This is a genomic window from Pseudomonas sp. OE 28.3, from assembly GCF_014268205.2.
GTDB classification, from domain to species: Bacteria; Pseudomonadota; Gammaproteobacteria; order Pseudomonadales; family Pseudomonadaceae; genus Aquipseudomonas; species Aquipseudomonas edaphica.
Window position 1 is genome coordinate 1,836,190 of the sequence record NZ_CP077082.1, and the last position, 55,357, is coordinate 1,891,546.

Genomic DNA, 55,357 nt, shown 5'->3' on the forward strand with positions numbered 1-55,357 from the left:
AATGGTCGCTTCAATTGCTTCCATCACGCGTAGCTTCAGTCCGCCGGTCATCTTAACGATTTCAAATTGATGAGCTGCCTGAGCCTCAAGCCAAGCTGGGTCGAGACGCTCCTGCAAACTCGCTATGCCGCCAGGACTATTCACGAAAGGGCTGATCGGCCAGGTATTGAGTTCCTCGGCCAGCAGGCGGATCTTGTCCGTTAACACCAGCCAGTCCAAGGCGTGTCCAGGAGAGATTGAAGCGGCCATGCTCAGTGCGTGATGAAAGTCCGGAAGCCTGGAGTGAGCAGTTTCCATCGCAGATTTGAGACTAATGATGTTCTTCTGCTCAAGCATCCCGCTTTTCAATAGCTTCAGGTTCTCTACGTCCAGCACCGCACTGTCGACGGAAGTGATGGGCGTCTCATGACCGAAAACACTGGATCTCTCGTAAGCATGGATGACTGAAGCGGCGATGAGATTAAGCGGATGGAGTGTCAGCGTCTCTCTGCGATTCTTGGGCACAAGCTCAACGATTACGTAGAAAATATACGCTGAGAAAAGCCCTACAAGCAGGTCGCTGGAAACGCTTGCTGTGGCATCAGCACGCAAAAAGGCAGGAACCCGACCGCCCTCCAGGAAAGGCCACAAGTCCAGCTTAAGGTTAATCAGGACGATGAGCGCCAACACCATCAGTGCCGCGCCAAGCAACCATTTCTCCCGCGTTTCCCGCCAAATCCACATACACTTACCTCCGTGAATGCCCGCTAGCTTAGCCGCAGGGAGGCGCTTTGACATCAAATGAGCTTGGCGTGTCAATCAACTGCTGAGCTTACCGCTGAAACTCTGGATCCGTCGTTGCGTTCTGTCTGTTCCAGCCGCATTCCTTGGTGCTCGTAAAGGAAGGCTGGAAGGCCGATGCCGAAAGCGCCGATAGCGTTCTGATCAAGGATCGCGTTTGTTACGAATTCGAGCATGGCAGCATCAGTTCGCTGGCCTGCGTCCATCGCGGCGGCGAATGCGTCGTTGGCCTCTTTCTCAAAGAATTCACGCATGCCGATGACTGCGACCTTGCCCTCAGGTATCTCCGCCATCTGAGCAACAGCTGGTATGGAGTCAGCATTGCTCCCGTCTCCATCGTCAGGCCCTGGCACGATGTCGTATTGATAGATGTGGTACTTGCTCGTAAGCGGGCAGCGCACGCTCAGGACGAATTCGGCTTGATAAGCGGTGAAGTTCTTTTTCATTCCCTTGTGCTCGCTAGCGCGGTCAAGTACAGCTTGAATCGAGTGCTGAACTACGCCAGCAATGAACGCGGCGCTCAGCAAATAATTGGGCCCATAGTCGCTGCGCTTGAACATATCGCCGTCGCAGTGCTGACCGATGAATTTATGCCTCTCGCATGGCATGGCCAGCTGGTATTTGTCGTCACGATAGGTCGGTTTCAACTCTCCCAGGTGGTTACGGATCGAGTTCATGATGTGCTGGGAAACAAGAGTGCTTCCTGCAAACGCGATAGCACAGCCGTCTTCATAGATGAACCCGTGATAGCCGTTGAACCAATTGCCAAGCAGGTTTACACCGTTCACGCGAATGGGAATCTCGTAGACTTTCTTGTAACCATTGACTAGCACCTCGCCTTTCTGAGTGATGCTACTGTCAGAGGCAAAGAACGTTCCTCGGCCATGAACGCTCTTGATACCTTCAAAGTCCAATTGTTCCAGCGTGTGACCAGCCACAATCAGCGTCATGCATGTGCTCCCGGAAATTGATCAGCATACCGAGAGCATGGGGGCTTTGACATCAAATCAAGCGGCGACGTACTCAGTTGCCAGCCTGTCAGCGTCCTCCTGGGAGAAGTCATTCTGGAGCACGCCACGGCGTTTCAGCTCGGCCAGGTACTCGAACTGTGACAGATCGCCGTTCGCACGAGTCGTGGCTAGGGCCTTGCATCGAGTATGTCCCTGACAGCCTTATCTGCCACGGGATCCGGCAGGTGAAGTACGACACGGATGGCCAGGCGCTACCGGAGGACAAACGGTCATTGCAGGACTATATGCGTCCGCTGTCGACAAGCATGCAGGCAATGCGGATGGAAGGGGGCTTCTGATCCAACTGCGGTCTTTGGTCTCGCCTGGTCTTGTTTGGTTTGGTTTGCATTCGGATTCGGGGTTAGAGAGAGCCCTCAGCCTCTCGGGCTCAGTCTTGTTGTTGCGGCATCTCAGTGTCGAAGCAACCGTAGGTGGCTGGCTGCATTCATATTGGTTACCTGTAGCAGAATAGGTTTAGTGTTACTGAAAGAGCTGCAATACGCCACCCATGTTTTATCTAATTAACTTGACTGGGGTGTAAAGTAAAGCTGCTTTGGTTGTGCGGGTGGTGAGTAGGTTTAGTTGCTGTTGGAATATTTGAACATTTGCGTGAGGTTGGTTTATTAGGTCGCGCTGATGGGGATAAGGAAAGTTGTTTGGTTTTTTGAAATATCGGGATTGGCCTTTGCTCTGATCATGTCTTTTTTTTGAGCCGGCTTGTCGATGATTCCGGGTCGTGATTGTCTGTGGTTATGGGATCGTGTTGGCCGGCCAGCTCAAAGGGGGTGTAGTTGGATGGGTACCCGAAGAAGGCAGAGTTTTTTTCAGATAGGTACCGACGTCTTCCGGTTGAGGAATTATCATCGGTTTATTCTTTAATTGGGGTTTTGAAAATGGATGCTAACACTCGTGCTGCTGTCGAACTGTGTGAAGACGTACTGCGTGGAGACTATCAATACAACGCTGAGCACAGGATCTTGGGCAGTACCAATCGTCTCATCGAAAGCCTGCTGGGGCGTAGCCATGAGCTTGCCGATGCTTACGTCGAGCTTCGTGATGGATTGTCTGCTGATTCGGAGGCTTTAAAGTATTTCTTTGAGATGTACACCACGGCAGTCACCTCCTGGAGTCCTCAGAAAATAAAAAAGGCACGGGAGGATAAGGAGGAGCTGACTGAACTGAATGTGCGCATTGCAAAGGTTTCAGAAATGCTATCTGAGTTGCTTTCGCGCCGGACGGAAGTTAAAGAGAGATCGAGTTTTACTTGTGATACCTACTACCACATTGTCGACGTGGTGGAAGGGGCTTCTGAGGAGAATGGGCTTTTTAGCTCTTATTTGAAGGGGAAATTAGAAGGCCTGGCCTATCAGTATGACCTGAAATACTGGCCGGCCATTAGTGCGGTGGTGGCGCAAATCGGTTTTGACGCGGCTAATGCGGTCACAGTCGCACGCGACTCTACGGCAATTGCGGCTACTGAAGCTCGTCGCCCTGGATTGGCTGACTTTCTGAAAGCCTTTGAGGCGACGCTTGATAAAAATAGAGTGGAGAATAACGGACTTATCCCCGATGAGTTTTCACTGTCGGATAGTTCCATGGCCTCATTGGTCAACTGTGGGATCGGGTTGCGAGTTGAGGACTTAGTTGATGCTAGCTTTGTGAAACGCTACCGCCAACGTGAGCGTGATCGCACGAAGAGGGAGAGGCCGGTGTCGGGCGACTGAGCTTCTAATTGGCTACTGCGTGCTTGCGGGGGGGAGAGGGTTTTCTGGATCAGGAGGGGTGTCCGCTAACTCCCTTTCTGAATTTAGTTTTTGGCTCGGCTCGGCTTGGCTTGGTTCGATTTGGGTTGGCCTGAGGGTAGCGAGGGATGGCTCTAAGACATGGCGTCGGAGCGAGTCTTTGAGGATGTATTGAAGGGGAGCTGGCCAGGTAGCTAGCGATAAAGTCATCCTTGTGGACAGCGTCGACGGTGCACCAGATTTTGGTAACTCTTGGTGACTCTCGGGTAGGATTTGAAGGCTAGACGGAGATGCTTTGATAGCTCTTCAGGGCTTGGTGGGATCGTCTGGAATGCCCGGATTTACTGGCTTTGAGGTGGAGCGGGTAGAGGGAATCGAACCCTCAACTAAAGCTTGGGAAGCTTTCATTTTACCACTAAACTATACCCGCATTACGCGTTTTTACCATGCACCAAAGAGGGGTGTCCAATAAGAACCCTCGTCGGAAGCTTGGGAAGCTACTGTTCTACCATTAAACTATACCCGCTCAGAGCGGCTGACTTTGTACCAGATGTTCGCCGGGATTTGAAGTTTTTCTTCGAAAAATGTGTGAGTTGGGTTCATCAAGCTTGTGTGGGAGCTGGCTTGCCTGCGATTGCATCACCTGAGTGTGACTGGCACACCGCGGCGCCTGCATCGCGGGCAAGCCCGGCTCCCACATAAGCCTCGGCTTCAGACAGCAAACGCATGCTGCGTCTGGCCCTGGTGATAACGCAACCGACTCACCTGGCGTTCTGGTTTCAAAAAGCCCACCACCGCATCCCGGCTGTCCCTGCAGGCCGCCTTGTGCTCCATGTCCAGAAAATGCCCGGTCGCCTGGATGGTGCTGAAGCTGCTGTTGGCCACGTGCTGGCCAAACAGCTTGGCATCCTCGGCGCTGGTGTACTCATCCCATTCGCCATTCAAAAACAGCACCGGAATGTCGATCTGCCTGGCGGCTTTTAGGTAGCACAGCCGGTCACTGTTGAGCACATGGCTGATGTGGAAGTGCATCTGCCCGTATTCATGCTCGGCCAGGCCGCTCACATGCTTGTAGTTGAAGCGCTTGAACAGTGACGGCAGGTGTTTGCCGATGGTGCTGTTGACCAGGTGGCCGACGTTGTGGCGATCGAGGTTGCCGAGGTAGTCGACACCGCGTTCGAGGTAGTCGCGCATGGGGGTGTTGATCACCGGCGAGAACGAGCTGATCACGGCCTTTTCCACCCGGCGCGGCCGGTGGGCCAGGGCGACCAGGGCAGCGGCGCCGCCCCAGGAGAACGACAGCACGTGTTCGGCGCCGAAGTGCTCGATGAGTTCCAGCAGGATCTGGCCTTCGACTTCCTTGGTCAGCATGTGCTCATGACGGTTATGGATTTTGGAGCGGCCAGCGTAGGGCTGGTCGTACAAAACCACATTGAATTGCGGGTACAGGCTTTTCACGGTTTGAGCGAAGGATGCCGTGGTGGCCATGGAGCCGTTGACCAGGATGATGGTCTTTGCAGCAACGTCCGCGCGATAGAACTCCGTGTAAACCCGATACTGACCCTGTATATCCAACACAGCGATTTCTGGCCTCATGTCGTAAGACTCCTGGCAAGCGGGTAGGGCGCGCAGATCACTCTGCACGAGCTTTATGACAGGTAGGCATACGCCTGGAAGATGAGGCCCATGTCGGTCCGATAACGGCTGGCCGACGGGTGTTGTTATGGCGGGCTGTTTGCCTGGAACGCCCATAGATCAAGCGCGGGCGGGGCAAGGTGTTTCTTGGAGGTTATGGGGCGACTCGCCAGTCATAATTTGGCTGACGTCTTGATTCAAGCAGCACAGGCGCCAGCTCGCAAGGCGCCAAGCTGGTTTTTTGCCATCACCGGCTGAACGGTCGTCAGACCTGTCGGATTTCTTCGTCGGTCAGTTCCCGATATTCGCCCGGCGCAAGGGTGGCATCCAGCACCAAAGGCCCCATACGCTCACGGTGCAGGCAGATCACCTTGTTATCAAAGTGCCCGAACATGCGCTTCACCTGGTGATAACGGCCTTCGATGATGCTCAGGCGTGCGGTCCTTGGGCCGAGTAGCTCAAGCTCAGCGGGTTGAGTGGTGAGATCTTCAAAGGCGAAATACAGGCCCGCGGCAAAGGTCGCTGCATACTCAGGACCAATGTCCTGCTCGGTATGCACGAGGTAAACCTTGGGCAGTTTGGTCTGGGGTTGGGTCAGGCGCCGCGACCATTGGCCATCATTGGTGATCAGCATCAGCCCGGTGGTGTTGAAGTCCAGACGGCCGGCGATGTGCAGCTCATGCGTGTCCGGTTCACTCAGCCAATCAAGCACGGTGGGATGCACCGGGTCGGCGGTAGCGCTCACGCAGCCTTGGGGTTTGTGCAGCATGAAATAACGCGCCGGTTTGCCGGCTTGCAGTACCTCATCATCGACACAGACGCGGCTGAATGCTCGCACTTCATGGTGTGGGTCGCTGACGGCCACGCCATCAACTGTCACCCGTCGCTCAACCAGCAGCACACGCACTTGTTGGCGATTGAAACGCGGCAGGTTGCTGAGGAAACGATCAACGCGCATTACGGCTGTTCAGCCCCACGCAATTGCGCATCTACCTGCGCACAGCGTGGGCACAGGCAGGCCTTATTGCGCAGTTCATCGGGCAGCGCTTCGAGTACCGCCGGGTCGATGGTGACGCTGTAGCACCAACAGGCTTGGTCGGCGGTGCGTGGGTCGGCCAGGGCGCAGTCGTTGCGGGCACCGCAGGCAGGGCAAAGGGTGGGTGTGGTCATGTCGGTTCGGGCTGTATCGCGCAGTTCCCTGCACGATACAGCGCCGCCCCGCTATTGCAAGCTGCGCAGGTAGCCGCGCCAGCCGCCGAAGTGGCTGATGTCCACGGCGCCGGTCAAGCCATAGGGCTCGCAGATGAAGCCGGTTTCCCAACGCCCGTCGGCCAGTTGCACCTTGCCCAGGCCCAACGGTGCGGGGATACCGGTGAGGAAGGAGCCCAATTCGCGGCTCGGCAGTTCCCACACTTCCACCTCAATAGCCACGCCGCCTTCGCTCACCCGCAGCATGCCGGGGCGATAGGGTGGCCCACCGGCCAGCGCGAACAACTGATAGTCGGCCGAGCTGTGGGTGCGCTCCAGCAGGCGCGCGCCACGCCGCACTAATTGGCCGTTAAGCGCCAGCCCCTGCAGATGCGCGCCGCACACCACCAGCCGGGTGAAGTCATGACCTGCGCTGCCGACAGGCACAGGCAGCGACGTATCGTGCTGGCGCTGCAACGCATCTGCCACGCCCAACAGGTATTGGTCGGTGAAAGCTCGGCCAAACAGCGTCACACCCCAAGGCAAACCGTTGTGCATAAAGCCGCTGGGCACGGCGACGGCGGCGTAATCCAGCAGGTTCATGAAGTTGGTGTAGTAGCCCAGCTCGGCGTTGCGCAGCACCGGTTCGGCGCGCAGTTCTTCCAGCGTCACCGGGCGGCCGATGGTCGGCGTCAGTACGCAGTCGAGGCCTTCAAGCAAGCCATCGCACTGCGCTTTCAAGGCTTGCAGGCGGTACTGCGCACGGAAGGTCTGCACGCCGTTTACCGCAGGCGCCTTGGCCAGCACCGCACGAATTACCGGCAGCACGGCCTCGGGGTTCTGCTCCATCAGTTCACCGGCCACGCTGTAGCGTTCAGCCACCCACGGCCCTTCGTAGAGCAGGCGCGCGGCTTCCAGGAAGGGCGACAGGTCCAGCGTCACCGGCTCGCCACCCAGTGCAATCAAGCGGTCGATGGCCTGCGCAAACAACTGCGGGCCTTGCTTGCAGCCGAAGTACTCCAGGTCCTGCTCGCGCGGCACGCCAAAACGAAACGCTCGGGGTGCGCCAAACGCCGATGCATCATTCCACGCCGGGTTCGCTCGGCTGTACGCATCCAAGGGATCGAGTTTGGCAGTCAGCGCCAGTAACTGGCTGGCCTCGCGCGCGGTGCGGGTAAAGGTGGTGACGCAATCCAGCGTGCGGCACGCCGGCACCACGCCGGCTGTGGAGATCAAGCCTTTGCTCGCCTTGAGCCCCACCAGGTTATTCAGCGCCGCCGGCACCCGCCCGGAACCGGCCGTGTCGGTGCCCAGGGCAAAACTCGCGACACCCAACGCGACGGCCAGTGACGACCCGGCGCTGGAGCCGCCCGACGGATACTCCGGCAACACGCTGTTGGGGCACGCGCCATACGGCGAGCGGCTGCCATTGAGCCCGGTGGCGAACTGGTCGAGGTTGGTCTTGCCCACTGGCACCGCGCCCAAGGCGATCAACTGCTCGACAATGCTCGCGTTGCGCTGCGGCACATAGGCGAACGCCGGGCACGCGGCGGTGGTGGGAATGCCAGCCAAGTCGATGTTGTCTTTGATCGCAAACGGTACGCCGAATAACGGCAACTCAGCCGGTTCGCGCGCGTCCAATGCGGCCAGGTACGGCTCCAACTCCGCTTCGGTAAGCAAGTGGATAAACAGGTGATAATCGGGGTTCAAGTGCGCGGCTTTCTCGCGCAGGTGCAGCAGCACTTCACGGGGCGTGGTGTCGCCACTCAGGTAGGCATTGCGCAGGTTGTCCAGTTGCAGGTTCATGGCTTGTCCGCCTGTAGAAATAGAAGAGTCAGTCACGTTCGAGCACCACCACCCGTTGCCCGGCGCCGATGCCGCTGCCGGGTTGCACGGGGATCTCGCGCACGGTGCCGGCGAACGGCGCCACTACCGGGATTTCCATTTTCATTGACTCCAGAATCACCAGCACATCGCCAGCCGACACGCGCTCGCCGTTAGCCACCTGGACTTGCCAGAGGTTGCCGGCGATCGGGCTGTCGACACTGATTTGGTTGGCCTGCAACGGCGTGTCTGCACCTTGTGGTGCCGCGAGTTCTTCACTGTCGAAATGCGCCTGGCCACTGGCAATCCAGCGTTCACGCTCGGCATTGAAGGCGTGCTGCTGATGCTCACGAAACGCGCCAATGCTTGCGGCTTCGCGCGCGAGGAAATCCTGATACTCCGCGAGGTTCAACTGGCTGTGCTCGATGCTCAATTCAAAGCGCCCCAGCGGAAAGTCGCGCCGGATCTGCACCAGCTCATCAGCCGTCACCGGGTAAAAACGGATCTGGTCAAAGAACCGCAATAACCACGGCTTGCCATCAAACGCCGAGACCTCCCGGTAGCGGTTCCACATCTGCAAGGTGCGGCCCACAAACTGATAACCGCCTGGGCCTTCCATGCCGTACACGCACAAATAAGCGCCGCCAATGCCCACCGAATTCTCGGCGGTCCAGGTGCGCGCCGGGTTGTATTTGGTGGTCACCAGACGGTGACGCGGGTCCAGCGGTGTGGCCACCGGGGCACCGAGGTAAACGTCACCCAGGCCCATTACCAGGTAGCTGGCATCGAACACGGTGTGGCGCACTTCATCGAGGTTGGCGAGGTCGTTGATGCGACGGATGAACTCCAGGTTGCTCGGGCACCACGGCGCGTCCTTGCGCACGGTGGTCATGTATTTTTCGATCGCCAGCTGGCACGCCGGGTCGTCCCACGACAGCGGCAAGTGCACGATGCGCGAGGGCACTTGCAGGTTGGGGGTGGCGCACACAGCGGCCCATTGCGTGGTGATCAACGCCAGTAAACCGGCCAGCGGCAGTTGTTCGGGCTGGTAGTGGATTTGCAGGGAACGGATGCCTGGGGTCAGGTCGATGACACCTGGCAGGGCGAGAGTTTCCAGGGCTTGCATGAGTGCATGAGCACGAAAGCGCAGCACCAGGTCCAGCTCGGGGGCGCCGATTTCCAGCAGCAGGTGAGTGTCGCCGGCGAGGCGGGCGACGAGGCGGGTGTCGCTTTCACCCAACTCCAGCACCACAGGCGATCCGATCGTAAGTGGGCCACGGTCGATGTGGGAGCCGGGCTTGCCCGCGATGGCATCAATGTGGTCTGCCTGAGGTACCGAGTTGTCTGGATCGCAGGCAAGCCAGCTCCCACATTGATCCCATTTCAGGGCGAGGTCGCGGGCGGTTTTGAGGTTCACCGGTTCGAACCGCAGTTTGTCCCCGGCCTTGAGTTGCCCCAACTGCCAAAGGTCCGCCTCGATCACCGTCACCGGGCACACAAACCCGCCCAGGCTCGGCCCATCCGGCCCCAGGATCACGGGCATGTCCCCGGTGAAATCCACCGCGCCGATGGCATAGGGGTTGTCATGAATATTCGACGGATGCAGCCCCGCTTCGCCACCGTCCGTGCGCGCCCATAAAGGTTTTGGCCCGATCAGTCGCACGCCGGTGCGGCTGGAGTTGAAGTGCACTTCCCATTGGGTGGCGAAGAAGGTGTCGATGTATTCAGGCTTGAAGTATTCCGGCGCGCCGTGCGGGCCATAAATCACCCGCAGCGTGCGCACCGCAGGCAGGGGTTCAGCGATCAATTGCTGGCCGGCGTCGGCGTCTGTCAGTGGCAGCAAATGCAACACATCGCCAGTGCGTAAAGCGCGCCCTGCGTGCCCGCCGAACTGGCCGAGGGTGAAGGTGCTTTTGCTGCCCAGGTAATCCGGCACTTGCAACCCGCCGCGCAGGCACAGATAGCTGCGCGCACCGGCACCTATGATGCTGCCAAGGCTCAACACCGCGCCTGCTTCAATCCGCAACGCTGTGTTCATCGGCACTGGTTGGTCGTTCAGCAACAGCGTGATGGCTGCGCCGGTAACAGCGACGACCGCCGCGCAATTAAAGCGCAACAGCGGCCCATTCATGGTGATTTCCAGCGCCGCCGCGCCGTCGTCGTTACCCAGCAGGCGATTGCCCAGGCGCAGTGCGCGGCTGTCCATTGGCCCGGAGGGCGGCACACCGACGGCCCAGTAGCCGAGGCGGCCGGGGTAGTCCTGCACACTGGTTTGGGTGCCGGCGCTGAGCACTTCGAAGGTGCTGGCGCTGTAGACCAGGCCTTCCAGGCAACGCGTCCACGGGCGGCCGCTGGCAAACGGCGTGGCCAGCAGGATTTGGCGCAGGTAGTCGCGGTTGGTTTCCACGCCGTAGAGCTGGCTGTCGCTCAATGCCTGATGCAGACTCAGACGCGCCTGTTCGCGGGTCGGCGCCCACGTGATGAGCTTGGCGATCATTGGGTCGAAGTAGGGCGGGATTTCGCAACCGGCTTGCACCCAGGTGTCGATCCGCAAACCTTCAGCCGTCGGGAAATCCACACGGGTTAACAGGCCTGGGCTCGGCTGGAAATCCTTGCCTGGATCTTCCGCATACAGCCGCGCCTGAATCGCGTGGCCCTGAGGGTGCAGCTTCAATTCTCTCAACGCAGGTAGTTCACCCGCCGCCAATTGCACCATCCAGCGCACCAGGTCGACGCCCCAGACTTGTTCGGTGACGCCGTGTTCTACCTGCAGGCGCGTGTTCACTTCGAGGAAGTAGAAGCGGCCGTCAGCGCTGTCAAAGATGAACTCCACGGTGCCGGCGCTGCGGTAATTGACCGCCCTGGCCAGGGTGATGGCCGCCGTGCACAAGGCTTCGGCCATGCCGTCGGGCAGGTTCGGCGCGGGTGTTTCTTCGAGGACTTTCTGGTTGCGCCGTTGCACGGAACAGTCGCGCACGCCAAGGGCGATGACGTCGCCCAAACCGTCGCCGAACACCTGCACTTCCAGGTGGCGGGCGTGCTCGATGTATTTCTCGATAAACACACCGGCATCGCTGAAGTTGTTTTGCCCCAGGCGTTTGACCGCTTCAAAGGACTCACTCAGCTCTGTCGCATTGCGGCACACACGCATGCCGATGCCACCGCCGCCTGCGGTGCTTTTGAGCATGACTGGATAGCTCACGGTTTCGGCCGCCAGCAACGCTGTATCGAGGCTGTCGAGCAGCTCGGTGCCTTCCAATAATGGAATTTGATGGTGTTTGGCCAAGGCCCGCGCGGTGTGCTTGAGGCCGAATACGCGCAGCTGTTCGGGTGTCGGACCGACGAAGGCTATCCCCGCATTTTCGCAGGCTTGGGCAAAGGCGGCGTTCTCTGAGAGAAAACCGTAGCCAGGATGAATCGCCTTGGCGCCACAGGCCTTGGCGGTGGCGAGGATTTTTTCGACTGCCAGGTAGGTGGCCGCCGCCGCGCCTTCGCCGAGGCTGTAGGCCTCGTCGGCTTGCTGGATATGCAGGCTGGCTGCGTCGGCTTCGGCGTAGACGGCGATGCCTTTGACCTGCAGCTCGCGCAAGGTGCGCAGGATGCGGCAGGCGATGGCGCCACGGTTGGCGATCAAGAGTTTTTCGAACATGGCAAAACCCTGCGGGCCGTCCCGCAAAGTGAGGGAGCACTGCGGTCGTCCGCAGTGCCTGTGGTCAGTGTGGGAGCCGGGCTTGCCCGCGATGGCGGTAGGGCAGTCAGCTTATCGGTTGGCTGATGGACCGCTATCGCAGGCAAGCCAGCTCCCACAGTTGATCGCTAGTGTTTTCGGATGCATTGCCCGGCTCGGGACTGGCACAGGGCGAATAACCACTTACGCAGGCGTTTTATTTTCAGTTCCATACCAGTAACTCCGCAGGGGTCGGGTTGTAGCCGTTGCATGGGTTGTTCAGTTGCGGGCAGTTGGAGATCAGCACGATCACGTCCATCTGCGCACGCAGGTCGACGTACTTGCCGGGCGCGGAAATGCCGTCTTCAAAGGTCAGCCCGCCGTCGGCGGTGACCGGCACATTCATGAAGAAATTGATGTTCGGCCCGATGTCACCTTTACCCAGCCGACCGTCGTGGGCGCAGGCGCGCAGGTAGTTGTCGCGGCAGCTGTGCATGTAGCGTTTTTCCAGGGCGTAGCGCACGGTGTTGCTCTCTTGGGCACAGGCACCGCCGAGGGTGTCGTGGCGCCCGCAGGTGTCATCGACGATGGTCAGCATCGGCTGGCCAAGGTTGGAATACAGCACGCTGCCGGTGCTCAGGTACACGCGGTTTTGCCGGCGTAATGTGCGCTGTACGTCGTAGCGTTCCTTGGGGTTTTTGCGGCTGTAGAACAGCGTGTCGACGGCCTGGTTGCCCTCCAGGTCGAGGATGCGCAGGGTCTGCCCGGCCTTGACCTCCATCAGCCATGGCTCGCCAGCAGGAATGGTGGCGCGGTACACGGCTGCCTCGGGTTGTTTCAGTGCGATAGACATGGCAGTTCCTCAGGCGAACAGGCGGTCGGTGTTGATAAAGCCGCGCTCGTTTTCCGGGCGCGAAGTGCGGCAGTGTTCGGCGACACTGGAATCGGCGTTCATCCAGCTGAGTTTCAGCGGTTGCGGCGCGTAGTTCGGGTTGGGGTCCATCGGGTGTTGCAGCGCGGTCAGCACCACCAGTGTGTCCATCGGCGCGTAGAGTTCGATGTAGTCGCCGGCTTTGGAATTGCCCGGTACAAAGTGCAGGCCGCCGCCTTCGTCAACGCTGACCCGGCTGAACAGGTTGAGGGTCATCAGCAGGTCGCTAAGCCCCAACCCCCACTTGCCCAATTCCACCAACAGGTTGTCGGTGCCGTTGCGAAAGAAGCCGTTGCGCAGCTCCTGATAGCGGCCCTGGCCGTACTTCTCGGCCACTTCGGCGGCGCACAGCACGCCGCCGATGCTGTCACTCCAGCCGCAGGTGTCGGCGGTGATGGCGGCCAGCACGCGGCCCATGTCCGAGTACAGGCAATGGCCGCGGGTGAGCTTGGCGGTGTGTTGGCATTTGAGGCTGTCGGGCAGGTTCAGACGCTCGGTTTTTTCATTGGCATTGAGCAGGGTCAGGCTGACGTTGGCACCACCGCGAATATCCGTGAGGCGCAGCAGTTGGCCGCGCTTGAGCACAAAGGAGCGGTGGCCGCCGCCGGGCAGCATTTCTTCGGCGAAGGGTGGGAACAGTTGAATGGAATCGGTCATTTGCAAGTCGCTCCAAGTTCGGCGGCCAGCGCTTTACGGCGCTCGCTGTTCAAAGGGATGTCGTAGGTGATGCGCGCGCCATAGGCGCCGGGGGCGTGGGGGTCGACACGGACTTTGTCGAACACCAGCAAGCGTGTGCCGAGGCTGAAACCTTCGCTGAGGTCGTGGGTGACCATGAACACCGTCAGCCGGGTTTCGCGCCATAGCGCCAGCAACAGCTGATGCATGTCTTTGCGAATGCCCGGGTCGAGGGCGCCGAAGGGTTCGTCCAGCAGCAATACGCGGGGTTTCATGAGCAGGGCCTGGGCGATGGCCAGGCGTTGCTGCATGCCGCCGGAGAGCTGCGCCGGGTATTTGTCCAGTGCGTGGCCGAGGCCGACTTTTTGCAGCAGGGCGGCGGCCTGTTCCCGTGCTTCTTGTTTGGCTTTGCCGAACAGCCGTCCCAGCAGCGGCGAGCGCGGTAGCTCAAGGCCAAGCGCAACGTTGTCCAGCACCGTCAAATGCGCGAACACCGAGTAACGCTGGAACACCACGCCACGGCTGGCATCCGGCTCGCCGGCAAGTGGTTGGCCGTCCAGCAGGATCTGGCCTTTGCTCGCGGTTTCCTGGCCCAGCAACAAGCGCAGGAAGGTCGATTTGCCGCAGCCGGACGTGCCGACCAGGGTGCAAAACTCACCCTCATCGACATGCAGGTTGAGCCCTTCCAACACCACCTGTTCGCCATAGCGCTGCCACACATTGTTGACGCTGATAAAACTCATGGCCGCGCTCCTTCGTACCAGGGGAACGCACGCCGTGTGAGGGTTTTGAGGCCCCAATCCATCAGCCAGGCGAGCAGGGTGATCCACACCACGTAGGGCAAGATCACGTCCATCGCCAGGTAGCGGCGCACCAGGAAGATCCGGTAGCCGAGGCCGTCGGTGGAGGCGATGGCTTCGGCGGCGATCAGGAACAACCACGCCGAGCCGAGCATCAGCCGCAGCGAGATCAGCAAGCGCGGCAGCAGTTGCGGCAGTACCACACGCAGCATCAACGTCCAGGTGGACGCGCCGAGGGTCTGCGCCTTGACCAGCAGCTCCACGGGGATTTCCCGCGCGCGTTGCTCCAAGTCACGGGCCAGCGCCGGGGTGATACCGATGACGATCAGCATCACCTTGGACAGTTCGCCCAGGCCAAACACGATGAACAGAATCGGCAATATCGCCAAAGGTGGCACCATCGACAGCACCGTGAGCAGTGGCGACAACGGCGCGCCAAACAACGGCAGTGTGCCGGCGGCGATGCCCAGGCACAGGCCGGCGAGGGCGCTGATGCCCAAGCCGATCGCCAGGCGGCGCAGGCTGGAGGCGCTGTCTTGCCACAGCACATATTCACCGGTGCGCGTATCGGCGCTGAACGCCAGGCGTTTCACCGCGTCGCCCATTTGCGCGGCGCTGGGCAGCAGTTTGTCGTTGGGGTTATCCGCCAGGCGCTCGGCCGAGCCTACAAAGTAGGCGAACAGCAGCAGGGCGAACGGCAGCAGCACCAACAGCAGGCGGCTGGAGCGTTCCGGGTGACGGTTGATCAGGCGCATGGCCGGGTCCTCTTACAGCGTGCCGTCGGCGGCCATCTGCACGTAGCTGGGGTCGAAATGCAGCTTGAGGTTGGCGGTGTCGCCGCTGGTGATGCCATTGGCGAAGCTCATGCCCACGGCGCTGGCGTCCCTGGCCCCTTCGCCGAGCAGGCCGTGTTCAAACGAGAACTCGGCGACCTTGCGCAGGGTGGCGGGCAGTTGCGCGCTGGTGGCGAACGCCAGCGCTTCCTTGGGCGTGGCGAACAGCTTGGTGGTGTCCAGTTGCGCCTGGAAACCCTTGAGGTCGGTGCCGGAGGCCTTGGCCATATGTTCAAGCGCCGCGGTGCTGGCAGCGTTTTTGGCGTTCATCAGCGCGACCACTTCAAACCAGGCGCCGGTCAGCGCTTTGCCCAGGGCCGGGTTGTCTTTGAGGGTTTGGGTGTTGACCACCATCATGTCCATGATTTCGCCGGGCACTTTGCTGGAGTCGAACACTTGGGTGACGCCCGGTTTAGCCTTGATCTCGGAGAGCATCGGGTTCCAGGTGGTCACGGCTTGCACCTGGTCGGTGTTGAAGGCCGCGGCGATGTCGGCGTCGGAGGTGTTGACGACTTTGAGGTCTTTTTCGGTGAGGTCAGCCGACTCCAGCGCGCGGGCCAGCAGGTAGTGGGACACCGAGAGTTCCACCAGGTTGACGTTCATGCCCTTGAGGTCGGCCACGGTCTTGCCGGTGCCCTTGACCACCACGCCATCATTGCCGTTGGAAAAGTCGCTGACCACCAGCGCGGTGCTGTCCACACCACCGGCGGCGGGAATGGTCAGGGCGTCCATGTTGGTCATGGTGCAGCCGTCGAACTGGCCGGCGGTGTATTGGTTGATGGACTCGACATAGTCATTGAGCTGCACCATGTCGATCTTGATGCCGTACTTCTTGGCCCACTTGTCGAGGATGCCTTGGCTGCCGGCGTATTCCCACGGCATCCAGCCGGCATAGATAGTCCAGCACACACTGAAGTGGTCTTTGGTCGCGGCTTGGGTTTGAAAGCTCAGCACGGCGGCGAAGGCGGCGGCGAGCAGGGCGGGTAAACGGATTGTGGGCATGGGGCTTCTCCAGTTGAACATGGGCGAGCAGGAGCAACGCGGCACCGTGAACGGTGGCTTGTCTCCCGGGCTTTTATCCCGCCGTGTAACCTCAACTGGAGGTCGCCAACTCTCGGACCAGCCACTCGCTTTTCAAGCGAGCCGGAACCCTAGTCGGCCATTGCAAATTGTGGTGCCGCGAACCTGTGATGAATCCTGCACGGGAGAGGCAAAGCGAGAGTCGTGCCAACTGGGCCAGAGGCCCGATTTACGGCCGGGCGTGGCGGGGAAGAGGGGTGTGCGTGCGCCACTCGGGTGCGTTGGCGCACTGCAATGAGGCGGTTACAACCGGAACTTGCTGACCAGCACGTTGAATGAGGTGGCCAAGCGGGACAGGTCCTGGCTGGAGGCGTTGGTCTGGTTGGCACCGGCAGCGGTCTGGGTCGACAGGTCCTGGATGTTGAGGAGGTTGCGGTCCACTTCGCGGGCTACCTGCGCCTGCTCTTCCGACGCGGAGGCGATCACCAGGTTGCGTTCGTTGATCTTCGCCACGCTGGCGGTGATGCGTTCCAGGGCTTCGCCGGCGTTTTGCGCCAGGGTTTGGGTGTTGTTGGCCCAGGTCAGGCTTTTGTTCATGGCTGCCACGGCGTCATCGGCGCCGACCTGCACTTCGCCGATCATTTTTTCGATATCGACGGTGGAGGTCTGGGTGCGATGGGCCAGCGCGCGGACTTCATCGGCCACCACCGCAAAACCACGGCCTTGCTCACCCGCGCGTGCGGCTTCGATGGCGGCGTTAAGGGCCAGCAGGTTGGTCTGGTCGGCGATACCGCGGATCACGTCGATCACCTTGCCGATCTCGCGCACCTGGCTGGCCAGGTCGGCCACCGATTGTGTCGAATCGTTGATCTCGACCACCATCGAACTCATACCGGACACGGCCTGCGCCACCTGCTCACGGCCTTCCTCCGCTTCAGTGGTGGCCTGGCGCGAGGCTTCGGCGGTCGACACCGCATTGCTGGCCACTTCATCCACCGCCGCCGTCATCTGGTTGACGGCAGTGGCGGCTTGCTGGATTTCGTCATTCTGGCGCGTGAGGCCACGGCTGCTTTCGTCGGTGACCGCACTGAGTTCTTCAGCGGCGGAGGCGAGCTGGTCGGCGGCGTTGGCGATTTCCACCAGCGTGCTTTTCAGCCCGCCCTGCATGTCGGCCAATGCCATCAACAATTTTCCGGCTTCGTCAGTACGGTCGGTGATGATGGCTTGGGTCAGGTCACCCTTGGCAATGCGTTGGGCGCTCTCGACGGCCTGGGCGATAGGGCGGGTGATCAGGCGGGTGATCAGCACGCCAATGATGAGGGCGATGATGAAGGCCAGCACGATGCCGCTGATCATCCAGGTCAACGCGCTGCTGCGCAGGTCGGCGGCGGCGGCGGCGCCTTCCTGGATCTGGCGGTTGTTGGAATCGATAATCACACGGATCAGCTCGCGCGCCTGACGGAACAGCTCATTGTTGGTGCTGTTGAGCTGAGCGCGCGCCTGCTCGAGCTGGCCGCCGTTCATCATCGCGACGATGCGCTCGGAGTTGCTGATGTAGGTGGGCCAGATCTGGTCGAGCTTGTCACCGGCTGCCCGTTCGTCGTCTGCCAGCGGCGTGGCGCGGTAGGTGGCGTAGGCGCTCTGGCTGCGTTTGAGTTCGTTGGCGATGTCCTGGGTCACGCGGTCGCGGTCCTGGGCGGAGACGTCGCCCTTGCTGGCGTCCAGCAAACGGTACAGACCACGGTTGTGGGCGACCAGACCATTGAGCGTACTTGCCGTGTTGCTGACGGAAACCAGGTTGTTGGAGAACGTGAGTTCCAATGCGCTGGAAAGGCGCACGACGCTTTTGATACCCAGCAGGCCAACCCCGAGGGTGACCAGTGCGCACAGTAGGAATGAAAGCAGCAGCTTGGTTGAAATTTTCATGACTCTAATCCGGCGATATTGGCGAGGGGCGCACGATAGAGCCTCCCTGGCCATGTGAGATGTCATAGTGACATCATCGCAATCGACAAGGTTCCGGGCCAGCAAAATTTACTGAATCGATAAAGTAACTTGATAGTTACCGGGATGCGCAACGGATCGTATCGACCGCCTACGGTCATGTATCAAGTTGTTACCAAAACGCACCAGATCTGGTTTTCGATGTCCGATACTGTGTCATTCGGCGAAAGCCGGGTGCCGCCCTCCCGCGTCGCTGGAGGTGCTCTTCCGCGGTCCAGGAGGCCGCCATGTATCGACGACTGCTGCTCAGCGCTTTACTCGGTCTTACCCTTTCTGCTTGTGTGCCCTACTACGATGGAGGCGGTAGCTACTATCGATCCGAGGTCTACACCGCGCCGGCGCCGGCGTATTACTACGGCGGTGGCACGTACTATTCGGCGCCACGTTATTACGCACCGGCTCCGCGCTATTACGCCCCCGCACCGCGTTACTACTCGGCGCCGCGTTATTACCAACCGGCCCCGCGCTACTACCCCTCGGGCCCAAGGGGCGGTTACCGGCCTTATCCGAACCAGGGTTGGGGCGATCACGGCGGCAGAGGCGGGCACGGTCGGGGTGGCGATCATGGAGGTGGCCGCGGCGGTCACCGCTGACAGGCCTTGAATGCAAACGGCGCAGGAAGCGCCGTTTTTTGTGGGCGACACTTTTCAGTAATCGGACAAATCCGCCAGCGGATGCCGGCCTTCCCACACCTTGTTGAAATGCGCCTGCACCACCGCGTCCGGGATCGTATTGATATCCGGCCAGTGCCAATGGGGCGTCTGGTCCTTGTCGATCAAGCGCGCCCGCACGCCTTCGGCAAACTCCGGGTAACGGCAGCAATTGAGGCTCAGTGTGTATTCCATCTGGAACACCTCGGCCAACGACAGGTGCCGCGCCCGCTGGATCTGCTCCCACACCAGGTGCGCGGTCAGCGGGCAGCCTTCACTCAGGTTTTTGCCGGCGCGGCTGAACAGCGGGTCGGCGTGCTCACGTAACGGGCTCAAGGCGCGCCAGGCACAGCGCACATCAGCCACATCCAGCCATTCGTCGATCTTCGCACGGCGCGGCAGCCATTGCGCTTCGGGTTGCTGGTCAACGGCTTCCTGGGCGAGCGCCTTGAGCAGGCTGTTGAGCTGCATCGCGGTTTGTTCCTGCCAGTTCAATTGCAGCAGGCCATCTATCAACGCTTCCTGCTGGTCATCGCGCAGGAAACGGTCGGCCAGGCCCAGGTCCAACGCATCGCGGCCGTTGATATGGGCGCCGGTGAGGCCAAGGAATAACCCAAGCTTGCCCGGTAACCGCGACAGGAACCAACTGGCCCCAACATCCGGGTACAGGCCGATGCTGATCTCGGGCATGGCCAGGCGGCTGCTCGGTGTGACGATACGCACCGAAGCGCTCTGCAGCAGGCCCATACCACCGCCGAGCACATAACCGTGCCCCCAGCAGATCAGCGGTTTGGGGTAGGTGTGCAGGCGGTAGTCGAGGCGGTATTCAGCGGCGAAGAACTGCGCGGCCAGGGCGGGCACTTCGCCGGGGAGTTCACGGCAGGCCTGGGCCAGGCTGCGGACTTCGCCACCGGCGCAAAAGGCTTTGGGGCCATTGCCGCGCAGCAGTACACACACGATATTCGGGTCTTTGGCCCAGGCCTCCAGGCGTTCTTCCAAGGCCAGGATCATGGGCAGGGACAGTGCGTTGAGGGATTTTTCCGCGTCCAGGCTGGCGATGCCGAGGCGGGCACCGTCGCTGCCGGTCAGCTCTTCGAAGTGCAGGTTCATCGTGACCTCAATCGAGAAAGTGAAGGTTCAGTATGAACGCTTCAAAGGAAAGTGCCGATGATGTGTCAGATCAATTGACAAGCGGGGTCGGCTTTCCTAGGGTTCGCCCATTCTTTTTTACACGATGAACACACCATGACCGAAGGCGACCGCATCAAACTCGAACCCAGCTGGAAACACGCCCTGCGGGATGAGTTCGACAAGCCCTACATGGCCGAACTACGCGAGTTCCTGCGCCAGGAACATGCCGCCGGCAAAGAGATCTACCCGCCTGGCCCGCTGATCTTCAATGCGCTCAACTCCACGCCGTTGGACAAGGTCAAGGTGGTGATCCTCGGCCAGGACCCATACCACGGCCCCGGCCAGGCCCATGGCCTGTGCTTCTCGGTACAACCGGGCGTGCCAACGCCGCCGTCGCTGGTCAATATCTACAAAGAACTCAAGCGCGACCTGAACATCGACATTCCCAACCACGGCTGCCTGCAAAGCTGGGCCGAACAGGGCGTGCTGATGCTCAACACCACCATGACCGTGGAGCGCGCGAATGCCAATGCCCACGCGGGCAAGGGCTGGCAGTTCTTTACCGATCGTGTGATCGAAGTGGTCAGCGAGCACCAGCCGCACCTGGTGTTCCTGTTGTGGGGCGCCCATGCGCAAGGCAAGCAAAAGCTGGTGGATGCGACCAAGCACCTGGTGCTGACCTCGGTGCACCCGTCGCCGCTGTCGGCGTATCGCGGGTTTTTGGGGTGTGGGCACTTCGGTCGTACCAACAAGTTTCTTGAGCAGAATGGCGAGACGCCGATTGAGTGGCGGTTGCCGCCACTCTAAAGGTTAGTCACAAACTAATGTGGGAGCTGGCTTGCCTGCGATGACGGTCTGTCAGCCGATACATTTATTGACTGAACCACCGCTATCGCAGGCAAGCCAGCTCCCACATTGGAGTTTTTTGAAGGCTTAGATTTTTTCCGGCTGACGATTCCAGTGCCTGAACAACGGCTCAGCCAAAAACAGCACAAACAACAAGCGCATTACCTGCATTGCCGTTACCAAAGGCACCGACAGCTGCAAAGTCTCTGCCGTGAGGCTCATTTCGGCAATGCCGCCCGGCATCATGCCCAGGGTGAGTGAGCGCAAATCCAGCTGCGTCAGCGCGCTCAAGCCCACCGCCGCCAACGTCGCAAGCGCCATGGTCAAGGCGGTGCCGATCAAGGTACGGCCCATGAACGACGGCGCACGACGGAAGAACTGACGGTTGAAGTGGCAGCCCAGGCCGCTGCCGATCAGCCACTGGCCGATCTGGCTGCCGCCGTCCGGCAGGCCGTAATGCAAGTCCCAGACAACACTGGCAGTCGCGCTGACCAACAGTGGCCCGAACAACCACGGGTTTGGCTGACGTAAACGCTGCCAGCCCCAGGCCACCAGCGCGCCCAGCGGGAACAGCAGCGCCAGCCAACCCCAACTCACTGGCGCCGGGTGAAACTGCGGCGTGCCGCCTTCGAGCAAGTACTTGAAGATCGCCGGCACACACAGCACCACCACCAGCACACGCAAACTTTGCCCCGCTGCGACACGGCTGAGCACTGCGCCATTACGGGCGCCGAGGTTGACCATTTCACCGGAACCGCCCGGCATGCTGGAGAAAAACGCGGTGGCGCGGTCTTCGCCGCTGCGGCGCATCAACCACACGCCGACCACGCTCGACAGGCTGGTGATCAGCGCACCGAAGAAAATCAGGCCGAAGTGGCTCATCACTTGCTCGATCACCACCGGCGTGAAGTGCAGCCCGATGCCGATGCCTACGACCCATTGGCCACATTTGCGTCCGCCGGGAATCTCCGCCAACTGCCACGGCGTGAGGCAACGCACCAGGATGATCGCCAGCAACGAGCCGACCATATAGGGCAAAGGCCAGCCGACGAGGCTGGCCAGGTAACCGCCGGCCAGGCCGACCAGCGGTGTTGCCCACCATTGTTTAAAGGTGACCTCAGACATCGGCCAGGGCGCGACGCTGTTGGGCACGTTTACGCCAGATACGCAGCAGCGGCACGAACAACATGATCGCCGTCAGTACCCACACGCCAAAGGTGATCGGGCTGGACCAGAGGATTTCCAGCGCGCCGTTGGAGATCGACAGCGCGCGGCGCAGGTTCTGCTCCATCAGGCCACCGAGGATAAAGCCCAGCAGTACCGGCGACAGCGGGAAGTCCAGCTTGCGCAGGATGTAACCGAAGATGCCGATGCCGACCATCAGGAACAGGTCGAAGGTGGTGGCGTGAACCGCGTACACACCGATGGCGGTGATGATGGCGATCACCGGCACCAGCGCCCAGTTCGGTACGGCGAGGATGCGCGTGAAGATGCGGATCATCGGGATGTTGAGGATCACCAGCATGATGTTGGCGACAAACAACGAAGCGATCAGGCCCCAGACGATGTCCGGTTGCTGTTGGAACAGCAGCGGGCCGGGTGTGATGTTGTACAGCGACAGCGCGCCGATCATCACCGCCGTGGTGCCCGAACCGGGTACGCCTAGGGTGAGCATCGGCACCAGGGCACCGCAGGCGGACGCACCGATTGCAGTTTCCGGCGCAGCGAGGCCGCGCATGTCGCCCTGGCCGAATTTGCCGCTGGCACCGGCCAGGCGTTTCTCGGTCATGTAGGCAACAGCCGAAGCGAGGGTTGCACCAGCACCCGGCAGCACGCCCATGATGAAACCGAGCAGGCCGCAGCGGATGTTAACTACAAAGACAGCACCGGCTTCCTTCAGATTGAACATCATGCGCCCGGTGGCTTTTACCGCTTCCTGGCCACGGTGGGTTTTTTCCAACAGCAACAGGATTTCGCTGATGGAAAACAGACCCAGTACCAACACCACAAACTGGATGCCGTCGGTGAGGTGGATGTTGTCGCCGGTAAAACGGTACACGCCGCTGTTGGCATCGATGCCCACGGCCGAGAGGAACAGGCCGATCAGCGCTGCAACAAACGTCTTCAGCGGTTTGTCACCGGCCATGCCGCCCAGGCAGACAATCGCGAACACCATCAGTACGAAATATTCCGCCGGGCCGAAGGCAATCGCCCATTTGGCCAGCAGCGGCGCAAACAGCACCATGCCGCAGGTGGCGATAAACGCGCCGATGAACGAACTCCATGCCGACAGCGACAACGCCACACCGGCCAGGCCTTTGCGGGCCATCGGGTAGCCGTCGAGGGTAGTCATTACGGTAGAAGCTTCGCCCGGGATGTTGAGCAGGATCGAGCTGATACGGCCGCCGTATTCGCAGCCCAGGTACACGGCTGCGAGCAGGATCAGCGCCGATTCCGGCGGCAGGCCCAACGCGAACGCGATGGGGATCAACAAGGCCACGCCGTTGATCGGGCCAAGGCCTGGCAACAGGCCGACCACGGTGCCGATCAAGGTGCCACACAGCGCGGTCACCAGATTGTAAGGGGTCAGTGCAACGCCGAAGCCCTGGCCCAAATAGCTGAACGTATCCATATCAGTTCTCCAGAACTTCAAGCAGGCCGAGGGGCAGCGGTACATCCATGGCCTTGTCGAACAGCAGGTACAGGCCGATAGCCATGAGGGTGACGATCACTACGCTGGGCAACCAGCGGCCGCCATACAGGCGTGCCATCGGAATACCGATCAACATGCTGCTGAGGATGAAGCCCAAGGGCTCGAAAGTGCCGGCGAACACGATCAGCAGCGCGACGCAAATGCAGATCTTGATCAGGGTTTCGCGGTCCAGCGCGGGTTCTTCTTCGGTGTGCTTGGTTGGCTGCGGGCGAAAGATCATGTAGATCAGGCCCAGGCTCATCAGGCCGAGCATCAGCAGCGGAAAGGCACGTGGGCCGACCGGCTCGTAGGAAAACGCCGCCTGATACGGCCAGGCCATCAGTGCCAGGCCGGCGCAGACCAGCAGCATCACCGAGGCGAAAATGCGTTGTAAGAGCATGTGGAACTCCTGGGCCGCGCCGCCCGTTAAAGAGGGCGCAGCCGTGCAAAAGAGGGGCGATTACTGGATCAGGCCGAACTCTTTGGCCAGCACTTTGTAGTCAGCCACCTGTTTCTTCACGTAGGTGTCGAGCTCCGGGCCGGTCATGGCAAACGGGAACAGCTCGCGCTGGTCACGCAGCTTGGCGAACTCTTCGGAGGCCAGCAGTTTGTCGAACGCTCCTTTCCACCAGGCGTAGTCGGCATCGCTGACTTTTGGCCCGAGGTAGAAACCGCGGACCACTGGCCAGACGATGTCGTAGCCTTGCTCTTTGGCGGTCGGAATGTTCTTCATTTCCGGCTCGTCCAGGCGCTCTTCGGCGAACACCGCTAGCAGGCGCATGTCACCGCTGAGGATGTGCGGCATGGAGTCGGAGATGTCGGTGCTGCCCACCTGGATGTGGCCGCCGAGCAGGGCGGTGGCGATTTCACCGCCGCCTTCGAGGGCGACATAACGCAGTTCGCGCGGGTTGATGCCGGCGGCCTTGGCGATCAGGGCGGTTTGCATCCAGTCCTGACTGCCTACGGTGCCGCCGGAACCGATCACCACGCTGCCCGGATCTTTCTTCAAGGCTTTGACGAGATCGTCGAGGGTCTTGTAGGGCGAATCGCTTTTCACTGCGATGGCACCGTAGCTGGTGCCGACCGCTGCCAACCAACGCACGGCGCTTTCATCAAAACGGCCGAACTTGCCCTGGGCCAGGTTCAACAGCGAACCGCTGGACCAGGCCACCAGTGTGCCGCCGTCCGCTGGGCGCTGTGCTACCACCGCGTTATAGGCCACCGCGCCCACGCCGCCGGGCATGTAGGTCACACGCATCGGTTTACTCAGCAGCTTCTCATTGACCAACGCGCTTTGCGCCAGTTTGCAGGTCAGGTCAAAACCACCGCCGGGGGAGGCTGGGGCGATGCATTCCGGGCGTTTGGGTTCGTCGGCGGCCAGCAGTTGGCCGGCGAACAACATGCAGCCGGCGGCGAGGGCCAATTTACGCAGTGAATAGGTCATTTGAATCTCCGTCTTGTTGTTATTTAGGGGCTACTACCAAAGTGCGACGCTATAGCTGACCAGCACGCGTACTTCATCCGCATCACGGGCCGAGTAGTTGGAACGGTACGTGGCATTACGCAGGCGAAACGCGACATCCTTGAACGTGCCACTTTGTACGATGTAGCGGATCTCGCTGTTGCGTTCCCACTCCTTGCCGGTCTCACCGTTCTTGAGCTTGATGTTGTCACCCGACAGGTAACGGCTCATGAAGCTCAGGCCGGGAATGCCCAGCTTGGCGAAGTCGTAGTCGTAGCGCGCTTGCCAGGAGCGTTCTTCGGCGCCGGCAAAGTCGTTGATCTGTACGAAGTTGACCAGGTACGGGTCGGCCCCATCCACATACGGAAAGGCGCTGTCGCCGGACATGTGCTGGTAGCCGGCGCTGAGCTTATGGCCATTGAGGGCATAGCTGAACAGGCCGTTGAGCGATCTGTTGTCGATCTTGCCGCCATGGGCCGCGCCCGTGTCATCACTGATGGCCAGGCGCAGGTCGGTGCCGAAGGTGCCGGGGCCGAGCGGGCGCGAGGCAACCAGGCCGAGGAAGTGCTGGCGGTACACGTCATCGAGTTGGGCGAAGTGGTAACTGCCGGTGATCTTGTCGGCGAACTTGTAGTCCACGCCGCCGAAGTTGAAGTGCTTGCCGGTAGCGCCGCTGACGAAACGGCTGTTCTTGTTGTTGAGGGCGATTTCTTCGTAGTCGGTGGAATCGCGGTCTTTGGCTTTGTCCAGGCGGCCGCCGGTAAACACCATGTTTTTGAATTCTTTGGAGGTCAGCAAGCCACCGTTGAAGGTCTGCGGCAGGATGCGGCCGTCGTTGGGCTTGAGGGTCGGCAGTTCGGGGATCAGCGCACCGATCTTGAGTTCGGTGGCGGAGATCTTCACTTTGCCGGTCAGGCCGAGTTTGGCGTAGTCGTCGACAGCGCGGCCGTTGTCAGTGGGCAGCAAGCCAGAACCTGTGCGGTCGGGGCTGGAGTCGAGCTTGACCCCAAGCATGCCCAGCGCGTCCACACCAAAGCCGACGGTGCCGTCGGTGTAGCCCGATTGCAGGTTGAGCATGAAGCCCTGAGCCCATTCGTCGCGCTTGGATTGCTGCGCGCTGGTGCCGTCGCGAAAGTCGCGGTTGAAGTACATATTGCGGGTTTCCAGGGTCGCGCTACTGTCTTCAAAGAAGGCAGCCTGGGCAAGCGGCGAAAAGCCGGCAAGGGCGGTGGCACTGGCAAGGGCGGTCTTGGCAAGACGGGAAAAACGGACAGGCGGGCAAGCCTGGGGCTGGGTCGACAGCATCGTGGTGTACTCCGTTATTGTTCTTATTTTGGCGAAAACGCTTCGAGGCGTTTTTCGATCGCTACGGATCAGGTAGCTCGGCGGGCATTACCCACCGTTGCTGGATGCTAAAGGGCGAAGCTTTCACTAACCTTTCAGCTGCCTTTGAATGTTTTCGGGCTTCACAGGGCAGGCGGCGCCTGTAAACTGCCCGCCAAAGCGTGGCGTCGACCATGCCCGAACGAGGTGAAAATCCATGCGTGTCCTCTTGGTTGAAGACCATCTGCAACTCGCCGAAAGTGTTGCCCAAGCGCTCAAGAGCACGGGTTTGACCGTCGACGTACTGCACGACGGCGTGGCCGCGGACCTGGCCTTGAGCAGCGAGGAATATGCGGTGGTGATCCTCGATGTGGGGCTGCCGCGCATGGATGGTTTTGAGGTGTTGGCGCGTCTGCGGGCGCGTGGGAAAAATCTGCCAGTGTTGATGTTGACGGCGCGCAGTGATGTAAAAGACCGTGTGCATGGCCTGAACCTGGGCGCTGATGACTACCTGGCCAAGCCCTTCGAGTTGACCGAGCTGGAAGCGCGGGTCAAGGCGCTGTTGCGCCGCAGTGTGCTGGGCGGTGAACGTCAGCAGGCGTGCGGCGTGCTGGTCTACGACCTGGATACCCGGCGTTTCACCGTGGGCGGCGAGCTGATGACGTTGACCTCTCGCGAGCAGGCGGTGCTTGAGGCGCTGATCGCGCGGCCCGGCCGCGTGATGAGCAAGGAGCAACTGGCTTCCCAGGTGTTCGGCCTGGACGAGGAAGCCAGCCCCGACGCGATTGAAATCTACGTGCACCGCCTGCGCAAGAAGCTCGACGGCCAGCCCATCGCCATCGTGACCTTCCGTGGCCTTGGCTACTTGCTGGAAGCCCGTGATGCATAAGCCCAGCAGCCTGCGCTGGCGGCTGCTGTGGAACCTGGCGCTGCTGCTGGTGGTGCTGATGCTCGCCAGCGGCATGAGTGCTTACTGGAATGGCCGCGAAGCTGCCGACACCGCCTATGACCGCACTTTGCTGGCTTCTGCGCGCACCATCGCCGCCGGGTTGACCCAGGTGGACGGCACCCTGAGTGCCAATGTGCCGTATGTGGCGCTGGATACCTTCGCCTACGACAGTGCCGGGCGGATCTATTATCAGGTCAATGACATCGACCGAAAATTGATCTCCGGCTACGAAAACCTCCCTGGCCCACCGCGGGGCACGCCGCGCACCGATGATTACCCGGCGTTGGCGCGGTTCTACAACGCCATGTACCAGGGCCAGCATGTGCGGGTGGTCAGCCTGCTCAAGGCGGTGTCAGAGCCGAACATGAACGGCATGGCGGAAATTCGCGTGGCCGAAACTGACGAAGCTCGCGAGAGCATGGCTCGCAGCCTGATGGCCGACACTTTGCTGCGCCTGGGCATGCTGGCGGTCGGTGCGTTATTGCTGGTGTGGTTTGCCGTGAGTGCGGCACTGCGCCCGCTGGAACGCCTGCGCACCGCCGTGGAAGAACGCCAGCCCGACGACTTGCGCCCGCTGCCGCTGGTGGAGGTGCAGCATGAGTTCGGCCCGTTAGTGCGCTCGCTTAATCATTTCACCGAGCGCTTGCGCGGCCAGTTCGAGCGCCAGGCGCAGTTTATCGCCGACGCCGCCCACGAATTGCGCACCCCGCTGGCGGCGCTCAAGGCCCGGCTTGAGCTGGGCCTGCGCAGCAGCGACCCGGCGACGTGGCGCAGTACCTTGGAAACCGCAGCCCAAGGCACCGACCGTCTGACCCACTTGGCCAACCAATTGCTGTCCCTGGCACGCATCGAAAACGGCGCGCGGGCGATTGCCGAGGGCGGTGCGCAATTGCTTGACCTCAGCCAGCTGGCGCGGGAACTCGGCATGGCCATGGCGCCGCTGGCCCACGCGCGGGGCGTTGCCCTGGCATTGGAGGCGGACGAACCGGTGTGGCTGCGCGGTGAGCCGACCTTGCTGAATGAACTGCTGAGCAACCTGGTGGATAACGCCCTGGCCCACACCCCATCGGGCGGGAACGTGATTCTGCGGGTGACCGCGCCGGCGATCCTGGAAGTTGAAGATGACGGCCCAGGCATCCCGCTGGATGAGCGGGACCGGGTTTTCGAACGTTTCTACCGCCGCAGCCAGCAGGGCATGGGCTCGGGCTTGGGGCTGGCGATTGTCGGCGAGATCTGCCGGGCGCATTTGGCGCAGATCAGCCTGCATGATGGTGAATTGGCGGGGTTGAAGGTGCGGGTGAGTTTTATCGCGGGGTAGTCAATAGAACATCGAGCGCGCTTCATCCAGCTCGGCACGCAATGTTTCGCTGTAGGGGTCGATGCGCAGCTTCTTGAGCGCCGGCAGGCTGGTAACGTCTACGTTGGCCGATGGATGCGCGGTGCCTCGGTGGCAATACAGTGCGGCGATTTGCACCACGTCGATGTAGTCCAGGCTTGGGGAGTCACGCTCCAAATCCAGGTACTGCCCCGGCAGCTTGGCCAGCATTTCCGGGAAATCCCACACACCCAGCAGTTTGTCACCCAGCAACGGGTGAATACTGTCGATGACATGGTTGAGGCTGACCGGGTCGGCCAACAGCTCGTAACGGTCTTCGGCGTAGGTGAGGATCGGCAGCACGCCAATCTGATGCACCAGCCCGCCGAGGGCGGCCTGGTCCGGCTTGAGGTGGCTGTGGTTGCGGCACAAGGCATAACTCACGCCCGCCACTTCCAGGCTGCGGCGCCACACTTCGCGCATTTTTAGTTCGACGACTTCGGAGCGGGCGTGGAAGATCTGTTCCATGACCAGACCGATGGCCAGGTTGCTGCTGTAGTTGGTGCCCAGCCGCGTGATGGCGGTATGCAGATCAGTGACTTCCTGGGTTGCGCGTAGCAGCGGGCTGTTCACCACTTTGATCAGGCGCGCCGACAGCGCGGTATCGCGACCGATCACTTTGCTCAAGTGGCTGATGCTGATCTCCGGGTCTTCCGCGGCCTGACGAATGTTCAAGGCCACTTCCGGTAATGTCGGCAGAACCAGGTCATCGTTGTCGATGGCCGTTACCAAAGCCTGTTGGACTTTTTCCGCCAGCTTGTTCATTCATGCTCTCTAGGGTGTTGCAAAAAGGTGCGGCGATTAACGCTGGATCTCTTTATCTCGATCCAGTAGGTACGGCAGGTCGAGCAGTTGTAAGCCGGGGCCTTCCAGGGTGCCGACGTGCACATCGCCGCTGTCGGCAGCTTCGGCTTGCAGCACGGCCAGAAGTTCAATGGAATGGTCAGCTTTTGCCGCGATGACGACTTCGCCGATCGCGCTGTTATGGTTGGGCGAGAACAGCGGAGTGCCTGGCTCGGGCAATTGCGCCGCATTGAGGCTCAGGCGATACAGGCGACGCTTGAGTTTGCCCAGGTACTGCATGCGCGCGACGATTTCCTGGCCGGTGTAGCAGCCTTTTTTGAAGCTGACGCCGCCTACGGCCTGCAGGTTAAGCATCTGCGGGATAAACAGTTCGCGGGTCTGCGGCATGACCTGGCCGATGCCGGCGCGGATCTGGCCGAGCAACCAGTCATTCAAGTCAGCTTGTTGCAGTTGGCTGGCCAATTGCTGGCGTACGCCTTCGGCATGTTCGGCAGGCACCCAGAGTTCGGCGCGGTTCTGGGAGACACGAATGGCAATCAATGTGTCGGTGCGCACCACGCTGTCGGTTTCAGTTGGCAGCTCAAGCCCAAGGGTGGCCAGGGTTTGATCCGCATTCGACAGGCCAAAGCGTGCCCAGGCGGCGCTTTCGTCGGTGAGTTTGGATTTGGAGAACACCGCGTATTTCTTCAGGTCTGCCAGTTGCGGTTCGAGCAGCTCAGTGGCCATGGCCAGCAACACGCCGTCACCTTGCAGCAGGATGCGAAAACTCGACTGCATGCGGCCTTTTTGCGTACAACGCGCACCAAGGCTGGCCTGGGTGTCGCTCAGGTAATTGAGGTTGCAGGTCAGTTGCCCTTGCAGGAACTTGGCGGCGTCGGAGCCGCGGACGGCAAGGACGCCTTCGTGTGTCAGGGGGCAGAAAAATGCAGAGTCGGCCATGGGTCTTCGCAGGTCAAAAAGTCATGCGTGCATCATAGAGGGGCGCCCGGCAAATGGATAGTTTCCGTATGGGGCGACCAAAGCCGAGTGTTCCGCTGCCGTTGGGCCTGTATACTTGCGCGCTATTTGAGGAGCAGTCCATGGTCGAAGATGTAGAAATCAACCGCCTCTACTGGCACAGCCGCCGTGGCATGCTGGAGTTGGATGTGTTGCTGGTGCCGTTCACTAAAGAAGTGTACGCGACGCTGGATAAGGTAGACCGCGATCTCTATGTGCGGCTGCTGACGTGCGAAGACCAGGACATGTTCGGTTGGTTCATGGAACGCGCCGAATCTGAAGACCCGGAGTTGCAGCGCATGGTTCGGATGATCCTGGATCGTGTCCAGCCCAAGTAATCGCTTCGAATGCCGCTGGCAGGCCTCACGGCTGTTGCTGGCGGCGTACCTGCTTGCCCAGTTGTTCGCGCTGGGTGCCTTGTTGTTTATCGATTTGCCCTTCGCAAGCCTTGTCATTCTGCTGTGCCTGGCCCATGCCGCCTGGGTGTTGCCGCGTCATATCCTGCTGACTCACCGTTCGTCGATTCGTGGCCTGCGCCGTGACGAAGATGGCTGGCAATTGTTCAGTGCCGAGCGCGGCTGGCACAGCGTACAGCTGCGTCCGGACAGCCTGGCGTTGCCGCTGATCGTGGTGCTGCGCTATCGGGTGCAGGGCGAGTGGTGGGTGCGTTCGGTCTGTGTACCTATGGATTCGCAGGTCGCCGATGTGCACCGGCGCCTGCGGGTGCGCTTGAAGTTCAGTCGCCGTAGGTGGCTGGCACCAGAATAGTGTCGCGGGCTTCGGGCAGCATCTGCGGGTAGTCGAGGGTGTAATGCAGGCCGCGGCTTTCCTTGCGTTCCATGGCTGAGCGGATCATCAACTCGGCAACCTGGGCCAGGTTGCGCAACTCGATCAGATCGCGGCTGACTTTGTAGTTGCTGTAGAACTCGTCGATTTCGTCCAGTAGCAAACGCACGCGGTGTTGAGCCCGTGCCAGGCGCTTATTGGTGCGCACAATGCCTACGTAGTCCCACATGAAGCGCCGCAGTTCGTCCCAGTTGTGGGCGATGATCACGTCTTCGTCGGAGTCGGTCACCTGGCTGGCGTCCCAGCGCGGCAGGGCAGCGGGCACCGGGATGCGGGGTAGCTGTTCAAGGATGTCGGTGGCCGCCGAGCGTGCGTAGACGAAACATTCGAGCAGCGAGTTGCTGGCCATGCGATTGGCGCCGTGCAGGCCGGTGAAGCTGGTTTCGCCGATCGCATACAGGCCGGGCACGTCGGTGCGACCGTGTTGGTCGACCATCACGCCACCGCAAGTGTAGTGCGCGGCCGGGACCACCGGGATCGGGCCTTTGGTGATATCGATGTTGAACGCCAGGCAGCGCTCATAGACGGTGGGAAAGTGCGTCTTGATGAAGGCTTCGGGCTTGTGGCTGATGTCGAGGTAGACGCAGTCGATGCCCAGGCGCTTCATTTCGTGGTCGATGGCGCGGGCCACGATATCCCGTGGCGCCAGTTCGGCGCGGGGGTCGAAGCGCTGCATGAAGCGCTCGCCGTTGGGAAGTTTCAGGTGCGCACCTTCACCGCGCAGGGCTTCGGTGATGAGGAAGCTCTTGGCTTGCGGGTGATACAGGCAGGTGGGGTGGAACTGGTTGAATTCCAGATTGGCCACCCGACAGCCTGAACGCCAGGCCATGGCGATACCGTCACCGCAGGCGCCGTCGGGGTTGCTGGTATAGAGGTAGACCTTGGCGGCACCGCCTGAGGCGAGAATGGTGAAGCGTGCGCCGTAGGTGTCCACTTCGCCACTGGCGCGGTTGAGCACGTAGGCGCCGAGGCAGCGTTCGCCGTCCAGGCCCAGACGCTTTTCGGTGATCAGGTCGACGGCGACGCGTTGCTCCAGCAATTCGATGTTGGGGCGTTGGCGGGCTTGCTCGAGCAGGGTCTTGAAGATGGCGGCGCCAGTAGCATCGGCGGCGTGGATGATGCGGCGATGGCTGTGGCCACCTTCGCGGGTCAGGTGGAACTCGAATCCGCCGTCATCGCTGCCCGCGTGTTCGTCGCGGGTGAACGGCACGCCCTGGTCGATCAGCCATTGGATGGCTTCGCGGCTATGCTCGACGGTGAAGCGCACCGCGTCTTCGTTGCACAGGCCGCCGCCGGCGTTAAGGGTGTCTTCGACGTGGGATTGCACGGTATCGGTGTCGTCCAGCACGGCTGCGACACCGCCCTGGGCCCAGAAAGTCGAGCCATTGGCCAGGTCGCCCTTGCTCAGGACCGCAATGCGCAGGTGGCTGGGGAGGGTGAGTGCCAGGCTCAAGCCGGCCGCACCGCTACCGATCACCAGAACATCGTGTTGAAACTGTTGGCTCATTTGAAGGATTCCGCAAAAAGCGATCCAAAGGGCTGGCGCAAACAGGACGCCTGGATCGGCGAATCAAAGGGTCACACGGGCCACTAGTATATAGAGGGGGGGAGCGGCACAATAGCCGGGCATTCGTGGCAATGTGAAATTACGGTGCACAGCTGGGGTCATATGGGCCGGCTATTGGGATGGGAACTTTTTGCATGAGCCCCGACTCAATAGCAGGTTGCCCGAAAGCTGGGAAAACGTTGAGTTTATTGGCCCGTCGGGAGCATTGGACGCGTCAGAAAACCGGCGACAAGATTATTCGCGCAGCCGGCCTAGCCCGTGCTGCGTTTTTCGTGTGTGCCAAATCAGTGCATGCCGGAAACTTGCTTGGAGGGGGAGAACTTTTGCGAGAAGTCCTAGTCTATGTTTGCAAGCCTGATCGTTTAGTTATGCAAGCCTCCTGCGAGTACAACGAGGAGTGTTCATGCTAACCCAGGAAGAGGATCAGCAGCTGGTCGAGCGCGTTCAACGTGGCGACAAGCGAGCATTTGATCTGCTAGTGCTGAAATACCAGCACAAAATTCTCGGGTTGATCGTGCGGTTTGTGCACGACACCCATGAAGCGCAGGACGTTGCACAGGAAGCCTTTATCAAGGCGTACCGTGCACTTGGCAATTTTCGCGGTGACAGTGCGTTTTACACGTGGCTGTACCGCATCGCCATTAACACGGCGAAGAACTATCTGGTGTCTCGCGGCCGCCGCCCACCGGACAGTGATGTAAGTTCAGAAGATGCAGAATTTTACGATGGTGATCACGGCCTCAAAGATCTCGAGTCGCCGGAACGTGCTTTGCTGCGCGACGAGATCGAAGGCACCGTTCATCGCACTATTCAGCAACTGCCAGAAGATTTGCGTACGGCGTTAACTTTACGTGAATTCGATGGTCTCAGTTACGAAGACATTGCGAGCGTCATGCAGTGTCCGGTGGGGACTGTAAGGTCACGGATTTTCCGGGCCCGGGAAGCCATCGACAAAGCCTTGCAACCGTTGTTGCAGGAAAACTAAAGACAGCGGCGACAGCCAAGAGAGGAACCGCCATGAGTCGTGATGCCCTGCAGGAATCGCTGTCCGCAGTGATGGATAACGAAGCGGATGAACTGGAACTTCGTCGAGTGCTCAACGCATTTGATGATGCCGAAACCCGTGATACCTGGTCTCGTTACCAAGTCGCTCGGGCGGTGATGCACAAGGATCTTTTAATCCCTCGTCTGGATATTGCTGCGGCCGTTTCTGCCGCGTTGGCCGATGAAGCCGTTCCGGCAAAAGCTGCTCGTGGTCCATGGCGTAGCCTGGGTCGCCTGGCAGTAGCTGCCTCGGTGACTGTTGCCGTGTTGGCCGGTGTTCGCCTGTACAACCAGGACGAAATTGCCGGTGCCGAACTGGCCCAGCAGACTCAGCAACCGGTCATGGCCGGTCCGCAAGTCAAAGGCCCAGCGGTACTGGCCGGCTACAAGGAAAGCTCTGATGCCACCGGCCCTATGGCCAACGGCGTACTTCAAGGGCAATCCGGCTGGCAGGACCAGCGTCTTCCAGGCTACCTGCGCCAACACGCACAGGAATCGGCCTTGAAAGGCACTGAAAGCGCTCTGCCATACGCTCGTGCAGCCAGCCTGGAAAACCGCTAAACCGCTAAGGGGCCCTATGCGCGCCATACCGCTCCTTACGCTTTTGCTCAGTGGTTGTTTTGCACTATCCGCCCATGCCGACGAAGCCCAAGACTGGCTGACTCGACTTGGGCGTGCAGAACAGCAGCAAAGCTTTGCAGGTACGTTCGTCTACGAGCGTAACGGCAGTTTCTCTACCCATGACATCTGGCATCGCGTCCAAGACGGTCACGTCCGCGAGCGGCTGTTGCAACTCGACGGCTCTGCCCAGGAACTGGTGCGCGTAGATGGACGCACGCAGTGTGTCAGTGGCACCTTGGTTGCCGGCCTTGGCAACTCGCCTGATGCGCCCTCGCGCGCTCTGGATCCGCAAAAACTAACTCAATTCTACGAACTGGCCGTCATTGGCAAATCTCGCGTGGCCGGTCGGAATGCGGTGATTGTGTCGATTACTCCCCGTGATCAATACCGATATGGCTTTGAGTTGCACCTGGATCGTGAAACCGCGCTGCCGCTAAAGTCCCTGTTACTCAATGAGCAGGGTCAGTTGTTGGAGCGCTTCCAGTTCACTCGACTGAACACTTCGGCTGCGCCATCAGATCGTGACTTACTGCCCAGCAGCGAATGCTCACCTGTGGCTGTTTCCAGCACCAAAGCACTCGAGGTGCCCGCCACTCACGCATGGCATCTGGACTGGTTGCCTCCAGGTTTTCAGCTCACCAACAGCGTCTCGCGAAAAGATACTCAGACCCACGCCACTGTCGACAGTCTGATGTACGACGACGGGCTTGCACGTTTCTCAGTGTTTCTTGAGTCCACCGACGGTGCGAGTGTGAGCGAAACACGCACGCAGCTTGGCCCAACTGTGGCCGTGTCGCGCCGTCTGAACACGGTCGATGGCGAAGTCATGGTGACGGTTGTAGGCGAAATCCCCATCGGCACCGCCGAACGCATCGCGCTGTCGGTGCGCGGCGAAAAGACCGCCGCCAAGCCATGAGTCGTTAATCCTATGTTCATCCTGACCTTTCAATGTGAGCCTTTGCGCGGTTGGGGGCTGAGAGCATGAAATTTCTGGATCAGTATTTTCACTTGCAAAACATCCCCATGTTTTTTATAGGTCAGAGCTTGTCGGCTCTGACCTTATTTTGTTCGCGGAACAAAAATGCCGGTCGAAGTTTTCGGCGTTTCTTGAACCCTGTCGCTCAACCCTGCTCGTCGTAACGGGAGCTGTATGTCGATACCACGTTTGAAGTCTTACTTAACCATAGTCGCCACGGTATTGGTGCTGGGTCAGGCAGTGTCCGCGCAAGCGGCCGAGCTGCCTGACTTCACCCAATTGGTGGAGCAGGCTTCGCCTGCCGTGGTGAATATCAGTACCACGCAGAAGCTGCCGGATCGCAAAGTCTCGAACCAGCAGATGCCTGACCTGGAAGGCTTGCCGCCCATGCTGCGCGAGTTCTTTGAGCGCGGTATGCCGCAACAACGCTCCCCGCGTGGCGGCGGTGGCGGGCAGCGTGAGGCGCAGTCCCTGGGCTCGGGCTTCATTATTTCGCCAGACGGCTACATCCTCACCAATAACCATGTGATTGCCGACGCTGACGAAATTCTCGTGCGCCTGGCCGACCGCAGTGAGTTGAAAGCCAAGCTGGTGGGCACCGATCCGCGTTCCGACGTGGCTTTGCTGAAAATCGAAGGTAAAGACCTGCCCGTACTGAAACTGGGTAAATCCCAGGACCTTAAAGCCGGGCAATGGGTGGTTGCGATCGGTTCACCGTTTGGCTTCGACCATACCGTGACCCAGGGTATCGTCAGCGCCATCGGTCGCAGCCTGCCAAATGAAAACTACGTACCGTTCATCCAGACCGACGTGCCGATCAACCCGGGTAACTCCGGTGGTCCGCTGTTCAACCTGGCGGGCGAAGTGGTGGGGATCAACTCGCAGATCTACACCCGTTCCGGTGGTTTCATGGGCGTGTCCTTCGCCATCCCGATCGACGTGGCCATGGACGTTTCCAACCAGCTCAAAAGCGGCGGCAAAGTCAGCCGTGGCTGGTTGGGTGTGGTGATCCAGGAAGTGAACAAAGACCTGGCTGAATCGTTCGGCCTCGACAAGCCGGCCGGTGCCTTGGTCGCGCAGATTCAGGACGACGGCCCGGCTGCCAAGGGCGGCCTGCAAGTGGGCGACGTGATCCTGAGCATGAATGGCCAGCCGATCGTCATGTCCGCCGACCTGCCGCATCTGGTAGGCGCTCTGAAAGCCGGCAGCAAAGCTAAGCTGGAAGTGATTCGTGATGGCAAGCGCCAGACCGTTGAGCTGACCGTCGGCGCGATCCCGGAAGAGGGTGCAACCCTGGACGCACTGGGCAACGCCAAGCCAGGCGTTGAGCGCAGCAGCAATCGCTTGGGCATTGCCGTGGTTGAGTTGACCGACGAGCAGAAGAAGAGCTTCGACCTCAAGAGCGGTGTTGTGATTAAAGAAGTCCAGGACGGCCCAGCCGCCTTGATCGGCCTGCAGCCGGGCGACGTGATCACCCACCTGAACAACCAGGCGATCAACTCCACCAAGGAATTCACCGACATCGCCAAAGCGTTGCCGAAGAATCGCTCGGTGTCGATGCGCGTGCTGCGTCAGGGCCGTGCAAGCTTCATCACCTTCAAGCTGGCCGAGTAATCCGCTAGCTCAATAAAAAGCCCCGCTTTCGGTTACCGAAAGCGGGGCTTTTTTGTGGGCGATGGTTTTAGCTCATCATCCCTTTCACCAAGCGTTCCTGTTCGATCAGCTCACGCTGGCGCGCGTCGATACGCGAGGACAGTGGGAAGTTGTTGCCGGCCCGGCGTTTGGCAAAGTCCAATTGCTGAATGGCCTGCTTGAAGTCACCCACCAAAGCAAAGTACTCGGCGCGTGCCTGATGCAGACCAATGATATTGCCGGACAGGCCGCGAGTCTCTGCCACCTGGTACCACACATCCGGATCATCGGGGCGCGACTTGAGCAGCCCGTCCAATGCCTTTTCAGCATCGGCCGTACGGTTCTGCTTGAGCAGCACATCTATGCGAATCTGATTAAGCGGATAGCTGCCGGGGTACTGGGCCAGCATCCGGTCAGTACGTTGCTGGGCATCCGGCAGACGGTTGCTGTCGATATCCAACTCGATCTGCGCCAGGTTATAGGTAATGTCGTTGGGCGCCTTGGCCAGCAGCGGCTGCAAGCTTTCCCGTGCCTCTTTGAACTGGGTACCCTTGATCTGCGCGATGGCCAGGCCATAACGCGCTATATCGTTTTTCGGGTTCTCGTCCAATTGCGCCTGGAAGCGCTTGGCGGCCAGCCCCGGCGTGTCTTCGTATTGCAACTGCACCCGTGCGCGAATCAGTTGGTAGCGCAAGCTGTCTTCCTTGCCGCCCTGCTTGGCTTGTTCGGCACGGTTGCGGGTGTCGGCGATCCGCGACTCGGTCACCGGGTGAGTCAGCAAAAACTCCGGTGGCTTGGCATCGAAACGGTATTGGCGCATCAGGCGTTCGAACATCGTCGGCATGGAGCGTGGGTCGTAACCGGCTTTTTCCAGGTTGAGGATGCCGATACGGTCAGCCTCTTGTTCGTTCTGGCGCGAAAACCTGCGCTGTTCCTGGATAGCTGCCGCCTGGCTGCCCGCAATCGCGGCAATGCCAGCATCACCTGCACCCGCTGCCGCCGCGATAATGCCGCCGAGCAGGGCGGCCATCATCGGAATCTGCATGCGCGACTGCGCTTCCACACCTCGCGCGAAGTGACGTTGGGACAGGTGAGCCAATTCGTGAGCGAGTACCGAGGCATATTCGCCTTCAGTCTGAGCATTCAGGAACAAGCCGCCGTTAACCCCTACAATCCCGCCGGGTGCGGCAAAGGCGTTGAGTTGCGGGCTGTCGATGAGGATGAACTCCAGGCGTCGGTCATTCACCTGGCTGGTCTCCACCAGCTTGTACACGCTGGTTTCGACGTAATCCTTGAGCTGCGGGTCATTGAGTTGCGAGACCTGGCCTCGCAGGTAGGCCAGCCATGCGCGGCCCAGTTGGAATTCCTGTTGCGGCGAGACAATGGCAGAACTGGCGTCGCCGAGTGACGGCAGGTCGTCAGCGAAGGCCGGAGAGGCCAGCAGGCAAGCCAGCGTCAGCAGGGTAGGGCGCAAAAAAGTCATGCACAAAGCCTTTCGACAAAGAGCTTACTGTAGCCGGACACTGAGCTTCGGACCAGATATTCTAAGCACTCCAAACGCATGCCCGGAGCAAACCGATGACCAACGCTGTAGCCTTTGACGCCGAACTCGATGCCAGTGGCCTCAATTGCCCGCTGCCCCTGCTCAAGGCCAAGCTGGAACTCAACCGCTTGGCCAGCGGTGCCGTGCTCAAGGTGATCGCCACGGACGCAGGCTCCCAGCGCGATTTTCGCACCTTTGCCAAGCTGGCCGGGCACACCCTGCTGCACGAAGAAGATGCCGCCGGTGTGTACCGTTACTGGTTGCGCAAGGCCTGAACTGTTCGCCCCCACCGCCCGAGGTTGATTGATGTTCAAAGTGTTACGAGACTGGATTCAGCGCTATTTTTCCGATGAAGAAGCGGTGGTGCTGGCCGTCCTGCTATTCCTGGCTTTTACCGCCGTGCTCACCTTGGGCGGCATGCTGGCGCCAGTATTGGCGGGTATGGTGCTGGCCTACCTGATGCAAGGTTTGGTCACTACCCTGGAACGTCTGCGTTTGCCCGGCGGTGTGGCGGTAGGGCTGGTCTTTGCCCTGTTCATGGGGCTGTTGGTGGTGTTTATCGTCGTGGTGCTGCCATTGCTGTGGCATCAGTTGATCACCTTGTTCAACGAGTTGCCGGGCATGCTCGCCAAGTGGCAATCGCTGTTGCTGCTGTTGCCGGAGCGTTATCCACACCTGGTATCGGACGAGCAGGTGTTGCAGGCCATTGAAGTGGCGCGCGGCGAGATCGGAAAGTTCGGACAATGGGCGCTGACTTTTTCCCTGTCCAGCCTGCCGCTCCTGGTCAACATCATGATCTACCTGGTGCTGGTGCCGATCCTGGTGTTCTTCTTCCTCAAGGACCGCGCAATGATCGGCCGCTGGGTCAGCGGCTATCTGCCGCGTGAACGGGCGCTGATCACCCGAGTGGCCGAAGAAATGAACCGGCAGATTGCCAACTATATTCGCGGCAAGGTCATTGAGATTGTGATCTGTGGCGGCGTCACCTACATTGCGTTTGTCGCGCTCGGGCTGAACTACGCGGCGCTGCTCGCCTTGCTGGTGGGTGTATCGGTGGTAGTGCCGTATGTGGGCGCGGTGGTGGTGACCGTGCCGGTGATGTTGATCGCGTTGTTCCAGTGGGGCTGGAGCGACCAGTTCATCTACCTGATGGCGGTGTACGGGATTATCCAGACCCTGGATGGCAACGTGCTGGTGCCGCTGCTGTTCTCGGAGGCCGTCAACCTGCACCCGGTGGCGATCATCTGCGCGGTGCTGTTGTTTGGAGGGCTGTGGGGGTTTTGGGGCGTGTTCTTTGCAATCCCGCTGGCGACGCTGTTCAAGGCCGTACTGGATGCGTGGCCGCGGCAAGAGCCGGTGGTGGCGCCGCTTTTGTAACAGCAACCTTATTGTGGCGAGGGGGCTTGCTCGTGCTGGATCGCTTAGCGGCCTCTGAAAGCGGGAGCGCTTCGCACTCCAGCGCGAGCAAGCTCGCTCGCCACAACAAGCTCGCTCGCCACAGCAGGGTCAAGCTTTATTCAATGCCTGTGCCGCCGCCAACACCGCATCCACATGGCCCGGCACTTTCACACCACGCCATTCCTGACGCAGCACGCCATCCTTGTCGATCAGGAACGTGCTGCGGTCCACGCCCAGGTATTCCTTGCCATACAGCTTCTTCAGCTTGATCACATCAAACAGCTGGCAAACCGCTTCGTCCTTGTCGCTGATCAGCTCGAAGGGGAATTCCTGCTTGGCCTTGAAGTTCTCGTGGGACTTCACGCTGTCTCGCGACAAGCCAAACACTTCGGTATTGGCAGCCTTGAACGCGGCGTACTGGTCACGAAAACCCTGACCCTCGGTGGTACAACCCGGGGTGCTGTCCTTTGGGTAGAAGTAGATCACCACTTGCTTGCCCTTGAGGGCTGCAAGGCTGAACGTCTGGCCGCTGGTGGCCTGGGCTTCGAAATCGGCCACGGGTTTGTCGATGGCTACCGGCATAGGTACTTCCTTACATTGGGTTCTGTGGGCGCCATGGCTCGATCAGTGCGTCGAGGTTCAGGGCATCGGCGAAATCCAGGAACTGGTCACGCAGCCAACTGATCTGCACGCCGGCCGGCAAGGTCACGGTGAACGTGGCGTTGAGCATGGTGCCGCCGGTTTGCGGGGCCTGGTAGGTGTCGCAGGTCAGGTTTTCCAGCTCGACGTTGTGGTCGATGAAAAACTGGCACAGCTCATTGACGATGTCCGAGCGGTAGGCCGAGCTGACATACGCTACATAAGGCAGGGCCTGCGGGCGGTTTTCCAGGGCGGCGCTGCGCACGACGTTGACGGTGAAGTTGTGCTTCTTGGCCAGGCCCGGCAGGCCGGTTTCGAGGCGCGCCAGGGCGTCCCAGCTGCCGGAGATCTGCAGCACCAACGCGCTGCACTCGCCGTGGCGGGTGAGGCGGGAGGTCACGACGGCGCAGCGGTTCTCATGGCTGGCGCGGCACAGGACGTTGGTCAGCTCCATGGGGTTGGCGCCGAGGGCACTGATAACAAGGAATTGTTCGCGAACTGTGGGGGTGGACATGCAGCCTTCCTAAAGCGATGAGCGGTCGATACCGTGTGGGCCGTATCGATCAAAGGATGAAGGGTAGCGAAAACCATCGCCAAGGGCTAGGAGGTGGCGTTTTCATTACGCGATCGGTCTGATTTCAGCGTGCTTCAAGCCGCGCTTTGGCCCAATGATGGCATTGCCCGTCGTTTAGTTGCCCCAGAACGCATCCTCAGGCGGTACTTCGCTTGTACAAGCATCTTGGCGCCAGTACCATTACGGCTCTCTTTTTCCGGCAGGAGCGGTTGCATGATTGCGGGCAGTATGGTGGCACTGGTCACACCCATGGATGCACAAGGTCATCTCGACTGGGACAGCCTTGGCAAACTGGTGGACTTCCACCTGCAAGAAGGCACCAACGCCATCGTGGCGGTCGGCACCACAGGTGAATCGGCCACCCTTGATGTGGAAGAACACATCCAGGTCATCGAGTTCGTGGTCAAGCGCGTGGCGGGCCGCATTGCCGTAATCGCCGGCACAGGCGCCAACTCGACGCGTGAAGCGATCGAGCTGACCAAGAACGCCAAGAAAGCCGGCGCCGATGCCTGCCTGCTGGTAACCCCGTACTACAACAAGCCGACCCAGGAAGGCTTGTACCAGCACTTCAAGGCCATCGCCGAAGCCGTCGACATCCCGCAGATCCTCTACAACGTTCCTGGCCGCACGGCCTGTGACATGAAGGCCGAGACCGTGATCCGCCTGTCCACCGTGCCGAACATTATCGGCATCAAGGAAGCTACCGGCGACCTGCAGCGCGCCAAGGACATCCTGGCCGGCGTGAGCAGCGACTTCCTGGTGTATTCCGGTGACGACGCCACGGCGGTCGAGCTGATCCTGCTGGGCGGCAAAGGCAACATCTCGGTGACCGCCAACGTCGCGCCACGCGCCATGAGCGACATGTGCGCCGCCGCCATCGCCGGTGATGCCGTAAAAGCCCGTGCGATCCACGAGCAACTGATGCCGCTCAACAAGACACTGTTTATTGAATCCAACCCTATTCCCGTGAAATGGGCACTGTTTGAGATGGGCTTGATGCCGGACGGTATCCGTCTGCCGCTCACCCGGCTCAGCGAAGCCTGTCACGAACCGCTGCGACAGGCCCTGCGCCAGTCCGGCGTCCTGGTTTAATTGAGGAAGCACTACGCATGAAGCGATTGGCCGGACTTTCCGCACTTGCCTTGATTATCTCCAGCACCAGTGGCTGCGGTTGGGTATGGGGCCCGGAAGGCTACTTCCGTGACCGCGGCAGCGATTACCTGGAAGCCCAAGCAACCAAACCGATGCAACTGCCGCCGGACGTCAACGTCGCCAAGCGCCTTGACCCGTTGTTGCCGATTCCGCGCAACGTCGCCGATGACACCACCAAGGGCGAGTACGTAGTGCCACGCCCGCAGCCGATCTCGGCCGTGGCGGACACCAGCGACTACAGCCTGCAAAAGAGCGGCGACAACCGCTGGATCATGGCCCAACGCCCACCGGCTGAAGTCTGGCCAGTGGCGGTGCAGTTCTTCCAGGACAACGGTTTCAGCATTGATCAACAACGCCCGCAAACCGGTGAGTTCACCACGGCATGGCAGCATGGCAGCGAACTGTCCGCCAGCATGGCCAAGCGTCTGCAGGCGAGCGGTGTAGCGCCCGACAGCGAAGCCCGTGTGCGTGTGCGCATCGAGCCAGGCGTGCAGCGCAATACCAGTGAAGTCTACGTGGTGAGCGCCGAGCGTCCTGCCGGCAGCACTGCCAACGTCGATTTCACCCCGCGTTCGGTCAACATGGGCGTAGACGCCGCGTTGGTCGACGAGATGCTGGCCAGCATGAGCCGTATCTCCGAGAAGGGCGGTTCGGTTTCCCTGCTCGCCGCCGGTAACTTCGACACGCCTAACCGCGTCAGCCTCACCGAAGACGGCAGCGGCAACGTGGTGCTCACCCTGGGTGAAGACCTCGACCGTGCCTGGGCCAGTGTTGGCCGTGCGTTGGAGCAAGGTCCATGGCGCGTTGAAGACATCAACCGCAGCCTGGGCCTGTACTACATCAACGTAGCGGAAAAGGCCGAGAAGAAAGACGACGAGCCAGGTTTCTTCGGCAAGTTGTTCGGCAGCAAGCCGACCAAGGAAGAGATCGAAACCCGTGCCGAGCGTTATCAGGTTCGTTTGAGCAAGGTGGGCGAGAGCGTACAAGTGACCGTCGAGAAGAACATCAACACCGTTGCGCCGGCTGAAACAGCCCGCAAAGTGTTGGGCGTGATTCAGGACAACCTGGGCTGACCCGATGCGTTTTGCCGTTCTCGGCAGCGGTAGCCAAGGGAACGGCACGCTGGTCGCACATGACGACACGTATGTGCTGGTGGATTGTGGTTTCTCGTTAAAAGAAACCGAGCGGCGCCTGCTGCGCCTGGGGGTTCACCCCTCGCAGCTGAGCGCAATTGTGGTGACCCACGAACATGCCGACCACGTGCATGGCGTGGGTTTGCTGTCTCGGCGCTACAATCTTCCGGTGTACCTGAGTCGCGGCACCTTGCGCGGGATGCGCAAACCCATAGAACCCGCAGGCTTCCTGGCCGGTGGCGAGACGCTGCAGATCGGTGCGTTGAGCATTGACGTAGTTGCCGTAGCGCACGACGCCCAGGAACCGACGCAGTATGTATTCAGTGGCGGTCAGCGGCGTTTCGGCGTGCTCACCGACCTGGGGTCCTACTGCTCCAGGGTGCTGGACGGTTACCGTGACCTCGATGCCTTGATGATCGAGTCCAACCACTGCCGCGACCTGCTGGCACGTGGTCATTACCCCTACTTTCTCAAGCAGCGGGTAGGCGGCGAACTGGGACATTTGAACAACCACCAGGCGGCGTACCTGGTGTATGAGTTGGGCTGGCAAGACTTGCAACACCTGGTCCTGGCCCACCTGAGCAGCAAGAACAACCTGCCTGCGCTTGCGCGGCAATGTTTTGTCGACACCCTTGGGTGCGACCCGGACTGGCTGCAACTGGCCGATCAAGATTCAGGGCTCGACTGGCGACACATCGCCTAGCCCACCATTTAGCAAGCGGAGCCCATCATGGAAAAACGTGAAGAACTCTACCGCGGCAAAGCCAAGTCGGTATACAAGACCGACGACGCCAACCGCCTGATCCTGCTGTTTCGCAACGACACCTCGGCGTTCGACGGCAAGCGCATCGAACAGCTTGATCGCAAAGGCATGGTGAACAACAAGTTCAACGCCTTCATCATGCAAAAACTCGAAGCGGCCGGCATTCCGACCCAATTCGACAAACTGCTGGGCGATAACGAGTGCCTGGTCAAGAAGCTCGACATGATCCCGGTCGAATGCGTCGTGCGTAACTACGCCGCCGGCAGCCTGGTCAAGCGCCTGGGCGTGGAAGAGGGCCTCAAGCTCAACCCTTACACGTTCGAGCTGTTCCTGAAGGACGACGCCAAGGGCGACCCGTTCATCAACGAATCCCACGTGGTGGCATTCGGCTGGGGCACCGCTGAGCAACTGGTACGCATGAAGGAGTTGTCCCTCAAGGTCAACGACGTGCTGAGCAAGCTGTTCGACGACGCAGGCCTGCTGCTGGTCGACTTCAAACTCGAATTCGGCGTGTTCCACGACGGCACCATCGTCCTGGGCGACGAATTCAGCCCGGACGGCTGCCGCCTGTGGGACAAAGCCACCAAGAAAAAGATGGACAAAGACCGCTTCCGCCAAGGCCTCGGTGACGTCATCGAAGCCTACGAAGAAGTCGCCAACCGTCTCGGCGTACCGCTGTAACCGACGCAAGCATCTGATAGCACGGAAAAAAATCGCTTTTTTGGTTTGCTTTCGCGAAACACACTGTTATGATGCGCGCCGTTGGAGAGATGCCAGAGTGGCCGAATGGGACGGATTCGAAATCCGTTGTACCTTCACCGGTACCTAGGGTTCGAATCCCTATCTCTCCGCCATTATTGAATAACGAAAAACCCCCGATAACTTAATTGTTGTTGGGGGTTTTTTGTTTGGGGCAGAAATGTCGAGGCGATTTCTGCTACGGTCATTCATCAGATGACACGTGGAGCGCAACATGAACGTTGAGCAAGTGTTGGCTCACTTATTGGCCGGTATTCCTGATCTGATCGCGGTTTATGTCTTTGGCAGTCAGGCGACAGGCGAGGCACATGCTGACAGCGATCTGGACTTGGCAGTGCTTGTTGCGGGCTCTGTGGATCCGCTGCTGTTGTGGCGGTTAGCTGGAGAGCTTGCTGACATTGTGGCGGTGCCCGTTGATTTACTCGACCTGCGGGCGGCGTCCACCGTCATGCAATATCAAGTCATAACAACAGGGCGCAGGCTCTGGAACAAGGACAGCCAAGCAGGTATTTTCGAGAGTTACATCCTCAGCGAAAAAACCGAGCTGGACACTGCAAGGGCAGGGTTGCTGGCCGATATCCAGAAGGAAGGGAAAGTGCATGGTCGATGATGTGCTCATCAACAAAGCGTCGAGCATTGAGCGTTGTGTCGCTCGCGCTCGCGAGGAATACGACAAGAACCCCACCAGTTTCGCTACTGATTTCACCCGTCAGGATGCGGCGATTCTTAATATTCAGCGTGCGTGTGAGGCCGCTCTGGATATGGGGCAGCATCTAATCGACGTGAACGACTGGGTGTTCCTCAGGGTGCTCGAGACGTGTTTGAGTTGCTGTCACGAGGCGGTTGGGTCCAATCGTCTCTGCTGACCAACCTGAAAAACATGGTCGGTTTCCGCAATATCGCAGTGCATGAGTATCAAACGCTTCAGTTGCCGATCACTGTTGCAATCATCACTCAGCATTTAGGTGATTTTCTGGCATTTAGCGCATTTATCCTGACTAAGGATGCAGGGCAGTCAGCGGTTGTCGCAGATACTGGGTTCATTTGAACGAGCTTGACTTGGTCCCCTTGGGCTTTCTGTCCAAGCGCAATATTGCGAAGGATGTCAGATCTACTGCTAGCTCAAACGCTCGCCCGCTTTACGATAAGCCTGTTCACGCTCCCGTTTATCAATGGCCACCACCACCACTGTGATTTCCTGATCGATCACCTGATAAACCAGCCTGTAACCGCTGCTGCGTAGCTTGATTTTGTAGCAGTCGGGCAGGTCATGCAGGCGATTGGCTTCAATACGTGGGTTGTTCAGGATGGCCGCCAGCTTCTTTTTGAGCTGCTGACGAATGGTGTCGCCGAGCTTTTGCCACTCCTTCAATGCACGCGCATCGAAATCAAGGCTATAGGTCATCTATAGAAACCTTTACCCGTTGAGGCGATGCTAATCGCTCCCGGACGGTGGCCATCAACGCTTCATCTTCCTCAGTCATCAGAACGGGCTTGAAAGGTAGCTGGCCGCGATCCGCCACGTATTGCAGGGCCTGGCGCATCAGTTCGGAAGGCGTAACGCCGAGCTTTTCCAGTTCGAGATAGGCGCGCGCTTTCAGGTCGTCATCGATACGGATGCTTATAGTCGCCATGGGAAAGATCCTCGTGTAATGACGTTGGTCATTACATTGGATCAAGAGGGGCTTATTGGCAAGCCTGTCGGGATGTATGGCGTTCGCATACTCCCTTGTTAGCGCATCACAATGTCCATGTGTCATAGAGGCTCCTCAGCACACCAGCGATCTTTTTTAGGCTAGCCCAGGGGCTTGGGTACACAAGCTTCATTTTGGGAACACTCATTACTGGGCGTTTCCAAATGCGTGATTACCGGTGGCATTGGCTCTGCAGCTATCATGGGCCTCGCGCAATTGATCGAGAATGCTCAGGCATTGGTCGACGCTGCACTTGAGCGTCATGCCCCAACGGATAAACCAGGCAACTAACCCTCTACCCCTGAAACAAAAAAAGCCTGCCGAGCTTAATGTTCAGCAGGCTTTTTAGTGGTTAACGAGTCGTATCAGCCAGGCTGCGCCGCCAAGCTATTACTCACATTACGCCCCAACACCAGCACGGTCACAAATCCAAGCCCCACCAGCGCCGTGGCCAGGCTCAAGAGCATTGCGCTGCCCATCTGGTCCACGATCCGGCCGCCAAAGAATGAACCCAGGGCGATGATCACTTGGAACAGAGCAACGAACAGCGGCATGCCGCGTTCGACGTCTTTAGGTGCGACCACAAACATCCAGATACTCGCGCAGGCCGGGAAGGCGCCGAAGGCGAAGCCCCAGAGTGCGATCAGCATCGCGGCGCCGGTCATGCCGGTGGCGAAGTGAGGGAACAGCGCGGTGCTGGTGCCGATCATCAGCGCGACCAGCAGCAGGGTGTGACGCACGCTGCGGTTGGCGGCGAAACCGGCAAAGACGTTGCCCATCACGCCGGCCACGCCATACAGCAGCAACAGTGAGCCGATGGTCGGGCCGTCGAAGCCGGAACTGTTTTTGAAGAACGGCGCGACATAGGTGTAGGCAGCAAAGTGCGCCAGGCCGATCAGCAGCACGGCGATCAAGCCGACCCGCGCTTGTGGGTTGATAAACAAGGCCGGCAGGTCACGGATCTGGATAGCCTTTTCCGGGGTGAGTCGCGGCAGCAGGAACACCTGCGCCAGCAGCACCGGCACGCCGACAATCGCGGTCACCAGGAAGGTCATGCGCCAGCCCATCAGGCCACTGAGCCAGGTGCCGACGGGTACGCCCAGCACGGTGGCCAGGGTCACGCCCATCATGATGATCGAGGTAGCCTTCGCTACGCCTACGCCCTTGGGCGCCAAGCGGCCGCTGAGGGCAATGGCCGTGGCCCAGAAGCCGCCGATGCTGATGCCGAGCAGGACACGGCCGAACAGCAGCAGGCTGAAGTCGCTGGCGTAGGCCACTACCGTGTTGGCGATGATCATGATCAGCGTCAGGCCGATCAGCAGGTAACGACGGTCCATGCCGCCAATGATCACCGACAGCAACGGCGCGGCGAGGGCGGCCATGATGCCGGGCAGCGTGACCATCAGGCCAGCGTGACCGGCACTGATGCCCAGGTCGCTGGCGACGTCATTGAGCACGCCCACCGGCAGAAACTCACTGGTTACCAGGGCGAAAGCGCCTACGGCGACCGAGAGAATCGCCAGCCACTGCTGTTTGACACTTTGTTGATTATTTTCGGGACGGCCGCTGTGGGCCTGGCTGGGGCTTGGCATAGTGTCGGTTCCAGAAGGAATGTCGCCTGAAGCCAGGCGAAGGGGAGGGAAAGTGGAGGCGATTATAGGAACCGGTGCTGGCAATCACACAGGCGCTCGTTTCGATAATAACCATCAGTGCAATCGATTCGACGCTCTGGGACGGCCTTGATGGTCGGTGAGCCAGCCTGCTATGGCAAGTAGCCTTGTGGCGAGCAGGCTTTTTGTGGCGAGCAGGCTTGCCCTGCGTTGGGCTGCGTAGCGGCCCTAAAACCTGCCACCGCGATCCTCCCCCCTGACACTCGGCGCGTGGGATGGGGCGGCTTCGCCGCCCAACGCAGGGCAAGCCTGCTCGCCACAACAAGCCAGCTTGCTACATCAAGGACAACAGACCTGCTTGCCACAGTGACAGTGTTTACGGTTGAGCGGCGGTCTCTGCGGTCGTATTTGTACTCTGCGCGGTCATCTGGTCATGGAGTTTGCGGGCAACGCCCAAACGCGAGAGCTTGGTCAAAATACAGAAGACCGCACATATCGACAGGCAGGCGATGAACAGCAAAAAGCCTTTTTGCTCTTTCAACCCGGTTTTTACATTTTCACCATAAGTGGGCGAAAGAAATAGCGTGCAAATGGTATTGATGGTGCGTTCCGAGAAGTCCTCGTTATAGAACTTTTCCAGTGCCGTTGGTGATTTGCACTCGTCCACAGACAGCGTTTCGCTGGGCCAGAAATGGAATTTGGCGTTGTTTTCCGACAGATAGAAAGACGGCACGTCCGCGGCTTTTTTCAACGACACCATCAGGTAGCTGGAGTCAGCCAATGGCGGCGTGATGCTGATAATCGCCAGGAAGAAGATGCCCAACCCCAAATACAAATTACGTTTAAAGGGTGTGATCATTGCCTCTTTAAGCGATAACTGAGTGAAGTCTTTCCAGTCAATGTACTTTCTGATTCTGGCCACATCGTTGTAACTGAAGTGGTTATCAGTGATCCATTTATCCGCCTGCCGCGCGTGTTCCAGGTTTTGTGCGGGGATATTGAATTCGAACCGATAGTATTCAACTTCGCGCAGGTCTTTGCGGGTGGCTTCATATTTTGGGTTTTCAAACGTGGTCGAGCCACCGAAAAACCGCCACATCAAATCACGCAGAAAAATCAGCGAGCCTGAGCGCGAGTAGATATATAAAACCAGCGCACATATTGCCAGGCCACTGAGCAACCCGACGATGGCGGCGTAGTTTTGGAATGTCCAGGTGACGATATTGTCGTTGAGTGCAGGTTGGGACATGCAGGGTCATCCTTGAAGGGTTATTAGAGCGGCCTGCTGGCGAAGTTGCCGTGACTGGCCGGGCGGAAATCTAATAAAAACAAGGCGACTTTTCAAACATTATCATTGTGTGAACATCGAACTGGGCGGGTACTACATAGCGCTGGAATCTTTCTTACGTGTTTTAAAAACAAAGGCTACAGCCAGTTCGTTGCGAACGGATATTTAACTCACTATCTTCTGACTACGAGACGTTCACTCGTAGGCTTTCCCCTCAAACGCAAAGGAAATGCACCATGAGCAAAAACACCAAAAAGACCTCCAGCACCCTGGCGACGTTGGCCGCCGAAACCTTGAATAATCCAAACGCCTCGGCCATAGCCAAGAGCCTGGCTGCGTCGGCGCTGTCCCAGACCGGTACTGATAAGCAGACGAGTGCACACATGGAGGAAAAGGCCGGCAAAGCCCTTCAAAGCGATAAATACAGTGAGGAGACCAAATCCCTGGCTGCATCGGTCCTCTCTCAAGCTAACAAAGAGCGGGGAAACTGAGTCATAAAAACCGCATAAAAACGCCCCGTCGTTGAATCAGCGACGGGGCTTCTTGGTTTCCCGATCAGCAAAAATTATTCGCCCCCCACCGAATAACTTTCGCCACTGCGGTGTTCACTTCACAGACCACCCAGGAAACGCCCATGAACACAGCATCCGACCGCTACGACCGCCTGACCCGCAGCTTCCACTGGCTGACCGCCGCCGTGGTGATCTTCATGTTTGCCAGTGCGCATATCTGGGAAGTCCTGGAGAAGGGCACACCGCTGCGCAAGGGCCTGCAAGCGCTGCATATCTCTTTAGGTATCGTCATGGCGCTGTTGATTGCCGCGCGGATTGTGTGGCGTATGTTCGGCGGCAATCGGCCCAAGGCCGACAGTCACCCGGCGCTTAACCTGCTGGCGAAATTGGCGCATGGTTGCCTGTACCTGTTGCTGGTGTCGCAGATTGTGTTGGGCTTCCTGTTTCGCTGGGCTCAAGGTGAACCCTTCAATTTTTTCGGACTGTTTGCCGTGCCCGCGCCTTTTGTGATCGATCATGCCTGGCGGGGCACCTTGGGCGGCCTGCATAACAATGTGGCCTGGGCGATCATCCTGCTGGCGGGCGTGCATGCCATAGCTGCGCTCTGGCATCACTACGTGCTGGGCGACAGCACCTTGCGCCGGATGTTGCCGGGCGCACGCAATGCGCTTTAACAGTGATGTTTCCTCCCTATCATTACGGAGTAAGACAACCATGAAGGCTCGCCACGAACACCCTGTCACCTACCGCACCGCGCTGGTCTTCGGCGCTTGCCTGGCCGCCGCTTTGCTCGCAGGCCAGGCCTACGCCTCCGGCGATGAGTCGGCCCCGCCCAAGCCCAACTGCCCCAAGGGCCAGGTCTGGGACACCAAGACCGGCAAGTGCGTGCTGCAAACCAGCAAGGCCACCTCCGACGCCGACCGCACCGATTACGCCTACTGCCTGGCCAAGGACGGGCGCTTTGATGAGGCGCTGGCCTTGCTCGACACTCTGCAAAATCCCAACACCGCCAAGGCCCTCAACTATCGCGGCTACGCCACGCGCAAGCTGGGGCGCACCGATGAGGGCATCGGTTATTACCTCAAGTCGGTTGCACTCGACCCCAACTACGCACAGGTTCGCGAGTACCTGGGCGAGGCCTATGTGATCAAGGGCCGGGTCGACCTGGCGCAAGAGCAACTGGTGAAAATCAAAGCCTTGTGCAGTACCACCTGCGAAGAATACGAAGACCTGGCCGCAGCCATCGCCGCAGCGCCACAGGCTTGAACGCCGTGAACCTGTCCGCAGGAGGCAGCCATCGTTCGGGACGCTGAGTTTCGCCGCGAGTTGGGCCAATTGTTGCCACGCTTGTGGCGATACGGTTGGGTGTTGTCGCGGCAAAAGCACCTGGCCGAAGATCTGGTGCAAGCCACCTGCGTAAGGGCCTTGGAGCGTGCCGGGCAATTCGTGGCCGGCACGCGCCTGGATCGCTGGTTGCTGGCGATCATGCACTCGATCTGGCTCAACGAACTGCGCTCGCAACGGGTGCGCCAAGGGCAGGGGTTTGTTGATGCCGAGCAGGTGCTGTCGTTTGATGGCGAGCGCCAGGCGCAGGAACAGATACTGGCCGCACAAGTGATCAAGCGCGTTAACGGTTTGCCCGAAGCGCAGCGCGAAACCGTGTTTCTGGCGTATGTCGAAGGGCTTTCATACAAGGAAATTGCCGAAATCCTGCAGATACCTATGGGCACGGTGATGAGTCGGTTGGCGGCCGCCCGCATTAAGCTGGCCGAAGCCGCCTCCCCAACAGCCCGGCAGGATAAAGCCAACGGAGAACGGCGATGAGCCACACTGACACACCGTCCGATGAGCAGTTATCGGCTTATCTGGATGGCGAACTGAGCGCAGACCAACATCAACGGATCGCCGACCAGGCCAGCGCTGACCCGGCGCTTGCCGCACGCCTGGACGCATTGCGCTGCGCTGACTTGCCGTTCAAGGCCGCCTTCGACACGGTGCTGGAACACGCCCCGACTGAACGCCTGCACGCAATGCTCAACGCCTTGCCACCGGCGCCGCCCCAAGCCTGGAGCCGGCGGCGTTTTCTTGCCGTGGCTGCGAGTTTCGCAGTAGCTGGCGTGGCGGCCGATCGCCTGTTCTTGGGGTGGCAACGTACTGAACCCGGCCAAGGCTGGCGGGCCTCGGTGGCCGAATACATGGCCTTGTATACGCCCCAGACCCTGGAAAACCTCAGCCTCGACCCGGCCTCCCACACGGCCCAGTTGACCGCCGTGGGCGCACTACTGGGCGTGTCGTTATCGCCTGAGTCCGTGAGCCTGCCTGGCGCCGAATTCCGACGGGCGCAGATCCTCGACTATGACGGCGTGTTGATCGGTCAACTCACCTACCTCGACCCACGCCACGGGCCTTTGGCACTGTGCATCACCGCCAGTAAAAAGGGCATGCAGCCGTTGGCCAGCGAACAGCGCCGAGGCCTGAACGTGGTGTATTGGGCCAACCCTGCGCATGCTTTTATGCTGATTGGGAAAAACCCGGTTGAGGATTTGCAGCACATGGCCAGTGGCGTCGAGCGGCGTTTGCCGGCCTGACCTCAGTGAGTCGTCGTCCGCAGCGCGTCGCCGTGCTCGACACCGACCTGCACCACGGTCAAGGTTTCCAGGAGATTTTCTACGAGCGGGACGACGTGCTGTATGTGTCCATCCACGGCGCCCGTGAAGCCGTGTTCTTCGACAAGCTCGAACTGGCCCAGCGGCGCTGAAGAACTTTTCGGCGGATGCGCTGGTGTTGTCCCTGGGCTTTGAAATTTGCGAGCTGGACCCGCAAAGCAAAGTCGCGGTGACGCGCGTCTGGCGAGAGGTGGTGTCGCGATAGAAGATGTCCTGTTGATTTTATGACAGGTTCGCGAGCATTCAAATTGGCCCGTATTGCAAAATTTTAAGGCGACAGCGTGCGAGTCTCAGGCGTCAACTCCAACACCCGATTCCTCCCGCCTTCCGCCAGCAGATAAGTGCCTCGATTCGTCGGCACAATTGACTGTGGCGCCTTCAGGAACGACAAAATCGTCTGTTGCCGCCCCTGTTTATCAATGAGCAGCAATCTTGCTCGGTGCGTCGAATCTTCATTCACCCACAGCCCGCGCTCATCGCACATCAAGAACGTGGGTTTGTTCAAGCCTGCCAGCACCACCGGATCGCTGCCGTCGTCGGTCAGTTCGCGCACCGCGCCTTTTTTCTTTTCGGTGTAGAGCATTCGGCCGTCGGTGCAACGGGTGATGGACTCGCCTTCGTGCAGCTTGTCGCGTATGACAGTCAGCGATTGGTCACTCCAGCGGTAACGCAAAAGTCGCCCGTTGTCTTTGCGGTCTTCGATGGCGTAGAGGTCGTCGCCCTCAACCCACAGGCCTTGCACGTTTTCGCCGCGAAACAGCTCGGTCACCACGCCGTCCTTGAGAAAGCTGACCGGAGCGTCGCCGGTTTCCTGGCTGAACACCCAGCCGCCATGGGTGGCGAACATGCCATCGGGCTTGGACAGGCTGCCCACCACCACGTCACGTCGCCCGTCGGGATGGATACGCACGATGCTGCCTTTGGCGTCATTGAGTTCCTGGCTGATCATCAGCGAGCCATCCGGCATGGGCATCAATGACGCGGCTTTGGGCACGTCACTGTGCACGGTTTGCACGCTCCAGCCGGTCGCCGCGCTGACGGGGTAGAAGCTTTGCCAGGCGAAAAAGCCCAGGGTCGCAACAGCCAGCAAGCCGGTCAGGCTTACCACCCAGCGCAAAGGTCGACGCGGGTTTGGGGTGTCAGTCATTTTTTCTTCCTTGTTTTTGGGCGCGCCGTCGTTGGGCGTGATGCTTGCTCTCACCCATGATTCTGAAATTGGGCGGCGTAATCCTGGCCGCCGTAAAACACGCCCAGGATCGACACGGCTTCAGTCTCGGCGGCCACGCTGAATGCGATGGCGGTGGTGTGCCGGTAATGGGTGATGCGCAAGGCAGGCAGCAGGTCGTTACGGCATTTACCGCGCAATGGAAACACACTGAGGCTGTCGCAGTAGCTGATGATGTTGTCGATAAAACGTGCTGCAGCATCGGGGGCTTCGGTTTTGCTGATGTAGTCTTCAAGGGCGTCCAGTTGGGCTAACGCCTCAGGCGCAAAGGCTACCGTATAGCTCACGGTTTTTCTGTACCGGTTCGCTGGCGTTTGGCTGCCATGTGTTCGCGAACCTGCTCGGTGGAGAGCGCTCGGCCAGGGGCTGCCTCGAGAGCGGCGGCGGCGGGGATCACCTGGTCGCGCAACCAGTCTTCCATGGCGCGATCACGGGCCATCAGCGCCCTGAGGCCGTCGCGTATCACTTCACTTTCGCTCGCATATTCACCGGAGGTGACCTTGGCTTTGACCAGGGCGGCCATCTCGAGTGGCAAGGTAATGCTCATTTGCTGGGTTGAGCGCATGTCGAAGCCTGCGGACAGTGGGTAGGATTCAATCCTACTCGACCATTGGCGTGTTGCAAGGAGCAACTGACCGATGTCGGTATCCGGCGTCTCATCGTCGATCCAAAATAGGTAGGGGTTCTGGCAGGTTTCCATGAGCGTTTCTCTCTCCTGTTGAGTAACTCAGGCTGCAAGTATTGACGCTTTTCAGCGACTGCGTGGCGCCACTCAGCCAATAACGCACTGATATGTATGACTTCATATTTGTAGCAGGGTTATTAACGCCAACCGTCCCTGCACGCATGGCGCCTTACCACCGGCCATACGATAATGCCCCCCAAATCGACCACACTGGCCCATCCCCCGTGATCATCAACTTCGACCTCAACGACCTCCAAGCCTTCCGCGCCGTGGTAGACAAGGGCAGTTTTCGCGGCGCCGCCGAGGCCATCCGCATCTCACAGCCAGCCCTGAGCCGGCGTATCGAAAAGCTCGAGTCCGCCCTTGACGTAAAGCTGTTCGAACGCACCACGCGCCGGGTCAGCCTGACCATGGTCGGGCGCGCGTTTCTGCCTCAGGTGGAGCGCATTCTCGACGACCTCGACATCGCCTTGATGGGTATCAGTAACGTCGCCTCCACGCGCATGGGCAACGTGACCATCGCCTGCGTGCCGTCCACCGCGTATTACTTCATGCCCCACGTGATCTCCGAATTTCACAAGCTATACCCGAAGATTCGCCTGCGTGTGCTGGATGCCAGCGCCGGTGAGGTGTGCAATGCGGTGGAAAGCGGTGAGGCGGATTTCGGCGTTAGTTTCAGCGGCAGCCTGGCCG

The 55,357-nt window shown here is 59.8% G+C and carries 56 protein-coding genes, 2 tRNA genes, 2 pseudogenes and 1 riboswitch (2 of these 61 running past the window's edge); of the genes and pseudogenes, 27 read left to right on the forward strand and 33 right to left on the reverse strand.

The annotated features are described in order from the left end of the window. On the reverse strand, nt 1–723 hold the 5' portion of the coding sequence (locus tag HU759_RS08245) for a hypothetical protein (protein ID WP_169867462.1). The gene continues 24 nt to the left of window position 1, outside the view; the window shows 723 of its 747 coding nt (coding positions 1–723); it begins with the start codon at nt 721–723; its stop codon lies off the left edge, out of view. A 71-nt stretch (nt 724–794) separates the two neighbouring features. Continuing rightward, a complete protein-coding gene (locus HU759_RS08250; RefSeq protein WP_169867463.1) occupies nt 795–1,730 on the reverse strand; it encodes a hypothetical protein in 936 nt (311 codons plus the stop codon). 953 nt (nt 1,731–2,683) lie between these two features. Between HU759_RS08250 and HU759_RS08255 the strand changes: the two genes are divergently transcribed. After that, entirely contained in the window at nt 2,684–3,514 is an 831-nt protein-coding gene (locus tag HU759_RS08255; RefSeq protein WP_169867464.1) for a hypothetical protein, read from the forward strand. A gap of 374 nt (nt 3,515–3,888) precedes the next feature. On the opposite strand, the gene HU759_RS08260 is transcribed toward HU759_RS08255, so the two are convergent. The 12 genes from HU759_RS08260 to HU759_RS08315 all read right to left on the reverse strand — a co-directional run bounded on the left by HU759_RS08260 (nt 3,889) and on the right by HU759_RS08315 (nt 18,031). Continuing rightward, a tRNA-Gly gene (locus tag HU759_RS08260) sits at nt 3,889–3,962 on the reverse strand. Nucleotides 3,963–4,243: 281 nt separating this feature from the next. After that, on the reverse strand, nt 4,244–5,128 hold the full coding sequence (locus tag HU759_RS08265; protein WP_170040585.1) for an alpha/beta hydrolase: 885 nt from the start codon (nt 5,126–5,128) through the stop codon (nt 4,244–4,246). A 304-nt stretch (nt 5,129–5,432) separates the two neighbouring features. After that, a complete protein-coding gene (locus tag HU759_RS08270; protein WP_170040584.1) occupies nt 5,433–6,125 on the reverse strand; it encodes a pseudouridine synthase in 693 nt (230 codons plus the stop codon). Next, nucleotides 6,125–6,337, reverse strand: a complete 213-nt coding sequence (locus HU759_RS08275; RefSeq protein ID WP_138451929.1) for a cysteine-rich CWC family protein — start codon at nt 6,335–6,337, stop codon at nt 6,125–6,127. The genes HU759_RS08270 and HU759_RS08275 overlap by 1 nt, the downstream gene beginning before the upstream one ends. Before the next feature lie 51 nt (nt 6,338–6,388). Then, complete coding sequence (atzF, locus tag HU759_RS08280; RefSeq protein WP_017137306.1) at nt 6,389–8,161, reverse strand: allophanate hydrolase; 1,773 nt, start codon at nt 8,159–8,161, stop codon at nt 6,389–6,391. 28 nt (nt 8,162–8,189) lie between these two features. Further along, entirely contained in the window at nt 8,190–11,828 is a 3,639-nt protein-coding gene (gene uca, locus HU759_RS08285; protein WP_186617461.1) for an urea carboxylase, read from the reverse strand. Nucleotides 11,829–12,069: 241 nt separating this feature from the next. Beyond that, nucleotides 12,070–12,699 (reverse strand): urea amidolyase associated protein UAAP2, encoded by a 630-nt coding sequence (locus tag HU759_RS08290; RefSeq protein ID WP_186617463.1) that lies wholly within the window; start codon nt 12,697–12,699, stop codon nt 12,070–12,072. A 9-nt stretch (nt 12,700–12,708) separates the two neighbouring features. Next, a complete protein-coding gene (locus tag HU759_RS08295) occupies nt 12,709–13,434 on the reverse strand; it encodes an urea amidolyase associated protein UAAP1 (RefSeq protein ID WP_138453786.1) in 726 nt (241 codons plus the stop codon). Then, nucleotides 13,431–14,195, reverse strand: coding sequence for an ABC transporter ATP-binding protein (locus HU759_RS08300; protein WP_186617465.1), 765 nt, complete (start codon nt 14,193–14,195; stop codon nt 13,431–13,433). Before HU759_RS08300 ends, HU759_RS08295 begins: the two co-directional genes overlap by 4 nt. Next, on the reverse strand, nt 14,192–15,007 hold the full coding sequence (locus HU759_RS08305; RefSeq protein WP_176991240.1) for an ABC transporter permease: 816 nt from the start codon (nt 15,005–15,007) through the stop codon (nt 14,192–14,194). Before HU759_RS08305 ends, HU759_RS08300 begins: the two co-directional genes overlap by 4 nt. Before the next feature lie 12 nt (nt 15,008–15,019). Then, on the reverse strand, nt 15,020–16,087 hold the full coding sequence (locus HU759_RS08310) for a putative urea ABC transporter substrate-binding protein (protein WP_186617467.1): 1,068 nt from the start codon (nt 16,085–16,087) through the stop codon (nt 15,020–15,022). Nucleotides 16,088–16,147: 60 nt separating this feature from the next. Further along, nucleotides 16,148–16,251, reverse strand: a riboswitch (guanidine-I (ykkC/yxkD leader). 157 nt (nt 16,252–16,408) lie between these two features. Then, a complete protein-coding gene (locus HU759_RS08315; RefSeq protein WP_186617469.1) occupies nt 16,409–18,031 on the reverse strand; it encodes a methyl-accepting chemotaxis protein in 1,623 nt (540 codons plus the stop codon). Nucleotides 18,032–18,336: 305 nt separating this feature from the next. Here HU759_RS08315 and HU759_RS08320 point away from each other — a divergent pair, with 305 nt between their 5' ends. After that, nucleotides 18,337–18,702, forward strand: coding sequence for a hypothetical protein (locus HU759_RS08320; RefSeq protein ID WP_017137314.1), 366 nt, complete (start codon nt 18,337–18,339; stop codon nt 18,700–18,702). Between the two features lie 54 nt (nt 18,703–18,756). On the opposite strand, the gene HU759_RS08325 is transcribed toward HU759_RS08320, so the two are convergent. After that, nucleotides 18,757–19,869 carry an enoyl-CoA hydratase/isomerase family protein gene (locus HU759_RS08325; protein WP_186617471.1) on the reverse strand — a complete coding sequence of 371 codons (1,113 nt, stop codon included), beginning with the start codon at nt 19,867–19,869 and terminating at the stop codon, nt 18,757–18,759. 135 nt (nt 19,870–20,004) lie between these two features. Here HU759_RS08325 and ung point away from each other — a divergent pair, with 135 nt between their 5' ends. Then, nucleotides 20,005–20,697: a uracil-DNA glycosylase gene (gene ung, locus HU759_RS08330; RefSeq protein ID WP_169985500.1), complete on the forward strand. Its 693-nt coding sequence runs from the start codon at nt 20,005–20,007 to the stop codon at nt 20,695–20,697. Between the two features lie 126 nt (nt 20,698–20,823). Here the strand turns inward: ung and HU759_RS08335 are convergent, their stop codons facing one another. Genes HU759_RS08335 through HU759_RS08355 form a run of 5 tightly spaced genes read right to left on the reverse strand, consistent with a single transcriptional unit; the run spans nt 20,824 to nt 26,195 of the window. Then, a complete protein-coding gene (locus HU759_RS08335; RefSeq protein WP_026013720.1) occupies nt 20,824–21,861 on the reverse strand; it encodes an AbrB family transcriptional regulator in 1,038 nt (345 codons plus the stop codon). Then, nucleotides 21,854–23,368 carry a tripartite tricarboxylate transporter permease gene (locus HU759_RS08340; RefSeq protein WP_065929105.1) on the reverse strand — a complete coding sequence of 505 codons (1,515 nt, stop codon included), beginning with the start codon at nt 23,366–23,368 and terminating at the stop codon, nt 21,854–21,856. Before HU759_RS08340 ends, HU759_RS08335 begins: the two co-directional genes overlap by 8 nt. A 1-nt stretch (nt 23,369) precedes the next feature. After that, on the reverse strand, nt 23,370–23,828 hold the full coding sequence (locus tag HU759_RS08345; RefSeq protein WP_017137319.1) for a tripartite tricarboxylate transporter TctB family protein: 459 nt from the start codon (nt 23,826–23,828) through the stop codon (nt 23,370–23,372). Between the two features lie 60 nt (nt 23,829–23,888). Next, nucleotides 23,889–24,878 carry a tripartite tricarboxylate transporter substrate binding protein gene (locus HU759_RS08350; RefSeq protein WP_186617505.1) on the reverse strand — a complete coding sequence of 330 codons (990 nt, stop codon included), beginning with the start codon at nt 24,876–24,878 and terminating at the stop codon, nt 23,889–23,891. A gap of 27 nt (nt 24,879–24,905) precedes the next feature. After that, nucleotides 24,906–26,195, reverse strand: a complete 1,290-nt coding sequence (locus tag HU759_RS08355) for an OprD family porin (RefSeq protein ID WP_170040575.1) — start codon at nt 26,193–26,195, stop codon at nt 24,906–24,908. A 235-nt stretch (nt 26,196–26,430) separates the two neighbouring features. Between HU759_RS08355 and HU759_RS08360 the strand changes: the two genes are divergently transcribed. Continuing rightward, on the forward strand, nt 26,431–27,102 hold the full coding sequence (locus tag HU759_RS08360; protein WP_017137322.1) for a response regulator: 672 nt from the start codon (nt 26,431–26,433) through the stop codon (nt 27,100–27,102). Then, nucleotides 27,095–28,480, forward strand: a complete 1,386-nt coding sequence (locus HU759_RS08365) for a sensor histidine kinase (protein ID WP_186617473.1) — start codon at nt 27,095–27,097, stop codon at nt 28,478–28,480. The genes HU759_RS08360 and HU759_RS08365 overlap by 8 nt, the downstream gene beginning before the upstream one ends. Here HU759_RS08365 and HU759_RS08370 read toward each other — a convergent pair whose 3' ends face one another. Further along, on the reverse strand, nt 28,481–29,302 hold the full coding sequence (locus HU759_RS08370) for an HDOD domain-containing protein (RefSeq protein WP_169985503.1): 822 nt from the start codon (nt 29,300–29,302) through the stop codon (nt 28,481–28,483). A 36-nt stretch (nt 29,303–29,338) separates the two neighbouring features. Continuing rightward, the gene (locus HU759_RS08375) at nt 29,339–30,280 is read right to left on the reverse strand and encodes a folate-binding protein YgfZ (RefSeq protein WP_099548636.1); all 942 of its coding nucleotides are present in this window, start codon (nt 30,278–30,280) and stop codon (nt 29,339–29,341) included. Nucleotides 30,281–30,420: 140 nt separating this feature from the next. Between HU759_RS08375 and HU759_RS08380 the strand changes: the two genes are divergently transcribed. Both HU759_RS08380 and HU759_RS08385 read left to right on the forward strand, forming a co-directional pair. Then, the gene (locus HU759_RS08380) at nt 30,421–30,675 is read left to right on the forward strand and encodes a succinate dehydrogenase assembly factor 2 (RefSeq protein WP_017736358.1); all 255 of its coding nucleotides are present in this window, start codon (nt 30,421–30,423) and stop codon (nt 30,673–30,675) included. After that, on the forward strand, nt 30,659–31,105 hold the full coding sequence (locus HU759_RS08385) for a protein YgfX (protein WP_170040573.1): 447 nt from the start codon (nt 30,659–30,661) through the stop codon (nt 31,103–31,105). Before HU759_RS08380 ends, HU759_RS08385 begins: the two co-directional genes overlap by 17 nt. Here the strand turns inward: HU759_RS08385 and nadB are convergent. Then, nucleotides 31,074–32,690, reverse strand: a complete 1,617-nt coding sequence (gene nadB / locus HU759_RS08390) for an L-aspartate oxidase (RefSeq protein ID WP_017137328.1) — start codon at nt 32,688–32,690, stop codon at nt 31,074–31,076. The two genes, HU759_RS08385 and nadB, sit on opposite strands and share 32 nt — an antisense overlap. 463 nt (nt 32,691–33,153) lie before the next feature. Between nadB and rpoE the strand changes: the two genes are divergently transcribed. The 4 genes from rpoE (at nt 33,154) to HU759_RS08410 (ending at nt 37,005) form a co-directional block, all read left to right on the forward strand. Further along, a complete protein-coding gene (rpoE, locus tag HU759_RS08395; protein ID WP_003172477.1) occupies nt 33,154–33,735 on the forward strand; it encodes an RNA polymerase sigma factor RpoE in 582 nt (193 codons plus the stop codon). Between the two features lie 32 nt (nt 33,736–33,767). After that, a complete protein-coding gene (locus HU759_RS08400; RefSeq protein ID WP_034096393.1) occupies nt 33,768–34,355 on the forward strand; it encodes an RseA family anti-sigma factor in 588 nt (195 codons plus the stop codon). A 16-nt stretch (nt 34,356–34,371) separates the two neighbouring features. Next, a complete protein-coding gene (locus tag HU759_RS08405; RefSeq protein WP_170040572.1) occupies nt 34,372–35,331 on the forward strand; it encodes a MucB/RseB C-terminal domain-containing protein in 960 nt (319 codons plus the stop codon). Nucleotides 35,332–35,565: 234 nt separating this feature from the next. Next, nucleotides 35,566–37,005, forward strand: coding sequence for a DegQ family serine endoprotease (locus HU759_RS08410; RefSeq protein WP_017137331.1), 1,440 nt, complete (start codon nt 35,566–35,568; stop codon nt 37,003–37,005). A 67-nt stretch (nt 37,006–37,072) separates the two neighbouring features. On the opposite strand, the gene HU759_RS08415 is transcribed toward HU759_RS08410, so the two are convergent. Beyond that, nucleotides 37,073–38,506 carry a M48 family metalloprotease gene (locus HU759_RS08415; RefSeq protein ID WP_017137332.1) on the reverse strand — a complete coding sequence of 478 codons (1,434 nt, stop codon included), beginning with the start codon at nt 38,504–38,506 and terminating at the stop codon, nt 37,073–37,075. Between the two features lie 95 nt (nt 38,507–38,601). Between HU759_RS08415 and HU759_RS08420 the strand changes: the two genes are divergently transcribed. Together HU759_RS08420 and HU759_RS08425 are read left to right on the forward strand one after the other, a co-directional pair. After that, nucleotides 38,602–38,841, forward strand: coding sequence for a sulfurtransferase TusA family protein (locus HU759_RS08420; RefSeq protein WP_017137333.1), 240 nt, complete (start codon nt 38,602–38,604; stop codon nt 38,839–38,841). 31 nt (nt 38,842–38,872) lie between these two features. Next, the gene (locus HU759_RS08425; protein ID WP_017137334.1) at nt 38,873–39,943 is read left to right on the forward strand and encodes an AI-2E family transporter; all 1,071 of its coding nucleotides are present in this window, start codon (nt 38,873–38,875) and stop codon (nt 39,941–39,943) included. Between the two features lie 129 nt (nt 39,944–40,072). Here HU759_RS08425 and HU759_RS08430 read toward each other — a convergent pair whose 3' ends face one another. Beyond that, the gene (locus HU759_RS08430) at nt 40,073–40,546 is read right to left on the reverse strand and encodes a peroxiredoxin (RefSeq protein WP_017137335.1); all 474 of its coding nucleotides are present in this window, start codon (nt 40,544–40,546) and stop codon (nt 40,073–40,075) included. A 10-nt stretch (nt 40,547–40,556) separates the two neighbouring features. Continuing rightward, a complete protein-coding gene (locus tag HU759_RS08435; protein ID WP_017137336.1) occupies nt 40,557–41,117 on the reverse strand; it encodes a glycine cleavage system protein R in 561 nt (186 codons plus the stop codon). Nucleotides 41,118–41,390: 273 nt separating this feature from the next. Between HU759_RS08435 and dapA the strand changes: the two genes are divergently transcribed. The 7 genes and pseudogenes from dapA to HU759_RS08470 all read left to right on the forward strand — a co-directional run bounded on the left by dapA (nt 41,391) and on the right by HU759_RS08470 (nt 46,032). Beyond that, on the forward strand, nt 41,391–42,269 hold the full coding sequence (gene dapA / locus HU759_RS08440; RefSeq protein WP_017137337.1) for a 4-hydroxy-tetrahydrodipicolinate synthase: 879 nt from the start codon (nt 41,391–41,393) through the stop codon (nt 42,267–42,269). Nucleotides 42,270–42,286: 17 nt separating this feature from the next. Further along, complete coding sequence (gene bamC, locus HU759_RS08445) at nt 42,287–43,402, forward strand: outer membrane protein assembly factor BamC (RefSeq protein WP_017137338.1); 1,116 nt, start codon at nt 42,287–42,289, stop codon at nt 43,400–43,402. Between the two features lie 4 nt (nt 43,403–43,406). Beyond that, the gene (locus HU759_RS08450; protein WP_170040571.1) at nt 43,407–44,165 is read left to right on the forward strand and encodes an MBL fold metallo-hydrolase; all 759 of its coding nucleotides are present in this window, start codon (nt 43,407–43,409) and stop codon (nt 44,163–44,165) included. 27 nt (nt 44,166–44,192) lie between these two features. Next, nucleotides 44,193–44,906 (forward strand): phosphoribosylaminoimidazolesuccinocarboxamide synthase, encoded by a 714-nt coding sequence (gene purC / locus HU759_RS08455; RefSeq protein ID WP_017137340.1) that lies wholly within the window; start codon nt 44,193–44,195, stop codon nt 44,904–44,906. Nucleotides 44,907–44,989: 83 nt separating this feature from the next. Next, a tRNA-Ser gene (locus HU759_RS08460) sits at nt 44,990–45,079 on the forward strand. A 119-nt stretch (nt 45,080–45,198) separates the two neighbouring features. Beyond that, nucleotides 45,199–45,594, forward strand: coding sequence for a nucleotidyltransferase domain-containing protein (locus HU759_RS08465; RefSeq protein WP_017137341.1), 396 nt, complete (start codon nt 45,199–45,201; stop codon nt 45,592–45,594). Further along, nucleotides 45,584–46,032 (forward strand): annotated as a pseudogene (locus HU759_RS08470) (DUF86 domain-containing protein). Before HU759_RS08465 ends, HU759_RS08470 begins: the two are co-directional and overlap by 11 nt. Before the next feature lie 69 nt (nt 46,033–46,101). Here the strand turns inward: HU759_RS08470 and HU759_RS08475 are convergent. The 4 genes from HU759_RS08475 to HU759_RS08490 form a co-directional block, all read right to left on the reverse strand. Then, nucleotides 46,102–46,389 carry a type II toxin-antitoxin system RelE/ParE family toxin gene (locus tag HU759_RS08475; RefSeq protein ID WP_170040570.1) on the reverse strand — a complete coding sequence of 96 codons (288 nt, stop codon included), beginning with the start codon at nt 46,387–46,389 and terminating at the stop codon, nt 46,102–46,104. Further along, nucleotides 46,379–46,618 carry a type II toxin-antitoxin system RelB/DinJ family antitoxin gene (locus HU759_RS08480; RefSeq protein ID WP_026013721.1) on the reverse strand — a complete coding sequence of 80 codons (240 nt, stop codon included), beginning with the start codon at nt 46,616–46,618 and terminating at the stop codon, nt 46,379–46,381. The genes HU759_RS08475 and HU759_RS08480 overlap by 11 nt, the downstream gene beginning before the upstream one ends. 425 nt (nt 46,619–47,043) lie before the next feature. After that, nucleotides 47,044–48,270, reverse strand: coding sequence for an MFS transporter (locus HU759_RS08485; protein WP_170040569.1), 1,227 nt, complete (start codon nt 48,268–48,270; stop codon nt 47,044–47,046). A 394-nt stretch (nt 48,271–48,664) separates the two neighbouring features. After that, nucleotides 48,665–49,537 (reverse strand): DUF6216 family protein, encoded by an 873-nt coding sequence (locus HU759_RS08490; protein WP_186617475.1) that lies wholly within the window; start codon nt 49,535–49,537, stop codon nt 48,665–48,667. A gap of 275 nt (nt 49,538–49,812) precedes the next feature. Between HU759_RS08490 and HU759_RS08495 the strand changes: the two genes are divergently transcribed. The 6 genes and pseudogenes from HU759_RS08495 to HU759_RS30005 all read left to right on the forward strand — a co-directional run. Continuing rightward, nucleotides 49,813–50,067 (forward strand): hypothetical protein, encoded by a 255-nt coding sequence (locus HU759_RS08495; RefSeq protein ID WP_017137348.1) that lies wholly within the window; start codon nt 49,813–49,815, stop codon nt 50,065–50,067. A gap of 143 nt (nt 50,068–50,210) precedes the next feature. Further along, complete coding sequence (locus tag HU759_RS08500; RefSeq protein WP_138451163.1) at nt 50,211–50,762, forward strand: cytochrome b; 552 nt, start codon at nt 50,211–50,213, stop codon at nt 50,760–50,762. Nucleotides 50,763–50,802: 40 nt separating this feature from the next. Then, nucleotides 50,803–51,354 (forward strand): tetratricopeptide repeat protein, encoded by a 552-nt coding sequence (locus HU759_RS08505; protein ID WP_186617477.1) that lies wholly within the window; start codon nt 50,803–50,805, stop codon nt 51,352–51,354. A gap of 60 nt (nt 51,355–51,414) precedes the next feature. Further along, nucleotides 51,415–51,912 carry an RNA polymerase sigma factor gene (locus HU759_RS08510; RefSeq protein ID WP_099548645.1) on the forward strand — a complete coding sequence of 166 codons (498 nt, stop codon included), beginning with the start codon at nt 51,415–51,417 and terminating at the stop codon, nt 51,910–51,912. After that, entirely contained in the window at nt 51,909–52,676 is a 768-nt protein-coding gene (locus tag HU759_RS08515; protein WP_017137352.1) for a transcriptional regulator, read from the forward strand. The genes HU759_RS08510 and HU759_RS08515 overlap by 4 nt, the downstream gene beginning before the upstream one ends. Nucleotides 52,677–52,696: 20 nt before the next feature. Next, nucleotides 52,697–52,932, forward strand: a pseudogene (locus tag HU759_RS30005) (histone deacetylase family protein); the annotation flags it as partial. Nucleotides 52,933–53,022: 90 nt separating this feature from the next. On the opposite strand, the gene HU759_RS08525 reads toward HU759_RS30005, so the two are convergent. Genes HU759_RS08525 through HU759_RS08535 form a run of 3 tightly spaced genes read right to left on the reverse strand, consistent with a single transcriptional unit; the run spans nt 53,023 to nt 54,544 of the window. Beyond that, nucleotides 53,023–53,901 (reverse strand): hypothetical protein, encoded by an 879-nt coding sequence (locus HU759_RS08525; RefSeq protein WP_186617479.1) that lies wholly within the window; start codon nt 53,899–53,901, stop codon nt 53,023–53,025. Nucleotides 53,902–53,951: 50 nt separating this feature from the next. Beyond that, complete coding sequence (locus HU759_RS08530; protein WP_017137355.1) at nt 53,952–54,266, reverse strand: type II toxin-antitoxin system RelE/ParE family toxin; 315 nt, start codon at nt 54,264–54,266, stop codon at nt 53,952–53,954. Continuing rightward, a complete protein-coding gene (locus tag HU759_RS08535) occupies nt 54,263–54,544 on the reverse strand; it encodes a type II toxin-antitoxin system ParD family antitoxin (protein ID WP_026013723.1) in 282 nt (93 codons plus the stop codon). The genes HU759_RS08530 and HU759_RS08535 overlap by 4 nt, the downstream gene beginning before the upstream one ends. 344 nt (nt 54,545–54,888) lie before the next feature. Here HU759_RS08535 and HU759_RS08540 point away from each other — a divergent pair, with 344 nt between their 5' ends. Then, nucleotides 54,889–55,357, forward strand: partial view of a LysR family transcriptional regulator gene (locus HU759_RS08540; RefSeq protein ID WP_017137357.1) — the 5' portion only. It continues 434 nt past the right edge of the window; 469 of the gene's 903 nt are visible here — the first part of the coding sequence; it begins with the start codon at nt 54,889–54,891; the stop codon falls past the right edge of the window.

Coding starts and splice junctions, on each gene's coding strand:
- HU759_RS08495 (WP_017137348.1), top strand. CDS start 49,813: ATGAGCAAAAACACCAAAAAGACCTCCAGCACCCTGGCGACGTTGGCC.
- HU759_RS08505 (WP_186617477.1), top strand. CDS start 50,803: ATGAAGGCTCGCCACGAACACCCTGTCACCTACCGCACCGCGCTGGTC.
- HU759_RS08450 (WP_170040571.1), top strand. CDS start 43,407: ATGCGTTTTGCCGTTCTCGGCAGCGGTAGCCAAGGGAACGGCACGCTG.
- HU759_RS08345 (WP_017137319.1), bottom strand. CDS start 23,828: ATGCTCTTACAACGCATTTTCGCCTCGGTGATGCTGCTGGTCTGCGCC.
- HU759_RS08405 (WP_170040572.1), top strand. CDS start 34,372: ATGCGCGCCATACCGCTCCTTACGCTTTTGCTCAGTGGTTGTTTTGCA.
- HU759_RS08410 (WP_017137331.1), top strand. CDS start 35,566: ATGTCGATACCACGTTTGAAGTCTTACTTAACCATAGTCGCCACGGTA.
- HU759_RS08500 (WP_138451163.1), top strand. CDS start 50,211: ATGAACACAGCATCCGACCGCTACGACCGCCTGACCCGCAGCTTCCAC.
- HU759_RS08415 (WP_017137332.1), bottom strand. CDS start 38,506: ATGACTTTTTTGCGCCCTACCCTGCTGACGCTGGCTTGCCTGCTGGCC.
- HU759_RS08275 (WP_138451929.1), bottom strand. CDS start 6,337: ATGACCACACCCACCCTTTGCCCTGCCTGCGGTGCCCGCAACGACTGC.
- HU759_RS08310 (WP_186617467.1), bottom strand. CDS start 16,087: ATGCCCACAATCCGTTTACCCGCCCTGCTCGCCGCCGCCTTCGCCGCC.
- HU759_RS08270 (WP_170040584.1), bottom strand. CDS start 6,125: ATGCGCGTTGATCGTTTCCTCAGCAACCTGCCGCGTTTCAATCGCCAA.
- HU759_RS08365 (WP_186617473.1), top strand. CDS start 27,095: ATGCATAAGCCCAGCAGCCTGCGCTGGCGGCTGCTGTGGAACCTGGCG.
- HU759_RS08335 (WP_026013720.1), bottom strand. CDS start 21,861: ATGTCTGAGGTCACCTTTAAACAATGGTGGGCAACACCGCTGGTCGGC.
- HU759_RS08290 (WP_186617463.1), bottom strand. CDS start 12,699: ATGTCTATCGCACTGAAACAACCCGAGGCAGCCGTGTACCGCGCCACC.
- HU759_RS08425 (WP_017137334.1), top strand. CDS start 38,873: ATGTTCAAAGTGTTACGAGACTGGATTCAGCGCTATTTTTCCGATGAA.
- ung (WP_169985500.1), top strand. CDS start 20,005: ATGACCGAAGGCGACCGCATCAAACTCGAACCCAGCTGGAAACACGCC.
- HU759_RS08340 (WP_065929105.1), bottom strand. CDS start 23,368: ATGGATACGTTCAGCTATTTGGGCCAGGGCTTCGGCGTTGCACTGACC.
- atzF (WP_017137306.1), bottom strand. CDS start 8,161: ATGAACCTGCAACTGGACAACCTGCGCAATGCCTACCTGAGTGGCGAC.
- HU759_RS08370 (WP_169985503.1), bottom strand. CDS start 29,302: ATGAACAAGCTGGCGGAAAAAGTCCAACAGGCTTTGGTAACGGCCATC.
- HU759_RS08480 (WP_026013721.1), bottom strand. CDS start 46,618: ATGGCGACTATAAGCATCCGTATCGATGACGACCTGAAAGCGCGCGCC.
- HU759_RS08420 (WP_017137333.1), top strand. CDS start 38,602: ATGACCAACGCTGTAGCCTTTGACGCCGAACTCGATGCCAGTGGCCTC.
- HU759_RS08315 (WP_186617469.1), bottom strand. CDS start 18,031: ATGAAAATTTCAACCAAGCTGCTGCTTTCATTCCTACTGTGCGCACTG.
- HU759_RS08295 (WP_138453786.1), bottom strand. CDS start 13,434: ATGACCGATTCCATTCAACTGTTCCCACCCTTCGCCGAAGAAATGCTG.
- HU759_RS08465 (WP_017137341.1), top strand. CDS start 45,199: ATGAACGTTGAGCAAGTGTTGGCTCACTTATTGGCCGGTATTCCTGAT.
- HU759_RS08255 (WP_169867464.1), top strand. CDS start 2,684: ATGGATGCTAACACTCGTGCTGCTGTCGAACTGTGTGAAGACGTACTG.
- rpoE (WP_003172477.1), top strand. CDS start 33,154: ATGCTAACCCAGGAAGAGGATCAGCAGCTGGTCGAGCGCGTTCAACGT.
- HU759_RS08265 (WP_170040585.1), bottom strand. CDS start 5,128: ATGAGGCCAGAAATCGCTGTGTTGGATATACAGGGTCAGTATCGGGTT.
- HU759_RS08515 (WP_017137352.1), top strand. CDS start 51,909: ATGAGCCACACTGACACACCGTCCGATGAGCAGTTATCGGCTTATCTG.
- uca (WP_186617461.1), bottom strand. CDS start 11,828: ATGTTCGAAAAACTCTTGATCGCCAACCGTGGCGCCATCGCCTGCCGC.
- HU759_RS08320 (WP_017137314.1), top strand. CDS start 18,337: ATGTATCGACGACTGCTGCTCAGCGCTTTACTCGGTCTTACCCTTTCT.
- HU759_RS08360 (WP_017137322.1), top strand. CDS start 26,431: ATGCGTGTCCTCTTGGTTGAAGACCATCTGCAACTCGCCGAAAGTGTT.
- HU759_RS08355 (WP_170040575.1), bottom strand. CDS start 26,195: ATGCTGTCGACCCAGCCCCAGGCTTGCCCGCCTGTCCGTTTTTCCCGT.
- HU759_RS08325 (WP_186617471.1), bottom strand. CDS start 19,869: ATGAACCTGCACTTCGAAGAGCTGACCGGCAGCGACGGTGCCCGCCTC.
- HU759_RS08435 (WP_017137336.1), bottom strand. CDS start 41,117: ATGTCCACCCCCACAGTTCGCGAACAATTCCTTGTTATCAGTGCCCTC.
- HU759_RS08375 (WP_099548636.1), bottom strand. CDS start 30,280: ATGGCCGACTCTGCATTTTTCTGCCCCCTGACACACGAAGGCGTCCTT.
- HU759_RS08525 (WP_186617479.1), bottom strand. CDS start 53,901: ATGACTGACACCCCAAACCCGCGTCGACCTTTGCGCTGGGTGGTAAGC.
- HU759_RS08535 (WP_026013723.1), bottom strand. CDS start 54,544: ATGCGCTCAACCCAGCAAATGAGCATTACCTTGCCACTCGAGATGGCC.
- HU759_RS08400 (WP_034096393.1), top strand. CDS start 33,768: ATGAGTCGTGATGCCCTGCAGGAATCGCTGTCCGCAGTGATGGATAAC.
- HU759_RS08430 (WP_017137335.1), bottom strand. CDS start 40,546: ATGCCGGTAGCCATCGACAAACCCGTGGCCGATTTCGAAGCCCAGGCC.
- bamC (WP_017137338.1), top strand. CDS start 42,287: ATGAAGCGATTGGCCGGACTTTCCGCACTTGCCTTGATTATCTCCAGC.
- HU759_RS08300 (WP_186617465.1), bottom strand. CDS start 14,195: ATGAGTTTTATCAGCGTCAACAATGTGTGGCAGCGCTATGGCGAACAG.
- HU759_RS08250 (WP_169867463.1), bottom strand. CDS start 1,730: ATGACGCTGATTGTGGCTGGTCACACGCTGGAACAATTGGACTTTGAA.
- dapA (WP_017137337.1), top strand. CDS start 41,391: ATGATTGCGGGCAGTATGGTGGCACTGGTCACACCCATGGATGCACAA.
- HU759_RS08475 (WP_170040570.1), bottom strand. CDS start 46,389: ATGACCTATAGCCTTGATTTCGATGCGCGTGCATTGAAGGAGTGGCAA.
- HU759_RS08485 (WP_170040569.1), bottom strand. CDS start 48,270: ATGCCAAGCCCCAGCCAGGCCCACAGCGGCCGTCCCGAAAATAATCAA.
- HU759_RS08490 (WP_186617475.1), bottom strand. CDS start 49,537: ATGTCCCAACCTGCACTCAACGACAATATCGTCACCTGGACATTCCAA.
- purC (WP_017137340.1), top strand. CDS start 44,193: ATGGAAAAACGTGAAGAACTCTACCGCGGCAAAGCCAAGTCGGTATAC.
- HU759_RS08305 (WP_176991240.1), bottom strand. CDS start 15,007: ATGCGCCTGATCAACCGTCACCCGGAACGCTCCAGCCGCCTGCTGTTG.
- HU759_RS08380 (WP_017736358.1), top strand. CDS start 30,421: ATGGTCGAAGATGTAGAAATCAACCGCCTCTACTGGCACAGCCGCCGT.
- nadB (WP_017137328.1), bottom strand. CDS start 32,690: ATGAGCCAACAGTTTCAACACGATGTTCTGGTGATCGGTAGCGGTGCG.